This is a genomic window from Hallella absiana, assembly GCF_025457485.1.
Classification (GTDB): domain Bacteria; phylum Bacteroidota; class Bacteroidia; order Bacteroidales; family Bacteroidaceae; genus Prevotella; species Prevotella absiana.
Map to the genome: position 1 here is coordinate 1 of NZ_JAMXSP010000022.1, position 51,669 is coordinate 51,669.

40 protein-coding genes, 3 tRNA genes and 1 pseudogene are annotated in these 51,669 nt (G+C 48.7%); 27 read left to right on the forward strand and 17 right to left on the reverse strand.

Features of this window, described 5'->3' with window-relative positions:
* Positions 1–98: 98 nt before the first annotated feature.
* The gene (locus NG346_RS10655) at positions 99–1,127 is read right to left on the reverse strand and encodes a LacI family DNA-binding transcriptional regulator (protein ID WP_262288736.1); all 1,029 of its coding nucleotides are present in this window, start codon (positions 1,125–1,127) and stop codon (positions 99–101) included.
* A gap of 226 nt (positions 1,128–1,353) precedes the next feature.
* Between NG346_RS10655 and NG346_RS10660 the strand changes: the two genes are divergently transcribed.
* Entirely contained in the window at positions 1,354–4,701 is a 3,348-nt protein-coding gene (locus NG346_RS10660; RefSeq protein WP_262280587.1) for a sensor histidine kinase, read from the forward strand.
* Positions 4,698–5,420, forward strand: coding sequence for a DUF5932 domain-containing protein (locus tag NG346_RS10665; RefSeq protein ID WP_262280588.1), 723 nt, complete (start codon positions 4,698–4,700; stop codon positions 5,418–5,420). Before NG346_RS10660 ends, NG346_RS10665 begins: the two co-directional genes overlap by 4 nt.
* A gap of 60 nt (positions 5,421–5,480) precedes the next feature.
* On the opposite strand, the gene NG346_RS10670 is transcribed toward NG346_RS10665, so the two are convergent.
* Positions 5,481–5,627, reverse strand: coding sequence for a hypothetical protein (locus tag NG346_RS10670; RefSeq protein WP_262280589.1), 147 nt, complete (start codon positions 5,625–5,627; stop codon positions 5,481–5,483).
* A gap of 57 nt (positions 5,628–5,684) precedes the next feature.
* Positions 5,685–5,924, reverse strand: coding sequence for a hypothetical protein (locus NG346_RS10675; protein WP_262280590.1), 240 nt, complete (start codon positions 5,922–5,924; stop codon positions 5,685–5,687).
* Positions 5,925–6,064: 140 nt separating this feature from the next.
* On the opposite strand from NG346_RS10675, the gene NG346_RS10680 reads away from it, so the two are divergent.
* The 6 genes from NG346_RS10680 (at position 6,065) to ilvC (ending at position 14,563) form a co-directional block, all read left to right on the forward strand.
* On the forward strand, positions 6,065–8,269 hold the full coding sequence (locus tag NG346_RS10680) for a DPP IV N-terminal domain-containing protein (protein ID WP_262280591.1): 2,205 nt from the start codon (positions 6,065–6,067) through the stop codon (positions 8,267–8,269).
* Between the two features lie 207 nt (positions 8,270–8,476).
* The gene (gene ilvD / locus NG346_RS10685) at positions 8,477–10,279 is read left to right on the forward strand and encodes a dihydroxy-acid dehydratase (protein WP_262280592.1); all 1,803 of its coding nucleotides are present in this window, start codon (positions 8,477–8,479) and stop codon (positions 10,277–10,279) included.
* A 24-nt stretch (positions 10,280–10,303) separates the two neighbouring features.
* The gene (gene ilvB / locus NG346_RS10690; protein ID WP_262280593.1) at positions 10,304–12,088 is read left to right on the forward strand and encodes a biosynthetic-type acetolactate synthase large subunit; all 1,785 of its coding nucleotides are present in this window, start codon (positions 10,304–10,306) and stop codon (positions 12,086–12,088) included.
* Between the two features lie 7 nt (positions 12,089–12,095).
* A complete protein-coding gene (gene ilvN / locus NG346_RS10695; RefSeq protein WP_154534996.1) occupies positions 12,096–12,623 on the forward strand; it encodes an acetolactate synthase small subunit in 528 nt (175 codons plus the stop codon).
* Positions 12,624–12,625: 2 nt separating this feature from the next.
* Positions 12,626–13,402, forward strand: coding sequence for an acyl-[acyl-carrier-protein] thioesterase (locus NG346_RS10700; protein WP_262280594.1), 777 nt, complete (start codon positions 12,626–12,628; stop codon positions 13,400–13,402).
* Positions 13,403–13,519: 117 nt separating this feature from the next.
* Positions 13,520–14,563, forward strand: coding sequence for a ketol-acid reductoisomerase (gene ilvC / locus NG346_RS10705; RefSeq protein ID WP_154534994.1), 1,044 nt, complete (start codon positions 13,520–13,522; stop codon positions 14,561–14,563).
* 90 nt (positions 14,564–14,653) lie between these two features.
* Here ilvC and NG346_RS10710 read toward each other — a convergent pair whose 3' ends face one another.
* From NG346_RS10710 to NG346_RS10720, 3 genes are all read right to left on the reverse strand, one after another.
* Positions 14,654–16,138 carry a glycoside hydrolase family 10 protein gene (locus NG346_RS10710; protein WP_262280595.1) on the reverse strand — a complete coding sequence of 495 codons (1,485 nt, stop codon included), beginning with the start codon at positions 16,136–16,138 and terminating at the stop codon, positions 14,654–14,656.
* 136 nt (positions 16,139–16,274) lie between these two features.
* On the reverse strand, positions 16,275–17,900 hold the full coding sequence (locus NG346_RS10715) for a hemin receptor (RefSeq protein WP_262280596.1): 1,626 nt from the start codon (positions 17,898–17,900) through the stop codon (positions 16,275–16,277).
* 48 nt (positions 17,901–17,948) lie between these two features.
* Complete coding sequence (locus NG346_RS10720) at positions 17,949–18,929, reverse strand: hypothetical protein (RefSeq protein WP_262280597.1); 981 nt, start codon at positions 18,927–18,929, stop codon at positions 17,949–17,951.
* Between the two features lie 146 nt (positions 18,930–19,075).
* Between NG346_RS10720 and prmA the strand changes: the two genes are divergently transcribed.
* The 4 genes and pseudogenes from prmA (at position 19,076) to NG346_RS10740 (ending at position 21,693) form a co-directional block, all read left to right on the forward strand.
* Positions 19,076–19,939: a 50S ribosomal protein L11 methyltransferase gene (gene prmA, locus NG346_RS10725; protein WP_262280598.1), complete on the forward strand. Its 864-nt coding sequence runs from the start codon at positions 19,076–19,078 to the stop codon at positions 19,937–19,939.
* Between the two features lie 178 nt (positions 19,940–20,117).
* Entirely contained in the window at positions 20,118–20,750 is a 633-nt protein-coding gene (locus tag NG346_RS10730) for an HU family DNA-binding protein (protein ID WP_262280599.1), read from the forward strand.
* A 163-nt stretch (positions 20,751–20,913) separates the two neighbouring features.
* Positions 20,914–21,024, forward strand: a pseudogene (locus NG346_RS10735) (transcriptional regulator); the annotation flags it as partial.
* A gap of 240 nt (positions 21,025–21,264) precedes the next feature.
* Positions 21,265–21,693 carry an Hsp20/alpha crystallin family protein gene (locus tag NG346_RS10740; RefSeq protein ID WP_262280600.1) on the forward strand — a complete coding sequence of 143 codons (429 nt, stop codon included), beginning with the start codon at positions 21,265–21,267 and terminating at the stop codon, positions 21,691–21,693.
* Positions 21,694–21,965: 272 nt separating this feature from the next.
* Here NG346_RS10740 and NG346_RS10745 read toward each other — a convergent pair whose 3' ends face one another.
* A complete protein-coding gene (locus NG346_RS10745) occupies positions 21,966–22,409 on the reverse strand; it encodes a hypothetical protein (protein WP_262280601.1) in 444 nt (147 codons plus the stop codon).
* A 315-nt stretch (positions 22,410–22,724) separates the two neighbouring features.
* Between NG346_RS10745 and NG346_RS10750 the strand changes: the two genes are divergently transcribed.
* Positions 22,725–24,662 carry an IS1634 family transposase gene (locus NG346_RS10750; RefSeq protein ID WP_262288737.1) on the forward strand — a complete coding sequence of 646 codons (1,938 nt, stop codon included), beginning with the start codon at positions 22,725–22,727 and terminating at the stop codon, positions 24,660–24,662.
* Positions 24,663–25,075: 413 nt separating this feature from the next.
* Here NG346_RS10750 and NG346_RS10755 read toward each other — a convergent pair whose 3' ends face one another.
* Together NG346_RS10755 and NG346_RS10760 are read right to left on the reverse strand one after the other, a co-directional pair.
* The gene (locus NG346_RS10755; protein ID WP_262280325.1) at positions 25,076–25,546 is read right to left on the reverse strand and encodes a cytidine deaminase; all 471 of its coding nucleotides are present in this window, start codon (positions 25,544–25,546) and stop codon (positions 25,076–25,078) included.
* Between the two features lie 74 nt (positions 25,547–25,620).
* Positions 25,621–27,081 (reverse strand): choice-of-anchor Q domain-containing protein, encoded by a 1,461-nt coding sequence (locus tag NG346_RS10760; RefSeq protein WP_262280326.1) that lies wholly within the window; start codon positions 27,079–27,081, stop codon positions 25,621–25,623.
* 242 nt (positions 27,082–27,323) lie between these two features.
* On the opposite strand from NG346_RS10760, the gene gyrA reads away from it, so the two are divergent.
* Entirely contained in the window at positions 27,324–29,957 is a 2,634-nt protein-coding gene (gyrA, locus tag NG346_RS10765; RefSeq protein ID WP_262280327.1) for a DNA gyrase subunit A, read from the forward strand.
* Positions 29,958–30,001: 44 nt separating this feature from the next.
* Positions 30,002–31,237, forward strand: a complete 1,236-nt coding sequence (locus NG346_RS10770) for a tetratricopeptide repeat protein (RefSeq protein WP_262280328.1) — start codon at positions 30,002–30,004, stop codon at positions 31,235–31,237.
* 124 nt (positions 31,238–31,361) lie between these two features.
* On the opposite strand, the gene NG346_RS10775 is transcribed toward NG346_RS10770, so the two are convergent.
* The 8 genes from NG346_RS10775 to NG346_RS10810 form a co-directional block, all read right to left on the reverse strand.
* Entirely contained in the window at positions 31,362–32,984 is a 1,623-nt protein-coding gene (locus NG346_RS10775) for an NAD(P)/FAD-dependent oxidoreductase (RefSeq protein WP_262280329.1), read from the reverse strand.
* Between the two features lie 18 nt (positions 32,985–33,002).
* A complete protein-coding gene (locus tag NG346_RS10780) occupies positions 33,003–33,395 on the reverse strand; it encodes a 2-amino-4-hydroxy-6-hydroxymethyldihydropteridine diphosphokinase (RefSeq protein WP_262280330.1) in 393 nt (130 codons plus the stop codon).
* Positions 33,396–33,504: 109 nt separating this feature from the next.
* Positions 33,505–34,377: a sigma-70 family RNA polymerase sigma factor gene (locus tag NG346_RS10785; protein ID WP_262280331.1), complete on the reverse strand. Its 873-nt coding sequence runs from the start codon at positions 34,375–34,377 to the stop codon at positions 33,505–33,507.
* A gap of 264 nt (positions 34,378–34,641) precedes the next feature.
* Positions 34,642–35,658 carry a GGGtGRT protein gene (locus NG346_RS10790; RefSeq protein ID WP_154533320.1) on the reverse strand — a complete coding sequence of 339 codons (1,017 nt, stop codon included), beginning with the start codon at positions 35,656–35,658 and terminating at the stop codon, positions 34,642–34,644.
* A 14-nt stretch (positions 35,659–35,672) separates the two neighbouring features.
* Positions 35,673–36,374 carry a hypothetical protein gene (locus NG346_RS10795; RefSeq protein ID WP_262280342.1) on the reverse strand — a complete coding sequence of 234 codons (702 nt, stop codon included), beginning with the start codon at positions 36,372–36,374 and terminating at the stop codon, positions 35,673–35,675.
* 139 nt (positions 36,375–36,513) lie between these two features.
* The gene (locus NG346_RS10800) at positions 36,514–37,140 is read right to left on the reverse strand and encodes a cytidylate kinase-like family protein (protein ID WP_262280332.1); all 627 of its coding nucleotides are present in this window, start codon (positions 37,138–37,140) and stop codon (positions 36,514–36,516) included.
* Positions 37,141–37,338: 198 nt separating this feature from the next.
* Positions 37,339–37,409, reverse strand: a tRNA-Cys gene (locus NG346_RS10805).
* A 171-nt stretch (positions 37,410–37,580) separates the two neighbouring features.
* Positions 37,581–39,209 (reverse strand): glycoside hydrolase family 10 protein, encoded by a 1,629-nt coding sequence (locus NG346_RS10810; RefSeq protein ID WP_262280333.1) that lies wholly within the window; start codon positions 39,207–39,209, stop codon positions 37,581–37,583.
* A 94-nt stretch (positions 39,210–39,303) separates the two neighbouring features.
* On the opposite strand from NG346_RS10810, the gene NG346_RS10815 reads away from it, so the two are divergent.
* The 12 genes from NG346_RS10815 to NG346_RS10870 all read left to right on the forward strand — a co-directional run bounded on the left by NG346_RS10815 (position 39,304) and on the right by NG346_RS10870 (position 50,812).
* A complete protein-coding gene (locus NG346_RS10815) occupies positions 39,304–40,830 on the forward strand; it encodes a carbon starvation CstA family protein (protein WP_262280334.1) in 1,527 nt (508 codons plus the stop codon).
* A gap of 10 nt (positions 40,831–40,840) precedes the next feature.
* Positions 40,841–41,329, forward strand: coding sequence for an outer membrane beta-barrel protein (locus NG346_RS10820; RefSeq protein ID WP_262280335.1), 489 nt, complete (start codon positions 40,841–40,843; stop codon positions 41,327–41,329).
* The gene (gene recR / locus NG346_RS10825) at positions 41,329–41,940 is read left to right on the forward strand and encodes a recombination mediator RecR (protein WP_262280343.1); all 612 of its coding nucleotides are present in this window, start codon (positions 41,329–41,331) and stop codon (positions 41,938–41,940) included. The genes NG346_RS10820 and recR overlap by 1 nt, the downstream gene beginning before the upstream one ends.
* Positions 41,941–41,944: 4 nt before the next feature.
* Positions 41,945–42,361, forward strand: a complete 417-nt coding sequence (locus tag NG346_RS10830) for a hypothetical protein (RefSeq protein ID WP_262280336.1) — start codon at positions 41,945–41,947, stop codon at positions 42,359–42,361.
* Positions 42,358–43,566, forward strand: coding sequence for a glycosyltransferase family 2 protein (locus tag NG346_RS10835; RefSeq protein WP_262280337.1), 1,209 nt, complete (start codon positions 42,358–42,360; stop codon positions 43,564–43,566). The genes NG346_RS10830 and NG346_RS10835 overlap by 4 nt, the downstream gene beginning before the upstream one ends.
* A 9-nt stretch (positions 43,567–43,575) precedes the next feature.
* On the forward strand, positions 43,576–44,124 hold the full coding sequence (locus NG346_RS10840) for a GNAT family N-acetyltransferase (protein WP_262280338.1): 549 nt from the start codon (positions 43,576–43,578) through the stop codon (positions 44,122–44,124).
* An 87-nt stretch (positions 44,125–44,211) separates the two neighbouring features.
* A tRNA-Asp gene (locus NG346_RS10845) sits at positions 44,212–44,285 on the forward strand.
* 25 nt (positions 44,286–44,310) lie between these two features.
* Positions 44,311–44,384: transfer RNA gene (locus tag NG346_RS10850), tRNA-Asp, on the forward strand.
* Between the two features lie 204 nt (positions 44,385–44,588).
* Positions 44,589–45,932 (forward strand): signal recognition particle protein, encoded by a 1,344-nt coding sequence (gene ffh / locus NG346_RS10855; protein WP_262280339.1) that lies wholly within the window; start codon positions 44,589–44,591, stop codon positions 45,930–45,932.
* Positions 45,933–45,941: 9 nt separating this feature from the next.
* On the forward strand, positions 45,942–46,823 hold the full coding sequence (gene folD / locus NG346_RS10860; protein WP_262280340.1) for a bifunctional methylenetetrahydrofolate dehydrogenase/methenyltetrahydrofolate cyclohydrolase FolD: 882 nt from the start codon (positions 45,942–45,944) through the stop codon (positions 46,821–46,823).
* Between the two features lie 74 nt (positions 46,824–46,897).
* Positions 46,898–49,459 carry an alpha-L-arabinofuranosidase C-terminal domain-containing protein gene (locus NG346_RS10865; protein WP_396266815.1) on the forward strand — a complete coding sequence of 854 codons (2,562 nt, stop codon included), beginning with the start codon at positions 46,898–46,900 and terminating at the stop codon, positions 49,457–49,459.
* 264 nt (positions 49,460–49,723) lie between these two features.
* Entirely contained in the window at positions 49,724–50,812 is a 1,089-nt protein-coding gene (locus tag NG346_RS10870; RefSeq protein ID WP_262280341.1) for an OmpA family protein, read from the forward strand.
* Positions 50,813–51,669 lie beyond the last annotated feature (857 nt).

Consider the following 51,669-nt stretch of genomic DNA (forward strand, 5'->3'; position numbering starts at 1 on the left):
GCTGACGCCGAGGAGCTGCTCTCTGCCATTGTTGAGGAAAATCCGAAGTTCCATAAATTCTACGTACTATACAATATTAATGCAGCTTGAGCGTATGCTCATTCACTTGCGAAACTTGAGTAATTGATAGGATTGACCTCTTTCTTAAGAACGATAGCCTGGAAAAGCGTGTCAATGCATGAATATCCTTGGAGAAAAGCATGCTGGGCAATGAGAAAGGATACGCTGCCACGCCGGAGGCAATCGGCATTTTTGCCTACCATATCGTATCCCATAATCTGTACGTCTCGCCGATTAGTCCGCAACAGGAAGTCGCCCATAATATGGGCTTTAGATCCCAATGTGATGCAGTGGTGTATATCGGGATGGGTTTGAAACAAGGCCTCCATCTGCTTGTCATAAAGGCTCCTCGAACTATCTAAGGGAACTTCGAACTCTATGATTTTTGTGTCAGGGAAGTGGTCATGCATATAATGCCTGAACCCCACTTCACGGTTGTCTTGCTGCTTACTGGCGACGTGACCGTTCTTTGTGAACTTCATCAGTACGATTTGTTTCTCGTTAGCAGCGATGAGCATCAGCATACGAGCCGCAAAATATCCGCTGGCAAAAGAGTCCTGGCCGAAAAACGACAATGGCTTCAGGTCAGGCATATATGAGTCGAGCATGACAAACGGAATATTCTGCGCATGAAGCTGATCTGTGAAGGCACGCGTATTTTCCAAATCGGCCGGCACGATGACGACTCCGTCAGGCTTGGCTTGCAGGCAGGCTTCGGTCGTCTCCTTGAATGACTTGACATTAAAGCGCTCGTAATGGTGGATTTCGGCTGTGATATGGAAATCACGACGAGCCTCCTGAGCATTCTTCACCCCCTGTTCTATCTCCTCCCAATAAGCAATCTGCTCATGTTGTGGGATGATGACGTGAAAGGTGTAGGTCTTGTTGTATGCCAATGCAGAGGCATACATGTTAGGCTGGTAGTTCATTTCCTTCAAAGCCTTCTCAACCTTTTCCTTTGCGATGGGTGACACATTGGGCCTCTTGTGCAGAACTCTGTCCACGGTTCCCACCGACACTCCTGCGCGCTCTGCAATATCCTTTATTCTAATTTTGCTCTCGGTCATGCTCTATATTTATATGTTGTTGCAAAAATAGCAATAAAAACTTAGAAAGTAGGCTAAGAAAGCAAATAATTTATCGTGAAGATTCAATTTTCAGTATTTTCTTTTTCTTTTCAGAAAATAATTGTATTTTTGCAAAGAGAGATGCGTATACATGATTTGTCGGCAGAACACAGTAAAAAAGACATTCTCTAAACACTGCTTAGAGACATGGGCATTGCTGATTTTAATGCCCCTATTTTTTTCTTGCTCAGAGAAAGAGCAAGAACGGGTGGATCGTCTCAACGATTTGTCTTATGAGTGGCATTACCGCAATCTCGATTCTGTGAAGTCATATGCGCAACAGGCCTTGAAACTTGCTGACCATCAGGGTGACGGCGCGGCGGAAGCCTACAATCATTTGGCATTTGTCGACATCGCAAGGATGAGATATAAGGACGCATGGAAACTTCTGAAACAGGTACCTCAACTTACTGACAATCAGATAGAGATTCTTATCTCTGATGTGCAGTTGATGCGTTTGTGTCAACGTGAATCTTACAATAAAGAGTTTTATGACTATCATGAGCGTGCACTCCGGTGCATACAGCGCTTTCAGAAAGAGTCGTATCGCTTGTCTCCGCATCAGCAAAAAAGACTGCTATACGCACAAAGTGAATTTCAGATCGTTACGTCCACATACTATTATTACGTCGGGTTGAACCATCAAGCCGCGCAGGCTATTCAAGACATGAGTTCTTGGAATCAGTTGGCGCAGGATACCGCACAATACATCAATTATTGTTATAATATTGGTGCAGGAGGTATCATCTCGGGAGGAACCAAGCAGGATATTGCCCAGTCAGAGTTTGACTACCTGATTCAGGCATATGTATTGGCTCAGCGTTGCGATATGCCATTTTGGGAAGCTCAGACTTTACAATCTATCAGCGAGCATCTGCAGGATCCAAGCATACGTCGTTTGTTGATGCGCAACAATGTCCCGGCTTTTAAGTATCTCAACACAGATGACATGCCAGATTCTCTTTTGGCAGGCAACCTGGCTTTACGGGCTCTGCAAATCTTCACGGCATACGGTGATGTGTATCAAGTAGCAGGCGCCAACCGCACTTTAGCGGAATGCTATTGGTATATTCATGACTACCGTTCCGCTTTGATTTGTCTTCAGCGAGCTCTGTCTATCAAGGCTGTGCATCAGGCTCCGGACCTGGTGGCTTCCATACGTGAGCGGTTATCATTGGTCTATTCTGCTGTTGATGACAAAGCCAACAGCGACCGAAACAGGAATATCTATCTCGACATACAAGAACGAACTCGGCAGGATCGCCAACTCGAGGCACGCGCCAGCCAGCTCAATCATTCCTCCCAGCAGCTCAATGTCATGCTTATAGCAGTAGTGCTGATGATTCTCATCTTCGTTATTTTGCTCTTTGTCTTCGATGCAAAACGTCGAAGAAGTGATGAGGCTTTCTCGCTGGATACGTTGTTGGAACCTCTAAGAAATTGGCAAAAACAGAATGAGGAGCGCAATCGTCTCATGAATGAGAATATCAGTGAGATGAAAGAACAACTGGCTGTCGGCAAACTGCACTTACGACAATACAAGCGTAGAAACCTTGATGCACGTGCAAAGGTTCAACTGGTCAATAGCATCTTGCCTTTCATTGATCGAATGGTGTATGTCATTCATCAGTTGAAGCAAGAACAAGACAGTCAGCAAAAGGGTAGGGATGCTGATTGGAAGAAGCGCAACTATGACTATCTTATGGAGATCACCGACAGCATCAACGACTACAATTCAGTGCTGACGCAATGGATACAGATGCGGCAAGGCGATGTGAGTTTAAAGATCGAGGGCTTCGATTTACAGGATCTCTTTGACATGGTCGAGAGATCCCGTACATCGTTCCGTATCAAAGGTATTGATCTTCAGGTGAAACCGACAGACTTGAAGGTGAAAGCTGACAAGACGCTCACTTTGTTTATGATCAACACGATTGCAGACAACGCGCGAAAATTTTCTAAAGAGGGTGGTGTGGTGAAAGTGGAGGCCAATGGTATGCCTGACTATGTTGAGATAAGTATCCTGGATAATGGACCAGGTATGACAAAAGAGAAGCTAAGTCATATCTTTGACCGTACCTACACTGGTGGGCATGGCTTCGGATTAAAAAACTGCAATGGCATCATCGAGAAATACAAGAAGATGAGCCGCATCTTTAGTGTTGCGTCTATTGGGGCGGAAAGCGAACTTGGTAAAGGCACACGTGTATTCTTCCGTTTGCCTTATGGCTTCCGTCGTGCTCTAACCGTGCTCTTGCTGTTGTTTGCCACTATCTTGCCGGCCCTCTCTGTCCCTTCTGTTCCACGTAGAGGCTATGCCAATGAAAGTAAGGCTGCTGTTTATGCCGACAGTACTTATTACTGTAACATCCGTGGAGAGTATGGACGGGCTTTGCGCTTTGCCGACAGTTGTCGGGCTGTACTCTCGCCAAGCGATACTGCTATTTTGCTCGATGTCAGTAACGAGACTGCGGTGGCGGCATTGGCATTGCATCAATGGAAGCTCTACGAGAAAAGCAATGGCATCTATACACGTCTATTCCGTCAGGCCAGTGCAGACAGCAGTCTGCCGGATTATGTACGTACGATGCAACGGAGTGAAAACAATAAGACGGTGGCCATCATCCTACTTGTGCTGTTGCTTCTGACTATCCTTCCTGCCTATTATTTCCTCTATTACCGTCATCGACTCGACTACCAGTCATGCATTGATCGTATTAGGCGAATGAATCAGTTGCTTATGTCTGATCTTTCTGATGAGCAGAAACTCCAGGGTATAGACCATTTGGCAGACTTCGCTTCGTTTGACCTTGGTGAAGAGCAGCTCTCCACGCTGACAAACATCGTGCAGACGGTGCGTCAGGCTGAACTCGATGCCATGCAAGGGCAACTCCGGCAGGCTGACGATCTGGAATTTGCCGAAGACGATCTTAGAAGACTGAATTTGGAGACAGCTCGCTTGCATGTCTCCAATAGTGTACTTGACAATTGCCTTTCTGCGTTTAAACATGAGACGATGTACTATCCCTCACGTATCAGACAGTTGGTGCAAGAGTCACCGGACAGCATTGACGACATAGCGGAAGTTGTCGATTATTATCATGACCTCTACGTGGTACTGGCTCAGCAGGCCATGAGACAAGTTCCACCTATCCGGCTGGACGACGAGATGGTGGACTATTTCTTTGATCTGCTGACCGATGTCAATGGTAAGAAAACACCAATAGTGACAAATAAGACTCTTGACGGTGACTATCTCAAGATGCAATGCTTGTTAAGTCAGCGTCACGATGACGAGGAGGCTTGCCGTGCTCTTTTCACGCCTTATACTTCTGATGTGCGTTTCCTGCTATGTCGTCAGATCGTGCGTGAAATGGGAGAGGCAACCAATCAAAGAGCTTGTGGCTTAAGTGCTCATGTTCATAAAGACGGAACCCTGATCGAGGTTGTGATGCCAGGTCGGATGAAAAAGTGCTGTCTGTTTGCAATAAAAAATAATCATACAAGCATATGAAAGACTTTAATGTAGTGATTGTGGAAGATGTGCCTTTGGAGTTGAAAGGTACAGAAGGAATATTCAAGAACGATATTCCCGAAGCCCATATCATTGGTACGGCTCCAGACGAGGTGTCCTACCGTAAACTCATGGCTAAGCAGCTTCCGGATCTTGTCTTGCTGGATTTGGGGCTTAGCGGATCGACCACTGTGGGCGTGGAGCTTTGTCGGGAAACCAAACAGGCTCATCCTGAGGTGAAGGTGCTGATCTTTACCGGAGAGATTCTCAATGAGAAGCTATGGGTTGACGCACTGGATGCCGGCTGTGATGGTATTATCCTCAAGAGTGGCGAATTGCTTACCCGTGGTGATGTGGCGAGTGTGATGGATGGCAAACGTCTTGTCTTCAACCAACCGATCTTGGAGAAGATCGTTGATCGGTTCAAGCGTAGTGTGAACAATGATCTGATGCGTCAGGAAGCGTTGATCGATTACGATATTGATGAGTATGACGAGCGTTTCCTTCGTCACTTAGCCTTGGGATATACCAAGGAGCAGATTACAGCACTGAGGGGTATGCCGTTTGGTGTCAAGAGCCTTGAGAAACGCCAGAATGAATTGGTAGGCAGACTCTTCCCAGACAACAAGGGGACCAGTGTCAATGCGACTCGCCTGGTAGTGCGTGCCTTGCAGTTGCATATTCTCGATTTAGATAATTTGCAGCCCGATGAAGCATAGGCAGAGATCATGGCATTGGCGCAGAGTCATTTATAGATTTTCTATAGGATTGGCTCTGGCTCAGTTGTTGCTCATCTTCCTTTCATGGCTATTGTCTGCCGCCATGCCCCAGTCATCAATTATCTCATTGCTGAGTGCCCGGGGGATCAGGTGGTTCTTTGGCGATTTTGTAGAGAGTGAGGCTTCCGCCCCTTTGCTATGGCTCATCTTGTGTGCTTTTACTCTTGGGGGAATGAGAGATAGTAACCTTCTGACAACAATCATTCAAAGCGTGAAGGTAGGATTCTCTGCTCTTCCTCGTCGTGTCAAGTTAGCGTTGATTACGGCATGCTCGTTCGGTTTTTTACAAATCGGCTGTCTACTGTTGCTGACCGTTCCGCCCCAGGCAGTGCTTCTTAGTGTAACAGGAACTTTGTCAGACAGCAGTTTCTCGGCGAGCATTGTTCCAAGTATTTGCTTCATGCTGACCACCATGTCGATCGTCTTCGGCTTGGTCAGTGGCACGCTGCATGGTGTTGATGGAGTCTGTCGTGCTCTTTGCTCGCAACATGCGTTGCTGATGCCATTTCTATTGCTCTATGTGATGTCCTCTATGTTTGTAACTTCTATACATTTCGTATTCTTTAGCTATTAAATATTATAACATGAAAAAAGTCGTTTTCCTTATTTTCCTTTGTATGGCTTTTACCCTTTCCGGTGCGGCTGCAAAGCGCATCGATCTTAAAGCGTTGACGGCAGGTGAGTTTACAGCCCAGCGCATGACAGGTATTAATCCCTTAGAGGGTACTGATCAGTATGCCAGCATTTCCCAAAATGGGAAGCAGGTGATACAGTATTCTTTCAAGACTGGTAAGCAAACTGCGGTGTTGTTTGATGTAGATGACACACAGGGTGCTAAGATTGACAACTTCGACGGCTATATCATGTCGCCGGATGGCAAGCGAATGCTCATCCGTACCAAAACTCAGCCAGTCTACCGTCGTTCCTACAAAGCTGTATTTTATATCTACACCATGGCTTCCCGTAAGTTGGAGCCTTTGTCTGATGGTGGTCCTCAGCAAGCTCCGGTATGGTCGCCCGATGGTACCAAGGTGGCGTTTGTCCGTGATAACAACATCTTTTTGGTCAAGCTTCTCTACAACAACAGCGAGAGTCAGGTGACCAAGGACGGACTTTTCAATCATGTCATCAATGGTATTCCCGACTGGGTCAACGAAGAGGAGTTTGCTTTCTCACATGCTTTGACATTCAATGCCGACGGCACAATGCTCTGCTGGCTCCGCTACGACGAGAGCGCGGTGCAGCAGTATCGTCTACAGATGTTCAAGGGCTTAAATCCTGAGCATAAGGAATACGCTGTCTATCCCGGCGAGTATGCTTACAAGTATCCGAAGGCTGGTGAGCGTAATGCAACCGTCAGCGCTTGGAGTTTCGATATTCAGTCCCATCGTATTCAGCGTCTGCAAGTGCCTGTGGACAGCGATGGTTATATGCCGCGCATTCTTCCTACCTCCAATCCCAATCGGATCATTGTCTATACGATGAACCGCCATCAGGATATACTGAATCTTTATGGTGTCAATCCCCGCAGCACGGTAGCACAGTTACTGCTCTCAGATCATATCTCCCGTTATGTCAAAGAGGAGGCAATAGAAGCTGCCCGCATTGGAAATAATTATATCTTGTTGCCCTCCGACCGCGATGGCTACATGCATCTCTATCTATATAATAGCAATGGGCAGTTGATGCGTAAGATTGGAAATGGCAATTTTGATATTACAGATGTTTATGGCTATGACGATAAGACGGGTGATGTCTATTATCAGGCTGCAGCCCTTAATCCTCAGGACCGGCAGATCTATGTAGCCCATAAGGATGGAAAAACAGAACGGCTCACCAAGAATGAGGGTTGGAATTCGGCCATCTTCTCCAGTGATCTTCGTTATTTTGTTAACTGTTGGAGCGACTATGATACACCTTATATATATAGTACCTGTAGCAACAGCGGTAAGGTGATTGCTACCAACCTCGATAATCAAGTGCTGAAGCAAAAGATCCGCGACTATGGTTGGACAAAGAAGGAGACTTTCTCTTTTACCACTTCCGAGGGCATTCAACTCAATGGTTGGATGATCAAACCTGCCAACTTTGATCCAAATAAGAAATATCCCGTAATCATGTTCCAATATAGTGGACCGGGCAACCAGCAGGTGATTAATTCCTGGGATGCAGGTTCCATGAGACAGGGTGGAGCTTATGACCAGTATCTTGCTCAGCAAGGCTTCATTGTCGTCTGTGTGGACGGCCGTGGAACCGGTGGACGTGGCGCAGACTTTGAGAAGTGCACTTATCTCCATTTAGGCAATTTGGAGGCCAAGGACCAGGTTGAGACTGCACTGTGGTTAGGAAAGCAATCCTATGTCGACAAAGACAACATTGGCATTTGGGGCTGGTCTTATGGTGGCTTCTGTACGCTGATGAGTATGAGCGAGGGACGCCCTGTATTCAAGGCTGGTGTCGCAGTGGCCCCTCCGACAAGTTACCGTTATTACGATACGATCTACACCGAGCGCTATATGCGCACACCGAAAGAGAATCCCGATGGCTACAACGACAATGCTATTACACGTGCTGATAAACTACACGGAGCGTTGCTCATCTGTCATGGAACAGCCGATGATAATGTTCATCCGCAGAATACCTTTGAGTATGCTGAGGCTTTGGTACAGGCCGACAAGGATTTCAAAGAGTTGTATTATACCAACCGCAACCATGGTATCTCCGGTGGAAATACCCGCAATCACCTGTTGCGTCAAATCGCACAATGGTTTGAAGAGCATTTGAAGTAAACGTGCCTCTTTTCATCAGCGTGTATTCTTGATGTAAAAACCTTTATGGCTCCAAGGAAAAAGTAGCAGCTTTTCTCCTTGGAGCTTTTTTTATTTCTGGCTTTTACCGCTTATAATCTTACTATTCTTAAAAATATTAGACTTTTTTGTTGTAGATTGCAAGAATTGTTGTATCTTTGCATGAAAATACCAATAAGAATAAGATTTATGAAGCATCAATTGAGAAGTGCAGTCTGTACTGAAGGCAGAAGAATGGCTGGAGCCCGTGCTCTTTGGGTAGCTACAGGAATGAAGAAGGAACAGTTCGGTAAGCCTATCATTGCTGTTGTCAACTCGTTCACCCAGTTCGTACCAGGACATACTCATTTACACGATATAGGTCAGATTGTTAAGCAGGAGATTGAAAGCATGGGGTGCTATGCTGCCGAGTTCAACACCATCGCCATTGATGATGGTATTGCCATGGGGCATGACGGCATGCTCTACTCTTTGCCATCCCGCGACATCATTGCCGACTCAGTAGAGTATATGGTAAACGCTCATAAGGCGGATGCCATGATCTGCATCTCCAATTGCGACAAGGTCACACCGGGCATGCTCATGGCTGCCATGCGCCTTAATATCCCGACAGTATTCTGTTCGGGTGGTCCTATGGAGGCTGGACGTTGGAATGGTGAGAACGCTGACCTGATCACAGCAATGATTAAAGGTGCTGACACAGAGGTGAGCGACGACGAATTGCAAAAGATAGAGCAATGTGCCTGCCCTGGCTGCGGATGCTGCTCGGGAATGTTCACAGCCAACTCCATGAACTCGCTGACAGAGGCCATCGGTCTTGCCCTGCCTGGTAATGGTACGATTCTCGCCACACATGTCAATCGTATTGAGCTCTTCAAGCAAGCTGCTCGGCAGATCGTAAAGAATGCACTGGCTTATTACGAGGATGGCGATGAGAGTGTGTTGCCTCGTAACATCGCTACAAGAGATGCTTTCCTCAATGCCATGACACTCGACATTGCCATGGGCGGCAGTACCAACACGGTGCTTCACCTCTTAGCTGTTGCTCAAGAGGGCGGGGTAGACTTCAAGATGCATGATATCGATCAGTTGTCCCGTAAAGTACCTTGCATCTGCAAGCTGGCTCCTAATACTCAGAAGTATTCTGTACAGGAATGCAACCGGGCCGGTGGCATCCTTGGCATTCTCAACGAGTTGAACAAAGGTGGTTTGATCCGTCCTGACGTGAAGCGTGTGGATGGAATGACCTTGGACGAAGCCATGAAGAAATACGACATCACGGGTACTACAATTGACCCTGAGGCTGACCGCATCTATCATAGTGCCCCCGGGCGTAAGTTCTCTACCAAGATGGGTAGTCAGAATACGCAGTGGCCGTCACTCGACACTGACCGCAGCAATGGATGTATTCGCGACCTTCAACATGCCTATACCAAGGATGGCGGCTTGGCAGTGCTCTTCGGAAACATTGCTCAAGACGGTTGTGTAGTGAAGACAGCCGGCGTCGACGAGAGTCTGTGGCACTTCTCCGGCCCAGCTGTAGTCTTTGACTCCCAGGAAGATGCTTGTGAGGGTATCTTGGGCGGCAAGGTGAAGAGCGGCGACTGCGTTGTGATTACCCACGAAGGTCCTAAGGGCGGTCCGGGTATGCAGGAAATGCTCTATCCTACCTCATATATCAAGAGCCGTCACTTAGGTAAGGAATGCGCACTGATCACTGATGGCCGCTTCTCCGGCGGTACGAGTGGACTGAGCATTGGACATATCTCACCAGAGGCTGCTGCCGGTGGTAATATCGGTAAGATCAAGGATGGCGATATCATCGAGATTGACATACCCAACCGTAGCCTTAATGTGAAGTTGAGCGACGAGGAACTCAACGCTCGTCCGCAGCAGCCTTTGAAGCGTCATCGCGTTGTCAGCAAGGCACTGCGTGCGTATGCCCAGAGCGTTAGCTCTGCAGACAAGGGTGGCGTGAGAATCATTGACTAAACGAGAACAATACAAAGACAAAATATGAGCGAGAATCAAAAGCAAACAACACAGGCCGCCTGGACAGAACCGGAGGCTCCCTGGTCGGGAGTGCGTATCGGCGAAGAGTGCAGCGGCTCAGAGATATTGATGCGGGCATTGTATCAGGAGAACGTGCACACGATCTTCGGTTATCCCGGAGGTGCTATCATGCCGGTGTATGATGCCTTATATACTTACACCCACAAGAAAGATCCTTGGTTCCATCATGTCCTCGTACGACATGAGCAGGGTGCTGCTCATGCTGCCGAAGGGTATGCGCGTGTCAGTGGTGAGGTCGGCGTGACGATTGTCACTTCCGGTCCTGGTGCCACAAATACGCTTACCGGTGTAGCTGACGCGATGATGGATTCCATCCCTATCGTGGTCATCGCCGGACAGGTTGGCGTAGGCTCATTGGGCACAGATGCTTTTCAGGAAGTAGACTTGGTAGGCATGGCTCAGCCAATCACGAAATGGAGCTATCAGATCCGTCGTGCTGAAGATGTCGCGTGGGCTGTGAACCGTGCTTTCTACATCGCACGCAGCGGCCGTCCGGGTCCTGTCGTGCTTGACTTCCCACGTAATGCCCAGATACAGAAAGCCAAATGGATGCCGGGAAAGACGGATCGTGTCCGCTCTTATATCCCTTATCCTAAGATAGATGAAGAGGCTGTCAAGGCAGCTGCTGAACTTATCAACAATGCCAAGAAGCCATTGGCTCTTGTTGGACATGGTGTAGAGTTGGGCAATGCGCAGGATGAGTTGGTGGAATTCCTTGAGAAAGCAGACATCCCTGCAGGACGTACCTTGTTAGGGCTTTCCGCTCTCTCTTCCGATCACCCTCTGAATATGGGTATGCTGGGAATGCACGGCAATTATGCGCCAAACATCAAAGAGCAGGAGTGCGACGTGCTCATTGCCATCGGTATGAGATTCTCTGATCGCGTCACAGGCCGTCTCGACCGCTATGCCAAGCAGGCCAAGGTGATCCATCTGGATATTGATCCGTCAGAGATCGACAAGAATGTGAAGACCGACGTAGCTGTGGTGGGTGACTGCAAGGTAAGTCTTCCTGCCATCACGAAATACTTGAATAAGGCAGTTCACCGAGAGTGGCGTGACTCTTTTAAGCCTCTGTATGAAAAGGAAAAAGCGGAAGTTATTGAACCTTCTATTCACCCACAAGGCAAGGAACTGCTGATGGGTGAGGTGGTGAATGCCGTTGCTGAGGCTACCAAAGGCGAGGCCGTGCTGGTAAACGATGTCGGTTTGAACCAGATGTTCTCCTGTCGCTATTTCAAGTTCCATCGTCATCGCAGCGTCGTATCAAGTGGTGGCTTAGGTACGATGGGCTTTGGACTGCCAGCCGCTATTGGTGCAACTTTTGGCGCACCGGACCGTCAAGTTTGTCTGTTCACCGGTGATGGTGGCTTCCAAATGTGCATAGAGGAACTCGGAACGATCATGGAGCAGCAGGCTCCGGTGAAGATCATTCTCTTGAACAACAACTATCTTGGCAACGTGCGTCAGTGGCAGGATCTGATGTTCAACCATCGTCGCTCGTTCACACACATGCTCAATCCTCATTACGAGGAGTTGGCCAGTGCTTATCACATCCCCTATGATGTGGTGCTGACTCACGACGAACTGAAGTCAAAAGTGGAGAAGATGCTTGCCACCGACGGACCGTATATCCTTGAATGCGCTGTCAAGGAGGAAGAGAACGTCACACCGATGATCACTCCTGGAAGTGCGGTGGATGAGATGAAGTTGCATTTGGATATTTAATCGCTTTATGGAACAGAAGTTTTATACCTTATTAGTATATAGTGAAAACATTGCCGGCATCCTCAATCAGGTGACGGCAGTGTTCACACGCCGTCAAGTCAATATCGAGAGCCTGAATGTCTCGGCATCCAGCATTGACGGCATTCACAAATACACGATCACTTGCTGGTCTACAGAAGACCAGATTGTGAAGATCACCAAGCAGTTGGAAAAGAAGATCGACATCATCAAGGCCAATTTCTATACCGATGACGAGTTGTTCATCCACGAGGTTGCTCTTTTCAAGATCTCTACGCCGGTGTTGTTGGACAATCCTGAGGTGTCGCGTGCCATCCGCCGTCACGATGCCCGTATGATGGAGGTCAACCCAACCTATTCCACGGTGATGCAGACTGGATTGACCGAGGACATCGCTGATCTCTTCAAGGTGCTCAATGGTTTCAACTGCTTGCTTCAATACACACGTTCGGGCCGCATTGCCGTGACACGCAGCTTTGAGGAGCCTGTTAGTGATTTTCTAAACCGTCAGGAGTAGCTATGCAGTCAAAGGTAGGTGAATATCCCTTCACAGTGGAACCTTTCCACTGTGATTTCAGCAACCATCTCTTCTTGAGCAGTTTGAGCAATGATTTGCTCAATGCCTCAGACTATCACAGCGAAAGCCGTGGCTACGGCATCAGCTACCTCAATGCGAGACACCGCACATGGGTACTCTCCCGGTTAGCAGTGGAGATGAACGACATGCCGGTAGCTTACGACAAGATAGCCATCTCCACGTGGGTGGAGGCGGCTTTCCGTTTCTTCACGAGTCGTAACTATGCAATCACAAGTCAGGATCATCAGACGGTCTATGGCTATGGGCGAAGCATCTGGGCGATGATCGATACAGACACCCGCCAGCCGGTTGACATTCTTCAGATACAAGGTGGGCTTATCAAGGACTATATCGAAACGAATCTTGATTGTCCGATAGCCAAGCCGGGGCGAGTAGCCATCAGCAAAGATGCCATGTTGATGAAAACAGTGACGATGAACTACCATGACATCGATGTCAACGGACACGTCAATTCCATCAAATATATCGAGCATGTGCTCGATTTGTTCGATTTGGATTGGTATCGCAACCATCGGGTGAAACGTTTCGACATTGCCTATGTGGCTGAGAGCCATGCTGGTGACGAGCTTTGCTTCTATATGGAAAAGGTTGCCACAAAGGAAGAAGGCAATGAGGAAGAATACCTCGTCAGAATCGTGAAGAAAGGTGCCGAGGATAGCGAAGTAGTAAGATGTAGTATTAAATTTGTAAAAATCTGAAAGAATATTTGGTGGTTATATTTTAAATTATTACCTTTGCGCTCGAAAACAGAGGGGGAGTATAAAAGAACCAAGAAAGTCATAGATTTCTAACATTATAATTAAAACACATTAATTATGGCAGAGATGAATTTTGGCGGCGTCGTTGAGAACGTCGTGACAAGCAAAGAGTTCACATTGGATAAGGCACGTGAGGTGCTGAAGAATGAGACGATCGCCGTCATTGGTTATGGTATTCAGGGTCCTGGTCAGGCAGGTAACCTTCGCGATAATGGCTTCAATGTCATCGTTGGTCAGCGTGAGGGCCGCAGCTACGAGAAGGCTAAGGCCGACGGTTGGGTGCCTGGTAAGACACTGTTCTCTGTTGAAGAGGCCGTAGAGAAGGGTACAGTTATCTGTATGTTGCTTTCTGACGCTGGTCAGATCGCTGTTTGGCCAACAATCAAGAAACATCTTACTGCTGGTAAGACATTGTATTACTCTCATGGTTTTGCCATCAACTGGCAGGATCGTACGGGTGTTGTTCCTCCAAAGGACATCGATGTAATCATGGTTGCTCCTAAGGGTTCTGGTACATCTCTTCGTACTATGTTCCTTGAGGGTCGCGGTCTGAACTGCTCTTACGCTGTTTATCAGGATGCTTCTGGCAAGGCTAAGGAGAAGACACTGGCTATGGGTATCGGTATCGGCTCTGGCTATCTGTTCGAGACAACCTTCCAGCGTGAGGCTACTTCCGATCTGACTGGTGAGCGTGGTGCATTGATGGGTGCTATCGAGGGTCTGCTTGAGGCTCAATATAATGTTCTTCGTGAGCACGGACACACGCCTTCCGAGGCCTTCAACGAGACTGTTGAGGAGCTGACACAGAGTTTGATGCCTCTGTTCGGTGAGAAGGGTATGGACTGGATGTATGCTAACTGCTCTACTACAGCACAGCGTGGCGCACTCGACTGGGCTCCTCGCTTCCGCGAGGCTATCACTCCGGTGATGGAGTGGCTCTATCTGAGTGTGAAGACTGGCGAAGAGGCTCAGATCTCTATCGACAGCAACTCTAAGCCTGACTACCGTGAGAAGCTCAATGCAGAGCTGAAGGCTATGCATGACATGGAGATGTGGCGTGCTGGTGAGACTGTTCGCAAGCTGCGTCCTGAGAACAACTAATTTGATTTAGTGCAACTAAATATAATCCCCATCTTGATTCTGTCAAGATGGGGATTTTTATAGCTTTGTCAATCAATCTGATAGGGAAAGCTACAGTTTGATTTTAACTTTCTTTCCTTTGCTTTCGTTTCCAACTCGGTCGAGAGCCGTAACGACGTAGGTGAATTTTTCCTTTCCATGATTATATGGTAAGCGGTACATCGTGTCTCCGGTGATGGCAATGATATGTGACGCATCCTCTATGTTCACCTTCTCATCTTTTCCAAAGCGATAGACGACATATCTGCTTGTCTTGTCGCCCCATTTCTTAGCTTTGGGTGCTGACCAGAACAGAATATAACCGTCGCTTGTCCAGACTGGCTTCACCTTGCGGGGCTTCTTGGGACTCTTATCGTCTAAGAATGGCATGGATGGAGGTAAGGCAGAATTGCGCCAATAAGCATTGCGTAGTACATTGCCATAGTTGCCGTAGTTGTCAGCAACCAATTTAGCATACCACAGTACAGTGCCATCAACATGGTGCATCTGTTCATGCAGTGCGTGCTTGTCGGGCATCTGATTGCTGTTGGGATTGGTTTGAGACGGATATTTTACGGTGCGTTCTACATCCTCGCCGATGAAAAGCGGGCGGTTGGCAGCGTGCTTATCCCACCAGCGGATGAGCGTGGCATAGTCTGCTGCCGGATGGCCAATCTGCCAATAGAGTTGGGGCACGCAGTAGTCCACCCATCCATTGTTCACCCACAGCAGCACGTCAGCGTAGAGATCATCATAATTCTGTAAGCCGTTGGTTTCAGAACCATTCATTGGATCACTCTTCTTGTTGCGGTAGATGCCGAAAGGGGACACACCGAACTTCACCCATGGCTTACGCTGATGGATAGTCTCACAAAGCTGTTTGACGAAGACGTTTACTTTATCTCGTCGCCAGTCACCGATGGTTCGGAAGCCGCCGGGATTGTTGGCGTAGAGTTGTTGGTCGGGGATGATCTGACCGGGAGCGGGGTAGGGATAGAAGTAGTCGTCCATGTGAATGCCATCTACATCATAGCGACTGACGATGTCATCGACGATCTTGCAGATATAGTCCCGGTTCTCCTTCAGTGCCGGATTGAGGATATATTGTCCGTCGTAAGTAAACACACGCTCGGGATGTGTGATGGCAATATGATTCGAGGCCAGAGCTGTCGTTGTCTTTGTCTTGGCTCGATAAGGATTGATCCATGCGTGCAATTCCATGCCTCGTTTATGGCATTGCTCGATCATCCATTGCAGTGGATCCCAATAGGGATTTGGTGCTTTGCCCTGCACGCCCGTGAGGAAACGACTCCATGGTTCGTATTTGCTGGCATAGAGTGCGTCACATTCAGCACGCACCTGAAAGATGATAGCGTTCACACCGTCGGCATGGAGGACATCGAGTTGCTTGGTCAGCGTACTGCGCATCTCGTCAGGTGTGAGACCGTTGAACTGTCCGTTGACGCATTGAATCCATGCACCGCGGAACTCCCGTTTCTGTCCATAGCTGAGCATGACTTGTAGAAGAAGGAATAGTAAAAATAGCGTTTTTCTCATAAAATTGTTTAGTGTGAATGTTCTGAAGTACAAATGTACATATTTTCTTTGAAAAGATAATTCTTTTAGTACAAAATTTCAAAAGAAAGGGGGAAACCGGTAGGTTTCCCCCTATGATATATAGAGTTAATGAAGCTTAGAAGCGATAGCCAATGGTCATAAGCAGTTGCCCACGATTATTTTTGACTTTAACACCATCTGCATAATTCGTAACTTTAACACCATCTGCATAATTCGTAAGGTCTTCTGCCTCAAGGCTAGAGAATGGATAGAAGGTACCACTCTGACTGCTATACTGATAAGCCAGGTCTATGTTTACTTTGTTTACTGAATAGCCAAAGCCGCATGTGAATCGGTTGATATCATTCCAATTCACATAGTCTGTAGCAGACTGATAAGATGTTCCTAAAGAGGCAATACATGGATCTTTCTTCCCGCTCTTGTCATACATACTACTTACATAGTTGTAGCCCAAACGAAAAGCAAAGTTACTAACAGGTTTGAATTCTAAACCTAATTTCAGTGTACTGACACCTTTTAATACTTTTTCGGTGTGGTTGTTCATTGCACGGTCGTTGTGCGATGACTCATAATAACCACCATAGTAATCATAGTATCCATCATCGTCATTGATGCGGCTCTTCATGCTACCAAAGTCTTCATATTCATAGGTGGCTCCCAATGCTAAGTAATTTCCTACTGTGTGACCAAGTGAAACACCAAAGACCCAAGGCGTATATACCTTGTAGTCGTAGGAGTTATAGGTCTCACCATGATCGTAAGTTCCACCTTCTGTTGAGTTGTTCTTCAAATAGGTGTCGTTTTTGGTCGTAAGATCATACCATGTAGGAGTCTTAACATAAGCACCAAATCGGAAAGGAGAATCTTCGATAGGACGAATGATAAATCCACCGGATACATCGATTCCCGTTCCTGTTATGTCTCGCTGATCCTGGACTCTGACTTTACCTTTATTATCAGCTAAAGTCTCATCATAGACACTATATCCATGATAATGAACATCCTTCAATCCAAAAGTGAATCCCCAGTAAAAGAAGTCACTGCAATTGCCGCTGATGTTGAAATCATAGTTCCCGATATATCCTGTATGCTTCCGGTTAAAATTATATCCGGTGGCATCGTAATAGTAGAATTTTCCGTCATTCGCATCTGGGATGACTGTGTTCCAATAGAGGTAGTCAGCCTGGCTCCAAGTAAGAGCTGTATAGGTACTCTGTGGTCCCTCGTAACCGATATATGTTCCATTGCTGTTTTTATCTACATCAAAACCGCCATTGGCCTCATTACCTAAAATTCCTTTCAAATAGGATTGCTTATTTTGTGAAGCATTATTCAAGTCGCCACTAGCATTGAGAATGTAGTCGAAATTGCGACCCTTATGGTAATTAAAGCCAAAGTTTAGATAGTTTTGAGCACCTGTACGCATAGAATATACACCACCAACTTGATCAAAGCTAGCATTGGTTTTATTAGCACCATCAAAACTGTTGCCATTGTATTGGCTTACCATTCCGCCACTTGCACTTATAGTACTATGGCGAAAAAGTCCCAAACCTGCTGGGTTGGTGGCAATTGTGGAGATGTCTGCTCCAAGAGCTTCCATTGCTCCGCCCATACCAACATAGCGGGCTGTACCGTTTAACTCGCTGCTGGTGAGTTTGGCATTTTCGTAAGTCTCTTGGGCTGCAACTGGCATGGAAGCCGCAAGAGCCAAACTATATAAAAAGATTTTCTTTTTCATCGTTATGCTGAATTAAGACAATAATTATTTCTGTTGTCCCCATAGAGTTTATCTTCTTCCTCCAAAGGAACCACCGCCTCGGCTTCCGCCGAACGAGCCTCCTCCACGGCTAGCGCCACCGAAGGAACCACCACCGAAGGAGCCTGAACCTCCGCCAAAGGAACCACGTGACATACTGGAACTAGGGAAGTTATTGGTACTCTCACTACGTGTGCGTGCTCCTCCGAATCTAGAATCACTGGTATTGCTCCATGCGCGAGTACCATTTCCTCTATGTTGACCTGAGGGGGTGCTGCTACTGTTGCCTCCTCGATATCCCCAAAAATCTCCATTTGCGGACCGACCGCCATGCACTGGGACATAACCTTCTCTTGAAAATCCACGTGTACCATTCCCCCAATGGTTGCCCGTTCCTGTGTGTCCGCCATTATACACATAGCCGCCACTGGGCCAGCCCCAGTTGTACCAGCCGTAGTAGGGATACCCCCAGCCGTACCAGCCACCGTAGCCATAGTACCAAGGGTCGTACCAGCCGGCATAGCCATAATACCAAGGATCATACCAACCGGCATAGTCGTAGTACCAGGGATCGTACCAGCCATTGTAGTAGTACCAAGGCGAGTAGTAACCGGCATAGCCCCAGCGCCATGGACCGTAGTAGCCATAGAACCAAGGATCATAGAAGCCGTCCCAGCGACTCATGCGTCGCGTGTAGGTATAGTCGTTGTCGCCCAAGGCACGACCAATGTAGGCAGTGTCGACATATGTTGTGTCGGGCAGCACACCATAGCCGGGACGGAATCTCACCATGTTGTTGCCCAGAGAGTCACGTCCGATCTTTTGATACATGCTACGGATGCCATAACGGTTGTAGTCGTCCACGCTGCGTTTGCTTCCGCAGTAGTAGGCAGGTGCCTCGTTTGTGGTTGGCGCTGCCTTGCTTGGCGTGAAGTAAAGATCATCGTCTTGTGCCAACGCTGCCAGTGGCATAGCACTGGCGAGTGTCAATAGAAGAAATAACCTTTTCATATCTCAAACTCCTTTTTATATTGTTCTTTTCTATCTACGGTGCAAAATTACCGTATTTCTAATGCAAATATAGGGATTTTTCCCTATATGGTAGTAGAGTTTTCCCTAATTTTTATAATTTTGCAGTATAATTTAATCATTCATTTATGAAATACCTTACAGCAACTTTTCATATTGTTTCTGAGCCCTCTCTTTTACAGACGGCGCGTGATCTTTTGGCCGACTGCGCAGGCGATGCAGGCTTTGAGTCGTTTGAAGATACCGACGACGGCATCAAAGGTTACGTTCAGGAAGAGCTGTTCGACAAAGAGCAGCTCGATGCCCAACTTGCCGACTTCCCGCTGCCCGACATCACTGTGACTTACGACCTTTCGAAGGTGGAGGATAAGGACTGGAACGAGACTTGGGAGAACGAAGGCTTTGATCCTATCGACATCTACAACCGCATTGTCATCTATGATGCACGTCAGACGACGCCCCAGCTTCCCGAGGGAGTCATCCCCATAGCTATTCAGGCTCGTCAGGCTTTTGGCACAGGCACTCATCAGACTACACAGATGATCATCGGCTCGCTGCTGGATATGCATCTCGCTGGTAAACGGGTGCTGGACTGCGGCTGTGGTACAGGTATCCTCGGCATCGCAGCGTCCAAACTCGGAGCCAAGGAGGTGGTGGCCTACGACATCGATGAGTGGAGTGCCGACAATGCACGCCACAATGCCCAGCTCAATCATGTGAACAACATTGAAGTCTTGCAGGGCGATGCCAACGTACTGAATCATGTCTCCGGTGTCTTCGATATTGTGTTGGCAAATATCAATCGCAATATCCTGTTACAGGATATGCCGGCTTTCCGCAATGTGATGATGCAGGGCAGCGTGCTCATTCTCAGTGGCTTTTTCGAAGAGGACTGTGCTTCACTCAGTGCCAAAGCAACTACTTTGGGATTGGTGCATACCGGAAAAGTTTCCAAAGGTAATTGGTGCTGTTTAGTTTTTGTCGTGAAGTAGTGTTCATATAGATTATTGATACAAAGAAAAAACAAATTATGAAAAAGTACATATACGACTCGTTTATTGAAATCGTCAGTGGTATGAGAAACTTCAAAAGTGCCGGTGGTAAAGCCTATCGGTTTATTATGGGCGACGAGTAAGGTGGACAAGAATATTAACATAAAAATTATCAATAATGGCACGACAGAAAACAGACCCTCTGCATGTAGTGGTTTACCCGTCCAACTTTAATGACGACAAGGGACACAAGATGCTCTATGTGTCCTCCAATGCCCGTGAGAAGATAGGACTTGACAAGCTTGACGATTTCTGCCATGAGTATGAGAATCTGCCTAAAGGCTATGTCACCCGATGCTTTGAGGCACTGATGTATGCCATCCCTCATCTCATTGGTGACCACAAGCGGGTAAAGACTCCTATTGGCAGCTTCTACATCAAGCCGCAGTTCTTGCGGACCATGACAGAGAATGAGATCGTAACGGCCAATGACATCTGGCTTGGTGGCGTAGACTTTCGTCCTACCAAGGAGTTCCGTGAGGCAGTGAAAAGCCAGTTTCGCAGTATACAGATTGACCGTCGCAACCATCCCATAGACACCCATTATTACAGCCAGCGCAATCCCGAGCTGGAGAGTTGTCTGTCGTTAGATGCCAATGGCAACCGGTATGTCACTGTGCAAGAGTACTGCCGTGCTACAGGACTAAGTGCCCACTCTGCAAGAAAATGCCTTGAGAACATGACGAAGGGCGACAACCCTATTCTGCAAAAGACGAAAATAGGCACTACCAATGTCTATACCGAAGTTTAGCGAGATTTTCAACGCTTGTTTTTGCTGCCTGACAAACGATCGTTCGCTGCGTAGATTTTAATCATTCTCTGCGTAGTGAACAATCTTTTTCTATTGCATTACAACATAGGGAACATAGCTTCGACCCCATAAGAATGTAGTTGCGCCCCCCTAAGGACACTGGTACATCTCCAAAGTTCTAAAGGGAAGGGAAAATCTCTCCATTGAGACCATCTTCAAAATCGAAGATGCTCTGCAACTGCATATTCTTCCCGAGATGGTCGAAATGGCATAACCTCGAAGTGAGATGAGCGAATAAAGGCGTATGATTGCCACTGTTGTCAGCAAAGTGTAAATATTTTAAGCATTGCTGACAATGATGGCACGATTTGTCATCTTTGGTCTTTGGGCACGTATATTGCATAAATGACAGTGAAGTTCGGCAGTCGTACGAGGGCAACGAAAGGAACCTAAGGACGATGGAAGAGTTTCAAGAGATATAAAGAATTAATTGATAATTAGGAGGTTTTGACTTATGATGTATCCAGTTTTAAGAGACATGAACAATTGGCTTGACAATGATTTCGATGACATGTTGAACACAAGTTGGATGCCGCGCGTAAACGTCACAGCACCTGCTATCAATGTCAAGGAAAACGACAAGGCTTACGAAGTTGAGCTTGCAGCTCCTGGCACCACGAAGGATGACTTCAAGGTGAACGTCGACAAGGATGGCAATCTGACCATCAAGATGGAGCACAAGGACGAAAAGAAGGACGAGAACAAGAAGGAGCACTATCTGCGCCGCGAGTTCTCATACAGCAATTACGAGCAGGCTCTGACGCTGCCTGAGGATGTGGAGAAAGATAAGATTGAGGCAAAGGTTAATAACGGTGTGCTTCATATCACACTTCCTCGCACTCAGAAAGCTGAGAAGGAGACAAAACGCATTGAGGTCGCATAACCCCAGCGTTGCTGCTCAGTGGTATTACAGGGACTGTTCTCTTCATGGGGAGCAGTCCCTTTTTTGTTTTACAACATAATCTCCTATATGCCGGCATTGTTCGGCAGAGCGACTTCTTGAATAAGGGAGCCGCCTTTTTTGTGTCTGATCATCTATGGCTATAGGCTCACCAGAATACTCTTCCATTTTGTTAGAACAACAATATATTATTTGTTATTAAGATGATGTCTCAATTCTCAATTTGAATGCTACAATGTTATGTATACAAAATCTCAACTGAGTTCTTGATTCATTAATTCCTTAACCTTTTCTGCGTACATCTCGCCAGTATACGATGGGCCTAAACAATGTTCCTTTATTAGCATATCTAGTATTTTTTGATATTTTCTACAAACATCAATATTAAAATATTTTTTCCACGAGCCACTATGAGACTTCACAATTTTGAGATTGTGTTCTGTATATTCTTTTAGCTCTAAAATCTCGTCTTTGTTTATACCATCATAGTGAGAATAATAGATTGCAGACTTGTCGCTATCTTTTGCATTTATAATTTCCAAAATAGATTCAAATAATTCCACTGCCCTCTTTCCCGACTTTGGAACTATGACTCCACATAAATGATACATTGCGAGATTCCACATACAATAGATTTCTTTTTTCTGAGCACCAATATATGTGAACATGAATGCTTCTTTATGCATTCCATCTTGCATAAGTAATTCACATAATGAAGGAATACAAGCAAGATGTCCCTTTTGTATAGCTAAAGACAGATAATAATAAGTTAAGCCGAATACGTCATATTTTTCTTTGGAGATACTATTCCGAAGATTTAACCCACATTGCAGCGGATGATGGCATTGATTAGTTAAAAATGGTTATCTATCTCATTAAAAAGGGTGTTTTGATCCCCCCAATGCCCTCAAAACTATAAAAATCTCTAATATCCGGTGCTGTTTTGTTTTAACCTCTCAATGTGGTACACCCAAGGAGTTGGGATTCTCGGGATTTGGTATTATCTTTGCAACATGTTCATCACCAAGGCAAAGAAATATCGGCAGCAGGATGACGGTACCATTTTGGCGTACAGCTATTACCGTCTGACGAAGTCTTTCCGCGATTCAAGCGGTAAGATACGCAAACGCAATGTGCTTTGCCTGGGTGAGCTTGACGACTATTCTAAAGGTGAGCGCGAGGAGCTTGCCGATTTGCTTACGGAAATGATAGAGAATGGGCAGCATGTAATTACGGACAATCCCAAGCTCCGCCAGGCTGCCCTTGACTTCTACCTCAAGTACCGTGAAAGCGACTATGCCCGGGAGAACGACCCCGTGCTGCGCGAGGAGGCACTCCGTCGCGAGAGGGAACAGAGGAAGGACTTGATAACAGTCCATATAGACAGTCTGACTCAACGCGAGGCACGGACGATTGGGCCGGAGGCCTTGTGTCACTCCACGCTGAAGATGCTACAAATAAGCAAGTTCCTATACGCCAAGGGTTGGAGCCGCGATCAGGTGACACTTGCCATGATGCAGATCATCGCCCGTTCCATTTATCCATACTCGGAGCTCAAGACAGTAAGGTATCTCAAGGAGAATACTGCATTGGCGGAGCTCTTCAAGTTTAGCAAGGTGAAGATTACCAAGGACGCGCTCTATAGGAGTGCCCTCCGTCTTTGGGATGTTCACCGGGAGCTTGAGGACTGGCTCCACCAACGCGTGTGCAACATGTTCCGGCTGGAGGAGAAGATACTTCTTTTCGACATCACCAATGCCTACTTTGAGGGCAGAATGGAAAACTCTGACCTGTGCCGGTTCGGCCGCAGTAAAGAAAAACGCAACGACTGTAAGATAGTTGTTCTCGCCGCGGTGGTGAATACAGAGGGGCTGCTTGTAAGAACAGCTATCTACGAGGGTAACCGCCAGGACAGAACTACACTCGAGGAAGTCATCGGCTCCATATCCAAAGAAACTTCTCCCGATGCCAAAAAGATAGTGGTCATGGATGCCGGGTTCTACACCAAGGACAACATCAAATGGCTGACAGACCATCATTTTGACTACATCACAGTGTTGCCTTCCGGTGATGCGAAATTCTCTGCTGCCAGTAACAAGGTCGTGTACCATCAAGACTGTAAGAAGCAGGAAATACGGCTTCAAATGGGTTCGGTCACAATCGACGGCATGGATCGCAAGGCATTGCTTGTGGACAGTGATGCCAAGACCACAAAGGAGCGTTCCATGTACGACAGGGCATGCCAATGCTACGAAGAGGGACTTGAGGCTGTCAGGGCAGGTATACTCAAGAAGGGCGGAACAAAGAAAAGAGACGCCGTCAACAAGCGTATCGGCAAACTGGACGAGAAATACGGCGCCATCCGAAAAAGCTTCGCCATCGACCTCACCTACGAGGGAGAAGGCAAGGATGAGAAGGTGGTATCCATCTCGTGGAAGAAAAACGGCGAGCAGGTTGACACCGCTAAGAAGTTCCATGGAAAATATGTCCTGATCACCAGCCTTGATGAGAAAGAAGAGATTAATGTCTGGAGATTTTATAATGTGATAAGAACTGTGGAAGAGACCTTCCATACCCTCAAGAGTGACCTCGACATCAGGCCTGTCTACCACAAATCTGACGAAGGCATCAAAGCGCACCTGAATCTTGCCGTACTGGCTTACTGGCTGGTCTCCGTGACCAAGTACAGGTTAAAAGTGAAGAAGTACGACAATGTCAGATGGGAAGAAATCATACGCATAGCAAGCACGCAGGTGCTTGTCACTGCAGAACTGAAAGCAGAAAACGGTGAGACCATACGGGTGAGGCAATGCACTGAGGCGGAAGAGAAGCTATCCAACCTCTATCGCATGCTCGGAATCAATCCACATCCCCTTGGAAAAATAAAATCCGTGGTACACCCAAAGCCACCCTCAAAAAATGCCAATACTGAGAATCAATCAGTTACATGAGATATATCTGCAATGTGGGTTAACAAAAGTCTGTTCGCTGCAACTCACAAAATAGAGAGCAGCGAACAGGCTTTTTTGTTTGTGAAGCAGCAAAAAGTGGACTTATTCTTCAACTTTAGCCTGATGAAGACCTCATCTCAGTGAGTTTACTGGGTCATCTCGGTTGTTTTTAGCGATCAAATAGGTGAGATGACATGACCATCTCGCCTTTCTGACCAAAAATTCTCTAGAGAATTTTCGGTCAGAAAGGTACTTTGATAAGAGTGAAAAAGCGTATATTTTATAACGTACTGATTATCAGTGTGTTGGAAAAAGGCTCGAAATTCGCAAAATTCCGGCCAACTCTTCTTTTATTTTCAACGAACGCCTTCTCGTGGGCCGTTTTTTGTCAGTTTATCGAACAGTTATGTCATTTATAGCTGATCGAAGGACAGTGGCAGCAAATCGTGGATGCTGCTGACCCGATAATACTTTTCTTTTCCGCAAAGCAGGATTTCCACAGGCTTGTGATAGCGCTGTTCCATCTGCAGGATCACTTGCCGACACGATCCGCAAGGTGTCACGGGCTCTTCGGTCTGCTCTTCTCCGTTTCTCGCAGCAATGGCAAGGATGCGGATGGGCTGGTCGGGATATTGCGATTGGGCAGAGAAGATGCAGGCGCGCTCACCACAGAGTCCCGACGGAAAGGCTGCATTTTCCTGGTTGGCCCCGATGACGGTGATGCCATTCTCCAAGAGTACAGCTGCACCGACATGGAAATGGCTGTATGGAGCAAACGAGTGATAAGAGGCTTGCAGGGCACGGTCTACTAACTGTTGCTCTTCGGTTGTCAACTCCTGCTTGGAGCAGACGTCGATGTTGATATTGAAGTTGAGGTGTTCCATAGTTGCTGTTGTATTGAGTTTTTTGTTGTCTTTTATTGGAATAAATGATTTGTTGTCTTTAGAAAGGCAAGAACCTATTTGCCACCTTCCTTTCGGTATTCATAAGCACCGATGTCCGGCAGTTCATCTCTTTTCACTCCGTCGCGGTCGATAGGCCGGGCTGTCTTCGCGTTTGCCTTGTCCACGGCTGCGGAGATCTTGCTCAGGTGGAAATCGTAGTATTGCTTGTCAGCGTCGATCTTCACGAAATTCTTTTCCCCGTATATCGTCGTGTCTTTGACATCTTCGTAGATGATGTTCTTGAAATATACGCTGTCTGCCGTCGTGGGCTTCGGTGTGCGCAGCACGCAATCCTCAAAGTCAAAGTTGAACGGCTTGGCCTCGTCTTTTGGGCGTTCGCCACTGATCAAGTCATCTGCGTAACCTGTAATCAAAGAGTTTGTGACATTCAGCTTCGTGAGTGGGTGGTTTGCACTGAAGTGCAGGGCATATCCGCGGTTTCCGTCAAAGGGATAGAACTGCGCCAACGTGCTGTTGTTGATCTCCACAGTGCCACCATCCACTTCAACGCAGTCGCCTAATGTGTTGGTAATCTGCGCGTTGCTTAAGATGATATTACTGTTGGTAACTTTTAGCCCTGCGCCTTGGCAGTTGTGGATGGTAATCTGTGAAGCCGTCAGTTTCTGCTTGCTGACATCCGAAGAGTCGATGACCATACCGTCGAAGGTACTGTGGATGTCGGTGTAGCTAAGTTGGTTGCCATAAGAAGAAGTGTGGAAGTGTATTCCTTGCCACTGTCCAGGCACTCGGTCGTAGGGCAGGTAGTCAAACATCCTGTCGAGTCGGTCGCCCCGCAGCGTGATGGGCTGCTGGTCATTTCCCAGGGCGATGAGTGTGCCGTAGACATTCAGTCGGGCATCGCCATGGAAGTAGAGTGTCTGTCCGGCTGCTATTCTCAGGGTAGCAGCACTGTCCACTTTGATGCCTCCATAGATGACAAGCGGGCGCCCTTGAGAGTTGATGGTCGTGTCATGTCTTATTTCCATGCTGCGGGCCATGATTGCATTCCAAGTGTAGGCATTGAGATGGATCTTCTGCGCGGCACCGTCGCCTAAGGTGAAGATGAGATCGTCTTCTGTCAGAGTGGGTGTATCAGATGCGGCTCGGGGAGCAGTCAGTTCCACAAACACCCTGAGGCTGTCACCTTTTCTCAACTCTATATCGCTGCTTTGGTAGTTGTTCTCAGCTCCTAAGTAGATGCCGTCGACATTCACGCGGAAACCTGCTGTCTTGCCGGTGCTTACATTTTGAAACCGTATGTTTTCGTTGGAGTGGTTGTAGACCCAAACAGACCGTGTCGTGGAAGGCACATTGGCAAAAAGCGTGTCAAAGCGGATGGTGTCAGCGGAGAAGGCCACGCGATTGGCCGACGATGTCACAAAGTCATCGTCGTTGGTGCATGCTGCCGTCACCACGACTGTCAACATGCAAAGCAAAATGGCTATGAGTCCACTGCCTTTTTCTGTTTTCATCATATCTTCATAACGGACACCTTATTATATTATTGTAGTATCTGTTCAAAGAATCAGTATTATAGGACAAAAGAATCACTGAATCGTGGCAAAACGCATATCCTCAGAAAAACATGCTTTATTTTCGTTTTAAATGTTTTGCCGTATGGGAAAAAACTTGTAACTTTACACCTTGAAAAATCATCCAAACGGCTTAGAACGCAAATAAAGGCCGTTAAACGGAATTTAAACAACAAAAAGATAACATGGACGAGAATCGGACAATTGACCAGGACCGCATCATGAAAATCAATATAGAAGAGGAGATGAAATCCTCCTATATTGACTATTCTATGTCAGTGATCGTGGCCCGTGCCCTTCCGGATGTCAGAGACGGATTCAAGCCGGTGCACCGGCGTATCCTCTATGGTATGCTTGGACTGGGCAACACGAGTGATAAACCTTACAAGAAATGTGCGCGTGTCGTGGGTGAGGTATTGGGTAAGTACCATCCTCATGGCGACAGCTCGGTCTATGGTGCCCTCGTGCGTATGGGCCAGGACTGGAACATGCGCTATCCGCTTGTAGACGGACAGGGTAACTTCGGTAGTGTTGACGGCGACTCTCCTGCTGCCATGCGTTATACCGAGTGCCGTCTCTCCAAGATGGGTGAGCATATCATGGACGATATCGAGAAGAATACCGTCGATATGGTCAACAACTTCGATGATACGCTGCAAGAGCCCTCGGTGATGCCTACCAAGGTGCCCAACCTGCTGGTCAACGGCGGTAACGGTATTGCCGTGGGTATGGCTACCAACATTCCTACTCACAACCTGAGCGAGGTGATCAATGGCTGCTGCGCTTACATCGACAATCCAGACATCGACACCGAGGGACTGATGAAGTATATCCCTGCTCCAGACTTCCCCACGGGTGCTTATATCTATGGCCTCAAGGGTGTCAAAGAAGCATATGAGACGGGTAAGGGACGCATCATCATGCGTGCCAAGGCTGAGATCGAAAGCGATGACAGCCACGACCGCATCGTGGTCACGGAGATTCCTTATGGTGTCAACAAGCAGCAGCTCATCGAGTATATCGCTGACCTTGTGAAGGAAGGCAAGCTGGAGGGTATCTCCAATGTCAATGATGAGACCGGCCGTCAGGGCATGCGTATCGTTGTCGACGTGAAGAAAGATGCCAACGCCAAGGTCATCCTCAACAAGCTCTTCAAGATGACGGCACTGCAGAGCTCCTTCGCTGTGAACTGCATTGCACTGGTGCCGAGCAAGCACGATCATCTGCAGCTTCGCCCGAAGTTGCTCTCACTGAAGGAGTGTATCCGCTATTTTGTGGATCACCGTCATGAGGTGACGATTCGCCGTACTCAGTTCGATCTGAACAAAGCCAAGGAGCGTGCTCATATCCTCGAGGGACTGATCATTGCCTGCGACAATATCGACGAGGTGGTGCATATCATCCGGGGCAGTAAGACACCGGCTGAGGCTCAGACCAATTTGGAGAAACGGTTCAACCTCGACAATCTCCAGAGCAAGGCTATCGTGGACATGAGACTCTCTCAGCTCACCGGACTGAGAATGGATCAGTTGCACGCTGAATATGAGGAACTGGAGAAGCAGATTACTTATTTGCAGTCTATTCTCGATGATCCCGAGCTTTGCAAGAAGGTGATGAAAGACGATCTCAATGAGGTGAAGGAGAAATACGGTGATGACCGCCGTACACAGATCATCCCCGACGAGCATGAGTTCAACGCAGAGGACTTCTATCCCAATGATCCTGTGGTGATCACGGTGAGCCACCTCGGCTATATCAAGCGCACGCCGCTGAGCGACTTCCGTGAGCAGGCGCGTGGTGGCGTCGGCTCGAAGGGCGCCCATACGCGTGAGAAGGACTTCACAGAGTATATCTATCCTGCCACGATGCACCAGACGATGCTCTTCTTCACAAAGAAGGGCCGCTGCTACTGGCTCCACTGCTACGATATCCCAGAGGGTGACAAGACGTCGAAGGGACGTGCTATCCAGAATCTGCTCAACATCGATCCCGACGATGCAGTGAACGTATCTCTGCGTCTCCGTGGACGTGGCTTGGAGGATGAAGACTTCGTCAACAGTCACTATGTCGTCTTTGCCACGAAGAATGGTATCGTCAAGAAGACTTCTCTGAAGGAATACTCACGTCCGCGTGCCAATGGTGTGCAGGCCATCAACATCCTCGAAGGTGACGAGGTGGTCGACGTACGCCTGACCAATGGACATAACGAACTGATCATGGCCGACCGCAATGGTAAGGCTGTCCGCTTCGACGAGAACGACGTGCGTTGCATGGGCCGTGTGTCTACCGGTGTACGTGGTATGCGTCTCGATGAGGGCGACGATGCTGTGGTCGGTATGGTCGTTGTCAACGACGCAGAGACCGAGACTGTGATGGTCGTCAGTGAGAACGGCTATGGCAAGCGCTCGATGGTGGAAGACTACCGTAAGACCAACCGTGGCGGTAAGGGTGTCAAGACCATGGCGGTCACAGAGAAGACCGGTCGTTTGGTGGCTATCAAGAATGTTACAGATGATAACGATTTGATGATCATCAACAAGAGTGGCATCGTCATCCGACTGGCTGTGAAGGAAGTGCGTGTCATGGGTCGTGCTACCCAGGGCGTGCGTCTGATCAACCTCGCCAAGAAGAACGACATCATCGCCAGTGTCTGCAAGGTGATGAGCTCTGAGCTGGAGGCCACCGTAGAGGAAGAAAGCCATCAGAAGATGCTTGAGAAGAACGAGCAGTTCGACGAGTCGACAGTGGGAGAGCAGCCGGCGGCTGAAGCTCCGGCAGAAGATACGACGACACCTGACGATCCCGAGACCCAGGCTTAAAAAGTAATAATAGATAACAACCGTATAATTTTATCTTAACGTCTATGAAGAAAATGATGATTGCAGCCATGTTGGTGCTGGGCGCCTCGGCTGCGTTCGCCGGTGATAGCGACGTCTTGAAAGCTATCACAAAGGAGAAAGACTATGCCAAGGCTGTGGAGCTGGTGAAGTCCAGCCTCGGTCAGCTGGCTAACTCTGGCGAGAAAGCTAAAGCCTATGAGCATCTGACCCGTCTGGCTTTGCAGAAGTTCGACAAGGAGAATGCAATCCAGGCTGCCAACATGCAGGCTCAGATTACCAAGCAGAAGGTGGAGCCTTACGACACACTGGGTTTCTATCAGGCAGCTTACGATGCTACCCAGAATGCTTTGGAGTGCTTCAAGTATGACGCAGAGCCCAACGAGAAGGGCAAGGTGAAGCCACGTTTCACCGCAGCTCTGACCCCGCTGGTCGCCAATGCCCGTATGCAGCTCGTCACTGCCGGCAACTACTATGCTCAGCTCAACGATCAGGACAACGTGTTGAAGTATTGGGGCTCATTCCTCGATTCTGACAACCTGCCTTTCTTCCAGTCTACAAAGGAGCAGGAGAAGCAGTTCCTGGGACAGGTCGCTTACTATACCGCTCAGTATGCTAATCAGGCAAAGAAATATGATCTCGCTGAGAAGTATGCCGACATCGCCACTCAGGACACTTCTGTCGCAAAGCAGGCTCAGGCTTTCAAACTGGCTATGGCTCAGCGCAATCTGAAGACAAAGGCTGACTCTGTGGCTTATGTTCAGAAGCTGGCTGCTATGTATGAGAAGGAGCCTGACAATGAGATGATCTTCGGACAGCTCAGCAACTTCTACAGTCTCATGGGTATGACCAAGGAGTTTGATGCTCTTGTAGAGGGCAAGATTGCCAAGAATCCTAACGACTTCACTGCTTGGGCTCTGAAAGGCCAAGCACTGATGAACCGCAACTCCACAGCTACCAATCCTGATTGGAAGGGCTGCGTAGAGGCTTTCAAGAAGGCTGTGTCCATCGATCAGACCAACCCCGTGGTCTATACCTATTTAGGTTTCTCCATGAACGCTATGGCATCCGGCATCAATGGCGACCGCGCTCAGCAGCTGGCACTCTACAAGGAGTCTATGGGCTACCTCGACAAGGCTAAGGAGCTGGATCCGAATCGTGAGAAAGCCAACTGGGCATATCCTCTTTATCAGTGCTACTACTCTGTCTATGGTGCTAACGATCCCAAGACAAAGGAGTTGGAAGCCATGCTGAAGCAGTAAGACAGAAAGTTAAATCAATCGTTTGCCTCCTTGCTTAAGGAGGTTGCGTTAACATCCATAAAAAAGGCCGACACAATTGTGTCGGCCTTTTTTTATGGATGTTGTGAATAAAAGACTAATCTGATTATTGTTGCAGGTATTGCGCAGCCATCTCGGCGCATCGCTCACCGTCGATAGCGGCGGAGACGATGCCGCCGGCATAGCCTGCTCCCTCGCCACAGGGGAAGAGACCTTGGAGGCGGATGTGCTGCAAGGTGAGATCGTCGCGAAGAATACGTACCGGACTGGAGGTGCGGGTCTCTGTAGCTATGAGTGTGGCTTCATTGGTCAAGAAGCCATGACGCTGACGACCAAAGGCTTTGAAACCTTCTTGCAGACGATGGGCAATGAACGGCGGCATCCAGAAATGCAGCGGACTGCTGACAAGTCCCGGTGCATAGCTGCTGTCAGGGAGATCGTAGCTCAGATGACCATTGACGAAGTCTGCCATGCGCTGAGCCGGGGCTGTCTGCTTTCTGTTGCCCTGCTGCCAGCAGTTCTTTTCCAACTGCTCTTGAAAACGCATCATGCTGAGCGGATCTGTTCCTTGTGCCGCGTCAGTGTGGTCGTTGTCCGCGGCAGCGGTGCCGCCACGCTCTATCTCGGCGAGGTCTTCGGGATGAACCTCCACGACCATGCCACTGTTTGACCAGCGTGTGCCGCGGTTGCTCGGCGACATGCCGTTGACAACGATCTGCTCAGGGCCTGTTGCCGCCGGAATGATGAAGCCGCCGGGACACATGCAGAACGAATAGACACCACGGCCTTCCACTTGGGTGACAAATGAATACTCGGCAGCAGGCAAATACTTACCCCGGCCATTGCGACTGTGGTATTGTATTTGGTCGATCAGCTCGGCCGGATGCTCCAGTCTCACGCCCACGGCAATGCCTTTAGCCGCAATTTCTATATGTTGGTCATTGAGATAGCGGTAGACATCGCGCGCACTGTGACCGGTGGCCAGGATGACAGGGCCGTGGAGCTCCATCTCTTTGTTGTTGACATGGTTCACGGCACGGATGCCCACCACACGCCCGTTCTCAATGAGCAGTTCGGTCATCTTGGTATTGAAGTAAACCTGTCCGCCCGATTGCAGGACCTGTTTCCGCATGTTTTCAATGACGCGCGGCAATTTGTCCGTACCGATATGAGGATGTGCGTCACAGAGAATAGATGTGGAAGCGCCGTGTTGGCAGAATACGTTGAGGATCTTCTCTACGCTGCCACGTTTCTTGCTGCGCGTATAGAGTTTGCCGTCGGAGTAGGCACCGGCGCCACCTTCACCAAAGCAATAGTTGCTCTCGGGATCGACACACTGGTTACGTGAGATGGCCGCCATGTCCTTCTTGCGCTCTCTGACATCCTTGCCGCGCTCAACGATCACCGGGCGGTAGCCCAGCTCGATCAAGTGCAAGGCACCGAACAAACCACCGGGACCGGCTCCCACAACGATCACTTGGGGAGCGTCTGACACATCGGGATATTCCACTCGCTGGTATTCGTCGTCTTGTGGTAGTTCGTTGATATATACTCTCACTTTGAGGTTGACCATTACCTGACGTTGCCGGGCGTCGATGCTGCGTCGTAATATTCTGACACGGTTGATCGTACGGATGTCGAAGCCTTTCTCCTTTGAGAGATAAGAAGCAAGGTTTTGCTCGTTGTATGCGATTTGCGGTTGTACGCGTATTTGATATTCCTGAACCATATTGCTGGAATGTATATATTAAATAAGGTGTAGTGAAGTTGGGAGGTCTTGGATGAGTCGCTTCACATAGTCTCTGCTCCAATCGTCCTCATGGTAATGCTTGTGGTCAAAACTTAGAATGTCGATGTCTATTCTGACGATGTTATCTTTCCGCTCCTCCCTGCTGGAATGCATCAGTCGCTCGATGGCCTTGGTCTTATCGTGCAGACAGGAAAGACTATCCTTGATGCTCATCGTTGCCAGACAGTTGAGATAGGGCGGCGAGACGACGCCTACGGGCTCTGTCCAAATGGAGGGTGTGAAGTCGATTGACGCATATTCATTGCGGAGCAGCTGTTGTGCCTGTTGGATATTCGCCTCCTGGTCGGCATTGGAGCCTAAGCATAAGATGACAGAATGACTTTCTTTCATATCAAAGACAATCTACAGAATAGAGTGGGGGATAAAAACGAAAAGTGCAGTGCCGCCGTAACCGTCAACACTGCCCTCTTCATAGCCCACTTTCCCTCACGAAATGGGTTTAGCCTAAATATTTGATAAGGAGTTTTGCATAGCCGCTTTCACGCAGCTTGACAATGCTCTTCTCGCGAATCTGGCGCACACGCTCTCGGGTCAGTCCGAGCTGATCACCGATTTCCTCCAGACCTTTTTCGTGACAGCCGATGCCAAAGCATTCGCGCACAATGGTGATCTCACGGTCTTTCAGCACGTTGCGGAGCACCACGTCGAGCTCTTTTGCCATGCTCTCGTAGTCGACCTGCCTGTCAGTGCGACTGTCATCGCCGGAGGCAAGCACGTCAGCCATACTGTTGTCGTCGTCCTCCTGGAAAGGAGCGTCGATACTCATGTGGTGGTTGTCGGCCTTGATGGTCTGATCGATCTTTGCCTCCTCGATGTTTGTCAGATTGGACAGTTCCTGTACGGAGGGGCGGCGCTGATTCTTCTGCTCGAACTTGGAGATCTCAGAGTTGATCTTCGACAGCGCACCTACCTGATTGAGCGGCAGACGCACGATACGGCTCTGCTCTGCGATAGCCTGCAGGATGCTCTGGCGAATCCACCACACTGCATAGGAGATGAACTTGAAGCCACGAGTCTCGTCAAACTTTTCAGCGGCTTTCACCAGTCCGATGTTGCCCTCATCGATCAAGTCGGTGAGACCCAAACCTTGGTGCTGATATTGCTTGGCGACAGAGACGACGAAGCGCAGATTGGCTTTCACCAATTTGTCCTTAGCACGTTCTCCTTCACGTCCACCGCGACGAATGGCCTGAGCAAGCTCAATCTCTTCATCTACGGAAATCATTGGGACACGACCAATCTCTACCAAGTATTTGTCCAATGCTTCACTGGAACGGTTGGTGATGCTTTTTTGAATCTTAAGTTGACGCATGATGTTATTTTTGACCTTTGAATAAACAAACTAATACCTTGACTGATTATATACGAGAAAAGTGTCTCTTTGGGAGACCCTTGATGTATATCCAAGTAGCATACAAAGGTAAGAATATTTTTGAAAACCGACAAAAATATTAAGTGATTTTTGAATAAATAAAGCTTCATTATAGAAAAGCCCTCTTCCAGACGAGGCTGGAACAGGGCTTATATAGTTGTTTTGTCTGTCTGTTCGTTCATGAGCAACAGACAGAGAAGTGCTTTACTTCTTGTTCAGCAGCAGGTCTGTCTGTACGGCTACAGCCACGGTAGCACCCACCATTGGGTTGTTACCCATACCCAGGTAGCCCATCATCTCAACGTGAGCAGGTACAGAAGAAGAACCAGCGAACTGAGCGTCGCTGTGCATACGGCCCATGGTGTCGGTCATACCATAAGAAGCAGGACCTGCAGCCATGTTGTCCGGGTGCAGTGTACGGCCCGTACCACCACCGGAAGCAACAGAGAAATAAGGCTTGCCAGCGGCGATGCGCTCTTTCTTATAAGTACCGGCAACGGGGTGCTGGAAACGTGTCGGGTTGGTGGAGTTACCAGTGATGGAGACATCCACGTTCTCGTGCCAGAGGATAGCAACGCCCTCGCGGACATCGTCAGCACCATAGCACTTTACCTTCAGACGGGCAGGGTTGTTGCCGTAAGGAATCTCCTCGACAATGTTCAGCTTGCTTGTGTAGTAGTCGAACTTTGTCTTGACGTATGTGAAGCCATTGACGCGGCTGATGATCTGTGCGGCGTCTTTGCCCAGACCGTTCAGGATCACGCGCAGCGGTTTTTTACGTACTTTGTTTGCCATCTCTGCAATCTTGATGGCACCCTCAGCAGCAGCGAAAGACTCGTGGCCGGCCAGGAAGGCGAAGCACTCGGTCTCTTCACGGAGCAGACGTGCTGCCAGATTGCCGTGGCCCAGACCTACCTTGCGGTCGTCAGCCACACTTCCGGGGATGCAGAATGCCTGCAGACCGATACCGATAGCTTCAGCGCACTCAGCTGCACTCTTGCAGCCCTTCTTGATAGCGATAGCAGCACCGGCAACGTAAGCCCACTTTGCATTTTCAAAGCAGATGCGCTGTGTGTCCTCGCAAATCTGATAAGGATCGATGCCCAGCTTGTCGCAAATTTCGTTTGCCTCTTCGAGGTTCTTGATGCCATTGGCCTGGAGGGCAGCGTTGACCTGTGCCTCACGACGCTCCTGGCTTTCGTATTGAACTTTTCTAATCATACTGTGGTTCCTCCTTATTCTTTACGTGGGTCGATAGATTTAACAATGCCCTGGTCGGCAGTGGTGCGGCCATAGCGACCTGTGAACTTCTTCACAGCCTCGTTGGCGTCCATACCGTTCTTGATGGCTTCCATCATCTTGCCCAGGTGAACATACTCATAGCCACACACGAAGTCGTCCTTGTCGAGGAACATCTTGGTGATGTAGCCCTCGGTGAGCTCGAGGTAGCGTGTGCCCTTTGCCATAGTACCATAGAGGGTACCTGTCTGAGAGCGGAGACCCTTACCCAGATCCTCAAGGCCGGCGCCGACAGCGAGACCATTCTCAGAGAATGCGCTCTGTGAGCGGCCGTAGACGATCTGCAGGAACAGCTCGCGCATAGCGGTGTTGATAGCGTCGCATACCAAGTCGGTATTCAGAGCTTCCAGGATGGTCTTGCCCGGCAGGATCTCAGAAGCCATAGCTGCAGAGTGAGTCATACCGGTGCAACCGATTGTCTCGATGAGGCACTCTACGATGACGCCCTCTTTGATGTTCAGAGAGAGTTTGCAGGCACCCTGCTGAGGTGCACACCAACCCACACCGTGGGTATAGCCAGAAATGTCTTTGATTTCCTTGGCCTGAATCCACTTACCCTCTTCAGGGATTGGAGCTGGGCCGTGGTAGGCACCCTTTTTGACAACGCACATGTTGTCAACTTCCTTAGAATAAATAATCATATTCGCTACAAATTAAATATGTAAATGTGTATTAGCTTGTGCAATTGCTATAATGTATTGCAAAAATACAAAAAGTATGTGGAATAGCTGTAAGGCGATTTCTTTTTTTAACTTTTTTAAGTGCCTCTTCTACGCTTTAGTGGTGCCCGATGAAGCCAAGCAAGAACTCAACGGCACCGTTGACTCCATATCCGCCAACGTCGAGACAGAGATCGTAGTTGCGGGCGTCATAGCGCTCACATCCCGTGTAGGTCTTGGTATAGAGCTCGCGGGTGTAGTCGTTGTCTTCGATGAGTATCCGTGCCTTATGCTCGTCGACATGATAGAGTTTCATAATTCTTTCCACGCGTTGCGGCATTGGGGCATGAAGGAAGATACTGAGTTTGTTGGGGTGGTCTTTAAAGACATGGAAGCCACAACGTCCGACGATGACACACGACTCCTGTTCGGCTACTTCTCTCATCGCTTTGGCTTGTGCGTAGAAAAGTTGCCGCGAGGTGATGTCGTTGGTAGTTGGTGTATATTCGCTGATGCTTACGAAGTTCTGATAGAACTTGGTGAAGTCTTCCCACCAGGAAGGTCTTTTCTTTTCTAAGGTGACAGCTTCCTCTTCGGTGAGATTGAATTTCTGTGCGACGGCTTTCAGTATCTGCTTGTCGATGAGCTTAACGTCGAGACGTCGGGCCAGTTCTGCGCCAATCTCGTGTCCGCCTGTACCAAACTGGCGGTTGATGGTGATGATGTATTGATCGTTGAGGTTCATAGTGTAGGGCTTTAAAGTGAACATAAAGAGTGGGCGAGTGGTGATGTAGGCATCATCGTACGCTCATTGCAAAAATAGCCAAAAAAACGATATGTTCCAAATGTTTCCATAGAAAAAATGTGTTGGAAGCAAAAGAAGACAAAGTTGAAGACGAAAGAAAAACAAAAAAGCAGTGATAAGATTATCACTGCTCTTCTGAGGTGCCTGGCGGAGTCGAACCGCCTTGAACGGTTTTGCAGACCGTTACCTAACCGTTCGGACAAGGCACCAATGTCCTGCTTTATTTAAGCGGTTGCAAAGGTAATAACATTTTTTTGAATGACCAAACTTTTCTTCTACTTTTTTCTTCTTGAGCGCAAAATCGTCCTCTTTGTTCTTTACCTTTTTACTTCATTACCTTTTTACCTCTTTAGTTTTTACCTTTTTGCCTTATTAGCTTATTACTTTTTTACTTTGAAGTAGCCCAGTCTGTGGCTTATGCCTTTGTTGCCAAGTGACCGCAGTTGGTAATAGCTGGGTGACAGGCTACGGACATCAGCTTGTTTGTCCTTGAATGGAATTACCATCATCTGCTGTCCCATCAAGTTATCGATGACGAGCCATTCTGCATCAAGTACATTGCTCTTGGCAGGGAGGGTGAGGAAACCATCGTGGCAAGGGAGCAACTCAGAAGCATTGTGGCTTTGCTTGGTATAGCTTTGCAGGGGCTGGCTCTCGTTACCGTAGCGGTCCATGGCTGTCACGGCAAAGTAACGGCCTGCCGTAGGCACGGAAAGCATCGTGGCGTTCAGGCGTGTAGCCACCAGGTTGCGGGCATCGTGGGTATCTACGGGCCATGTCCGGCTGCTATATATATTATAATAAGGTGTAGTGCCCTGCCACGAGAGTGTGTTGTCTGTGAGCTGCAGTCGTGTGGGCGCTGCAGGAACAGTCTTGCTTTCCCATGTCATGGCAGGGATCAAAGCCGGCGTGCCGTCGAAGGCCTGTGCGAAGTGATAGATTCCTTGGATGTCGTCGGTGAAGAATTTCCCACGGAAATAGGTGTGTCCGAGATGGTATTTCCTGAGCAGATACATCTCGCGGGTGATATCCTCCAATTGCCATTTGCCCTCTTTGGGATCGAGGAAGTATATGCCCAGTCCCGGTGCCACGATCTTGCCGTGACTCTGTTCTGCCCAGTCAACGGCAAACGGGAAGAACTGTTCATTGCGGAAGTACATCATCGGGAACAACTCGTCCATCAGTCCGTCTTTAAGCCAGCCTTGCGCATCCTGGCAGACCTTGTCGTAGGCATTCCAACCGTGACTCCAGTATCTCGAGAGATCATTGAACTTGCCGATTGGCGAACAACTGATCTTTACCCAAGGCTTGAGAGCCTTGACACTGTCGTGAATGGCTTTGACGATCCGCGTGATATTATTGCGTCCTTGCTCCTTGCTGACCTTCATCTTCCAAGTCTCGGGATAGCGGATGTAGTCGAGATGGATGCCGTCGATGTCGTAGTTCTGTGTGATCTCCTTGCAGATGTCTGCTAAGTATCGTGCCGTCGTGGGGGCTTCAGGATTCATATATCCGTCGGCATCGATCTTGCGGATGAGTCCCGGAAACTTTTTGCGCAGCTGTGTACAGCCGAGTTTATACCATTTGCCTACTGGCAGGGTGACGACCCACGCCTGTAGTTCCATGCCTCTTTTATGGCACTCGTCGATGGCAAACTTCAAGGCGTCGTAGCCCGGCGACTTACCGGGGAAGCCACTCAAGCAGCCGTCGTATGGCTCGTATTTCGAAGGATAGATAACCGTGCCGCGAACACGTGTCTGAATGAGTACGGTGTTGATACCTGCTTTTTGGTACTGGTCCAGGAGCGAGCATAGTTCCTGTTGCTGAATCTGAGCGCTGTGCGCGCTTTGTGCATAGTGGTGAGGCCAGTCGAGTCCTCCGATGGTTGTCAACCACACCGCTCTCACTTCGTGCTTGGGAGATTGGAATAGGGTAGAGGAAGACTGAGCTTTTATCTTTGCACAAAAGAGGAAAGAAATCAGCAAACAGAATAAAGTACTTTTCTGCATCGTTACAATTATTTTCCACAAAGGTACAGATATTTTTTTGTTTTTCAAAAATAAGCATTACTTTTGCAATATAATTCGTCAGTTTTCATCGATTATGATATCATTTACGATTGCGTTGCTGGCATTGCTTGCCGGCTATTTACTTTACAGTAAGTTCATCGAACGCATCTTTGGTCCCGACGACCGTCCTACTCCGGCGGTAGCCCATTCCGATGGTGTGGACTTCGTGACGTTGCCGAGTTGGAAGGTGTTTATGATTCAGTTTCTGAACATCGCGGGCACCGGTCCTATCTTCGGAGCTATCATGGGAGCGTGGTATGGTCCTGTGGCCTATCTGTGGATCATCTTCGGTTGCATCTTTGCGGGTGCTGTCCACGACTATCTCAGTGGTATGCTCAGCGTGCGCCATAATGGTGCCAACCTGCCTTTCTTGGTTGGCCGCTACTTGGGTGGCAAGGCACGCGTCGTGATGTTGGTCTTCTCCGTGTTCCTGCTGATGATGGTCGGTGTGGTTTTTGTCTACAGTCCGGCTCTGTTGCTGAAGGACTTTGGCGGCACAACGACGCTTTGGGTGATCGTGATCTTTGCCTACTATATATTGGCCACCATGTTGCCTATCGACAAGATCATCGGCAAGTTCTATCCGATCTTTGCCTTTGCTTTGCTGTTTATGGCTGTGGCTTTGATGGTCTGTCTCTTTGTGAAGATGCCGGAGCTGCCCGAATTGTGGAGTAATCTCGATGACTGCAACCGCAATACCAATACGGCTTGGTTGGGCACGACGGGCTACATGGCGAAGAATCCATTGTTCCCCTGCCTGTTCCTGACGATAGCCTGTGGAGCCATCAGTGGCTTCCATGCTACTCAGAGCCCGTTGATGGCACGCTGCATCAAGTCTGAGAAGATGGGACGCCCGATTTTCTATGGTGCAATGATCACCGAGGGTGTCGTCGCTCTGATCTGGGCCACCGTCTCGATGTATTTCTTCTATTATGGTGGTTGGCGTGAGTGTGTCGACGCTCAGACAGCCAATGAGTTTATTGCCCAGTTCCAGGGAGGCAGCGGCAAGACGCTTATCCAGTTCTTCGCTGCACCGAGCGTCGTGGAAAAGGTGTGCACCGGCTGGTTGGGACTCTTTGGCGGCATCCTTGCCATCTTTGGTGTTGTGGCAGCTCCCATCACCAGTGGCGATACAGCATTCCGCAGTGCCCGCCTGATCATTGCTGAGGCATTGCATCTCGATCAGCGGAGTATTGCAAAGCGCTTCTATATTGCCATCCCGATGTTTATCGCAGCCGTGGCTCTGCTACTGTGGCAGATGGAGAATCCCGATGGCTTCAATACAGTGTGGCAGTGGTTTGGCTGGTCCAACCAAACGCTTGCTGTCTTCACTCTTTGGACGATCACCGTCTACCTCGTGCAGAAACGCAAGCTGTTTGTTGTGACACTCGTTCCGGCATTGTTCATGACCGTGGTGTGTGCAACTTTCCTGTTGGTATCGCCTATGGCAGCCGGTATTGACACGTCCATCGGATACTGGGGCTCGCTCGTTGTGCTTCTCATTGCCATCGTTTGGTTCTCGGTATGGTATAAGAATCAATCAAGACATAATAACCAATAAATAAGCGAATATGAAAAAGATTTTATTGCTTCTTTTTGTTTTCTCTTTGAGCGTGGTCAGCGCCAGTGCCCAGTTTGAGGAAGGAAAGAAATACGTGGGAGCCTCTTTGTCTGGCCTCGACATGAACTATAGTGGCAACGGCAAGTTCTCTTTAGGCGTAGAGGGTAAGGCTGGTTACTTCTTCAGCGACAACTTGATGTTGTTGGGTGAGGCCGGTTATGACCATCAAGGAAATCGTGACAATGGTGACGCTATCCATGTTGGAGTGGGGGGACGCTACTATATCACGCAAAACGGTATCTTCTTAGGTGCCAACTGCAAGCTGATGCATTTCGACCACAACTACAATGATTTCATGCCTGGTGTGGAGGTGGGCTATGCCTTCTTTATTAACCATAGTGTCACCATCGAGCCGTCGCTCTATTATCAGCAGAGTTTTAAGAACCATTCTGATTTCTCCACGATTGGCTTTAAGGTGGGATTTGGCATATACCTTTGATGCAGCAATATCCTTCAGCGTTATTACAGCGGGCGGTTGACGAGTTCAGCCGCCTGCCGGGTATTGGCAGTAAGACAGCATTGAGGTTGGTTTTGAATTTGCTCAAGCAGCCAGAAGAGTCTGTGGAGCATTTCACGTCAGCGATCTCGCATCTCCGTAAGGATATCAAGTACTGTTCAGTCTGTCATAACATCAGCGACACCGATGTCTGTTCCATTTGTTCTGACAGTCATCGCGATCATGGACTGGTGTGTGTCGTGGAGAATGTACAGGATGTCATGGCCATCGAGAACACCCAGCAATACGATGGGCTTTATCATGTCTTGGGTGGCATCATCTCTCCGATGGAAGGTGTCGGCCCCGGTGACTTGCAGATAGCATCGCTGGTAGAGCGTGTGGCAAAGGGTGGCATTCGTGAAGTCATTCTGGCTCTCAGTTCTACGATGGAAGGCGATACGACGAGTTTCTATATCTCCCGTCAGTTGAAACCTTATCCCGTGAAGCTGTCGGTCATCTCCCGTGGCATTTCTGTCGGCAACGAACTGGAATATACCGACGAGGTGACGTTAGGCCGCTCGATCCTTAGCCGCACGCCACTGGACAAATCATAGTATCATGAAAAGCGTATTGAATATCCTTCGACTTGAAGCAGGCTTGTCAGTGCTGATTAGCCTGTGCTTTGTCGTGCTATATGAGAATGACGTCCTGTTCGTTGGACAGTGGGGCGCGGACCGCATTGCCGATTATTATTGGGCCATCTTCATGGAGGTGGCTACGATCTGCCTGATCCCTCTGAGTCTGCGACTGTTCAAGTGGAAACATGTAGAGGCTGCTATTCATAGTGATGGCGACCAAGCCATGCTTCGATGGGGCACTTTGCGCTTGGCGATGCTCTGCGTGCCGATGGTGCTCAACACTTGGCTCTATTATCAGTTTATGAATGTTGCCTTCGGCTATATGGCCATTATTGGACTGTTGAGTCTGGCCTTTGTCTATCCCACCCGTACAAGATATATCCAAGAGAAGAAATGAAACTATCGGTAGTGATTGTCAATTACAATGTCAAGTACTATGTAGAACAGTGCTTGAAGTCGCTTCAGCGCTCATTGGCTACAGTGGACGCCGAGGTGTTTGTGATGGACAATCATTCCCGTGACGGTTCTGTTGACTATCTTTCTTCCCGCTTTCCTTGGGTGAAGGTTGTTCGGCTGAATCATAATCTCGGCTTTGCCAAGGCCAACAACAAAGCCATCATGATGAGCCATGGCGAGTATGTCTTGTTGCTCAATCCTGACACCGTGGTGAGCGAGACGCTCATCCCCAGTGTTCTGTCGTTTATGGATGCTCATCCCCGTGTGGGCGCGTCCGGCGTATGGATGATGGATGCCTCTGGTGAAAGCGCCAAAGAGAGCCGCCGTGGAGTGCCGACACCGATGACCTCTTTCTACAAGCTTTCTGGCCTTTGCTCCTGTTTCCCTCACCATTCCCGTATCGGTAAATATTATATGTGTGCCCATCCTTGGGACCAAGCCGAGCAGATTGAGATCGTCAGTGGTGCCTTCTGTCTGCTTCGCCGCAAGGCGTTGGAGGACGTGGGGCTTTTGGATGAGGACTTCTTCATGTATGGCGAGGACATCGATCTCAGCTACCGTATCCTCAAGGCAGGGTGGGAGAACTGGTATCTGCCCTGTAAGATGCTACATTATAAAGGAGAGAGCACCGAGAAGTCAAGCTTCCGTTATGTCCATGTCTTCTATGAAGCCATGCTCATCTTCTATCGCAAGCATTATCGCCACTTCAATATCCTTGTCAACGTCCCGGTGCAGACAGCCATCTATGTAAAGGCTTTCCATGCGTTGGTCAGTATGCAGTTGCATAAGATGCGCAAGAGTCTGGGCTTTGTCTCCAAGCCTGTCCGGCGCGATCCACTTTATGTGGTCTTCACTTCTGCGTCGTCGCAAGCCATTTGTGAGGACATCACCGCTTTCAATGGTCTAAACGCTGAGCTACATGTGGTCTCGCAGTGGGATGAGGCCTTGAAGATTGCGTCAGAGGTGCTCAAGCGTCAACTACCTCAACCAATCATGGTCTTCGACACCTCCTTATTTCCTTATCAGAAGATCTTTGATCTGCTCAATAGCCACCCAAGACAATGCCTCGTGGGCTGGTTCGATCCTGAGGCTCAGCTTATCATCACGTCGAAAGACGTGTTTACCTCAGAGTCTACTCATATATAATATGTAGTCATGGAAAAGAATTCTTCACTTTCCTCATCTTGTTCCCATCGTCGTCCCTTTGTATTGCTGCGTGCGATGGAGCCCGAAGACCTGGATCTGCTCTATCGTATCGAGAATGATTACGATTTGTGGCGGGTAGGCAGTACCAATGTCCCTTATTCCCGTTATGTCCTTCACGACTATATTGCCAATACCACTGGCGATATCTTCACCGACAAGCAACTCCGTCTGATCATCACCGACGGCAGTGGAGCAAATGTCGTAGGCATCGCCGACCTTGTAAATTTCAATCCTCAGCACCTGCGGGCAGAGGTGGGCTTGGTCATTGAGAAAGCCTATCGTGGACAAGGGTATGGCAAGGCGGCCATGGAAGAACTGATCACTTATGCCCGTGAGGTGCTGCACCTGCATCAGCTCTACGCTTTAGTGGCTCAGGACAACACAGCTTGCTTGAGAGTCTTTAAAGCTGTTGGCTTTCAACAAAATGCACAGCTCAAGGACTGGCTCTACGATGGAAAAGAGTATCATGACGTGGAGTTCCTGCAATTTTTATTGTAAAAAAGTTGCCCGATTATTTGGTGGTATCAGAAAAAACGAGTACCTTTGCACTCGCAATTCAGAAATGAGGCGCAAAGACAGCAAAATGGTGCGTTAGTTCAGTTGGTTAGAATGCCTGCCTGTCACGCAGGAGGTCACGAGTTCGAATCTCGTACGCACCGCTTAGGCGGTCAACAAATTTATTAAGGTGCGTTAGTTCAGTTGGTTAGAATGCCTGCCTGTCACGCAGGAGGTCACGAGTTCGAATCTCGTACGCACCGCTGAAGAGAGTTCCTCATTAAGGAACTCTTTTTTTTGCCCTTTTGTTTTACGCATGCTCAGTTGAGGCAAGATACGATAATGCCTACTTTTCCTATGATTACGCTTTTCGTCTTTTTTCTATGATTAGGCTGATAAAAAGATGCTGTTTCGTTTTTTTTCTGTATCTTTGCAAGTATAATTAATTATAGAATAAGACTAACATTATGTTTGAGAATTTAAGTGACCGTCTTGAGCGGTCGTTCAAGATATTGAAAGGTGAGGGTAAAATCACTGAGATCAATGTCGCAGAGACGCTCAAGGACGTACGTCGCGCATTGCTGGACGCCGATGTCAACTATAAGGTAGCCAAGACATTTACCGACACAGTAAAGAAGAAAGCTCTTGGTCAGAACGTACTCACGGCCGTGAAACCGGGACAGATGATGGTCAAGATCGTGCACGACGAACTGGCCAGCCTTATGGGTGGCGAGGCTGCCGAGTTGCATTTGGAACAGAAGCCGGCCATTATTTTGATGTCAGGTCTGCAGGGTTCCGGTAAGACCACGTTCAGTGGCAAGCTGGCCAATATGCTGAAGACCAAGCAACACCGCAATCCGCTGTTGGTGGCTTGTGACGTTTATCGTCCGGCTGCTATCGATCAGTTGAAAGTCGTAGGCGGTCAGATCGACGTGCCGGTCTATACTGAGCCGGAAAACAAAAACGTCAACGAAATCGCCCTCCACGCCATCCAGGAAGCCAAGGCCAAAGGCTATGACACCGTCATCATCGATACTGCCGGTCGTCTGGCAGTCGATGAGCAGATGATGGACGAGATTGCATCACTCAAGGAGACCGTCAAGCCTGACGAAACACTGTTCGTTGTCGACTCTATGACGGGTCAGGACGCCGTCAACACCGCTAAGGAGTTCAACGAACGTCTGGACTTTGATGGTGTCGTCCTCACCAAGCTCGATGGCGATACCCGTGGTGGTGCGGCACTCTCCATCCGCACGGTTGTCACTAAACCCATCAAGTTCATCGGTACCGGTGAGAAGATGGAAGCCATCGACGTGTTCCATCCCGACCGTATGGCCGACCGTATCCTCGGTATGGGTGACGTGGTCTCTCTCGTGGAGCGTGCTCAGGAGCAGTTCGACGAGGAGGAGGCACGCAAACTGCAAAAGAAGATTCAGAAAAACAAGTTCGACTTCAACGACTTCCTCAATCAGATCGAGCAGATCAAGAAGATGGGTAATCTGAAGGAGCTGGCCTCGATGATTCCTGGAGTAGGTAAGGCTATCAAGGACATCGACATCGACGACAATGCTTTCAACGGCATTGAGGCGATCATCCGCAGTATGACGCCGCAGGAGCGTACTCATCCCGAGGTGCTCAACGTGAGCCGTCGCCAGCGCATTGCCAAAGGTTCCGGCACATCTATTCAGGAGGTCAACCGACTCATCAAGCAGTTTGATCAGACCCGCAAGATGATGAAGATGGTCACCGGCAGCCAGATGAAGTCCATGATGGCAAATATGGCGCGCATGAAAGGCGCAATGAACCAATAAATATAAGCTATGTACACGTTGATAGATGGAAAGGCCACTGCTACTGCCATCAAGCAGCAGATTGCCGACGAAGTAAAGGAAATGGTGGCCAAGGGAGCCAAGCGCCCTTGTCTGGCTGCCGTGTTGGTGGGACATGATGGTGGTTCCGAGACGTATGTCAAAAACAAGGTCATCGCCTGCGAGCAGTGCGGCTTTGAGTCCCGTCTGATCCGCTATGAGGATGATGTCACCGAGGAGGAGCTTCTCGCCTGTGTGGCCAAGCTCAACGACGATCCCCAGGTCGATGGCTTCATCGTACAGCTGCCTCTGCCGAAACATATCGATGAGCAGAAGATCATCATGGCCATCGACTACCGCAAGGATGTCGACGGTTTCCATCCGATCAACGTGGGTCGCATGGCCATTGGCCTGCCGTGTTTTGTGTCTGCAACACCGTTGGGCATCATGACACTCTTGCAGCACTACCACATCGAGACATCCGGAAAGAAGTGTGTGGTGCTGGGACGCAGCAACATCGTCGGCAAGCCGATGGCACAGCTGATGATGCAGAAGCAATACGGCGACGCCACGGTGACGGTCTGCCACTCCCATACTAAGGACATCAAGGCTGAGTGCCGTGAGGCCGACATCATCATTGCAGCGATCGGCCGTCCCGACTTTGTGACTGCCGACATGGTGAAGGAAGGCGCAGTCATCATCGATGTCGGGACTACGCGTGTGCCTGATGACACGAAGAAGAAAGGCTTCCGCCTCAATGGCGACGTGAAGTTCGACGAGGTGGCACCGAAGTGCTCGTTCATCACGCCGGTTCCCGGTGGTGTAGGTCCTATGACGATTTGCTCATTGATGAAGAACACACTGGCTGCGGCCAAGAAGGAATACTACAAATAAGGTAGTGGGCCCCTTCGGGGGCTCTCTGCTTTTACTCTTTAAAGAACCTACTTCTCATTTCAAAATTTCTACCGATGAACACCAAACTATTACTATTCTCTACATCGCTTTTCATTACAGCCTCAATGCCATCGACGGTGTGGGGCCAGCGTCAGCGGGCTTCCTACGAGATTGCCGGACGCGACACCACGTGTCAGCTTTTTCTCTATTCTCCCGGACCAACCAAAGGATTGCATGTTGCCTACTTCACCGGTCGCAACCGGTGGCAGGACTTGGGACAGCTCTGTGGCTCGGACTATGGTGCATGGGGCAGTGAGAAGAAGATGTATTCACCCTATGTCATCCAGGCTCAGGACGGGACGTGGCGACTGCTCTTCTCCGTCAACAACTATGCGCCCTGCTTTGCGGCTGCCTACAGCGAGGACTTGGTAACATGGCGCCCGCAGGACTATCCGCGTGTCAAAGAGAATGGTGTGTTGGAGCCGATCATGTTCCAGATGGATCCCGACAATATCGACATCTATTTCAAGGCTAAGGATGGTACTCGCCATTATGTGCAGGCATCCAATGACTTCCGCCATTTCACGGAATCTGCCGATGCGAGCACGATAGAGGATGCTGCCTGGATGCGTGACACAGCGACCATTGCCGGCACCACTTTTCAGGGTAATGCCTTCGACGTGCCTAAGCTGCAGTTGGATTATCTCTTCCAGTATTTCGACGCCATGGCCAATGATGCCCGCATGAGTGCTGAGACAATGAAGGACGACGCGAAGCGTTTCGCTTCTCTCGCTTCACCGCTGACGACAACACTGACCATTGATCCGTCAAAGCAAAAGACGATCAGCGACCGACTGATGGGCGTTTTCTTCGAGGACATTAGCTATGCTGCCGATGGTGGCCTTTATGCGGAACTTGTTCAGAACCGTGATTTCGAGTACACCTCCGACGACCATCGTGGGTGGGACGCAACGACCGCATGGAAGAGCAATCATCCGATCCGCGTCAGCGCGGCAGAGCCGCTGAGCAAAAACAATCCCCACTATGTGCTCCTGACCAAGCAAGACACACTCTATAACACAGGGTGGGGCAGTGTGATGGCTGAACCACTCCAGCAGTTCGACTTCTCTGTTTTTGTCCGTTGCAACAATGGACGCAAGAACCAGTTGCTGGTGAGCCTTGTCGACGACAAGGGCGAGATGCTCGCAAAAGAGAAGATAAAGGTCGATGGAGAGGGCTGGCAACGCTATGCTTTGCCTCTGATCATTGACAAGAAAGCAGTGAAGAGTCAGGTCAGACTGATGCTGACACCTTTGAAAGAGGACAGCATTGCCGTAGACATGGTAAGCCTCTTTCCTCACGATACCTTCAAGGGACATGGGCTTCGCAAAGACTTGGCCGAGGCTATCGCGGCCCTCCGTCCTCGGTTCGTACGTTTTCCCGGTGGTTGCATGAGCCATGGTCAGGGACTTGACAACATCTATCACTGGAACGAGAGCGTAGGTCCCTGGCAGGACCGTAAGCCCGCGAAGAACATTTGGAACTATCATCAGACACGTGGCTTGGGCTTTTATGAGTATTTCCAGTTCTGTGAGGACATCGGTGCGGAGCCGCTTCCCGTGCTGGCCGCGGGCGTACCTTGTCAGAACTCCGCTGCCGACAAGGATGGCTACGGCGGTCAGCAAGGTGGTATCCCGATGGCCGACATGCCGGCTTATTGCCAGGAGATTCTCAATATGATCGAGTGGGCCAATGGCGATCCGGCCACTTCCAAGTGGGCCAAGATGCGTGCCGACGCAGGTCATCCGGCACCGTTCCACCTTAAATATATAGGTATAGGCAACGAAGATCTTGTCTCCACAACCTTTGAGGAGCGCTATGAGATGATCTGCAAAGCCATTAAGCAGAAGTATCCCGACATCACCGTCTGTGGTACTGTGGGACCTTTCCATAATCCTTCGGCCGACTATATTGAGGGCTGGCGCTTTGCCAAAGCCCATCACGATCTGATAGACATGGTCGACGAGCATTACTACGAGTCACCGGGATGGTTCCTGCATCATCAGGACTACTATGACGACTACGACCGCAAGGGCCCGAAAGTCTATCTTGGCGAGTGGGCTTCCCGCGACCGCAGGGTGGAGAATGCGCTGGTCGAGGCCATCCACCTGTGCAATGTCGAGCGCAATGCCGACATTGTCAGTATGGCCAGCTATGCGCCGCTGCTCTGCAATGAGGCTCATCAGAATTGGAATCCCGACATGATCTATTTCAACTCTGACAGTATCACCGCGCTTACTCCCAGCTACTACACTCAGAAGTTGTGGGGCAACAGTGCCGGTGACCGCTATGTCGCATCCCAGTTCTCTTTGCCTGAGAACATCCGCTATCGTGTGGCATCGAGCGTTGTCCGGGACCAGAAGACGGGAATCACGTGGGTGAAACTCGTCAATGCCTTGCCACAGTCCTTGACAGTTGATGTGAAAGGACTGGCGATTCCCTCAGGTGCAGAGGCCGTAGGCTTCAGCGGACAGCCCAACGATATGAATGTGAAGGTAGAGACGACTCGTGTCAGCGGCCCCACGATCACGCTCAAACCCTATTCCGTGACCGTGATCACCATTCCCCGGCAATAGCAGGCGAGAAACGAGAAACCTGCTAAGCTTTTGACATATAGGCAGGTGACAGTGACTTTCTGTCATCTGCCTTTTTCTTGGTTGCTAATTGTCCTTTTCTTCTTGCTTTGTAGTCTCCAATCCATACTTTCTTGTTAATTTATGTTTTATTGCCTTCAAAGCGTTAAAATAATTTGGAAGTTTAAGAAAAATCCCTTTACTTTGCACACAGTTTGTATGCAGCATAACAGAAATATATATTAATTACACAAAGACAAATAAGTTATGAAAAAGTTATTTACCTTGATGGCAGCAGCCCTGATCGCTGCTGGCGCATCTGCACAGACAGTGCAAGAGAGTAAGACATTCGACAACATCTACGTTGGCGTTAATGGCGGTGTGGCAACAAAGACCACAGGCAACGCCTGGCTGAAGGGTCTCAATCCTAACTTCGGTGTTCGCGTTGGCCGTTGGTTCACTCCTGTCTTCGGTCTCGCTGTTGAGAGCAACGCCTATTTCTCCAATAAGCCTTTCGCTTCTACCGGTACGGCTGTCCGCTTCCTCAACACCAGCCTGCTGGGTACTGTAAACCTGAGCAACTGGTTCGGTGGCTACAAGGGTGAGCCTCGCTGCTTCGAGGTGATTCCTGTTGCCGGTCTGGGCTGGGGTCATATCTTCGGTCACAACAACGAGCGCGTAGGCAGCAAGGATTTCGACTACCGCAACAATCTGACTTCTAAGTTGGGCATCGACTTTGCCTTTAACTTCGGTAGCCAGAAGCAGTGGCAGGCTTATGTTGAGCCTTCTATCAACTATGGCTTGAACGACAATACAGACCGTGTCAACTACAATCTGTCCAACGGTGGTATGAAGTACAACATCAACCATAGCTACGTTCAGCTCAACGCTGGTGTCGTCTACAAGTTCAAGAACAGCAATGGCACACACAACTTCAATATCGTGAAGCCTTACGACCAGGCTGAGATCGATCAGCTCAACAGCACGATCAACGATCTGCGCGACGAGCTGGCTAAGAAGCCTAAGGAGATCGTCAAGGAAGTCGTCAAAGAGGCTCCGGCTCCTCAGGAGGTGAAGGTAGAGAACCTCGTCTTCGTGACATTCGCTCAGGGCAAGAGCTTCCTGACTAAGGAGGCTAAGAAGGCTCTCAACGCTGTGAAGAGCGGCAAGCACGTTCAGATCGTTGGTACTGCTTCTCCAGAGGGCAGCAAAGAGGTCAACGACAGACTGTCTCAGGCTCGTGCTGACGAGGTTGCCAAGTATCTCAAGAAGAACGGTGTCGTAGTCGATGAGGCTACTGGTAAGGGTGTCCAGGGTACTACATCCAACCGTATCGCTGTTGTTTACGTGAAGTAATCGTTTCACAAACATATCCATTTGCTCCCTGCTCGTAGTTACTATGGGCAGGGAGTTTTTTTGTTTCAAGACTCCGAAAGTTGAAATATGCCACAACCCTTTTCCATATTTTGTTCGATTGTTGAATAAACTGACAAAAAAGTGGCTCTGAGAATGCGATTCTCAGAATCAAACTGTCCTTTGCTTCAATTTTCGCAATTTTGAGGCGTTTTTGTTAACTTGTTGGTTAACAGCGATATACGTTACGTTATGCTTTCTTGGTTCTATCAAAACAGTGGAATGAGACAAAATTTTCTAGAGAATTTTGTCTCATTCCACTGTTTTGATGTCGTCATCTCAGTTGTTTTACTCGGTCATTTCAGTTATCTGACTTGGTCAACTCAGTTGTTTTCTCCTAAAAACCTTCTCTTTTCCCCCTCAGGTCTTTCTTTTTTCGAGTTTTCAGTCCGGTGGTCTCTCTAGAATGTGTTAAAAGGTTGACAGACTTTTGTCAATAAGTTTGTTTTTCGAAGGTCATGCCGAAAGGGGTATGCCACAATAGTTGTTAGGTACTTTTAAGCAGACAATCTGCAATAACCAATATTGTCAAGGTACTGTATTACCTCAATGGAGGTAATGACTTAGCAACGGTTCTAATTTCTACAATTTGCATACGTTTGCTTGTCAAACAACTCTTTTCATCTTGGGGCATAGATACAATTTTAAATTTAGAATACTGCATTGTTGCATGTTTTTTAGACCTTAATTCCGCAACACTATAATTTAACTTTATTTATAAGTTCCTGAGCAACAAAAAGTTGCCCAGGATTTTGCCATGTCAGAATTTTCACTTATCTTAGTGTTGCAAAAAGAAAACA

Bases quoted from the DNA above. Each gene is read 5' to 3' on its own strand.
- NG346_RS10655 (WP_262288736.1), bottom strand. From the start codon at position 1,127: ATGACCGAGAGCAAAATTAGAATAAAGGATATTGCAGAGCGCGCAGGA.
- NG346_RS10660 (WP_262280587.1), top strand. From the start codon at position 1,354: ATGCCCCTATTTTTTTCTTGCTCAGAGAAAGAGCAAGAACGGGTGGAT.
- NG346_RS10665 (WP_262280588.1), top strand. From the start codon at position 4,698: ATGAAAGACTTTAATGTAGTGATTGTGGAAGATGTGCCTTTGGAGTTG.
- NG346_RS10670 (WP_262280589.1), bottom strand. From the start codon at position 5,627: ATGAGCCATAGCAAAGGGGCGGAAGCCTCACTCTCTACAAAATCGCCA.
- NG346_RS10680 (WP_262280591.1), top strand. From the start codon at position 6,065: ATGAAAAAAGTCGTTTTCCTTATTTTCCTTTGTATGGCTTTTACCCTT.
- ilvD (WP_262280592.1), top strand. From the start codon at position 8,477: ATGAAGCATCAATTGAGAAGTGCAGTCTGTACTGAAGGCAGAAGAATG.
- ilvB (WP_262280593.1), top strand. From the start codon at position 10,304: ATGAGCGAGAATCAAAAGCAAACAACACAGGCCGCCTGGACAGAACCG.
- ilvN (WP_154534996.1), top strand. From the start codon at position 12,096: ATGGAACAGAAGTTTTATACCTTATTAGTATATAGTGAAAACATTGCC.
- NG346_RS10700 (WP_262280594.1), top strand. From the start codon at position 12,626: ATGCAGTCAAAGGTAGGTGAATATCCCTTCACAGTGGAACCTTTCCAC.
- ilvC (WP_154534994.1), top strand. From the start codon at position 13,520: ATGGCAGAGATGAATTTTGGCGGCGTCGTTGAGAACGTCGTGACAAGC.
- NG346_RS10710 (WP_262280595.1), bottom strand. From the start codon at position 16,138: ATGAGAAAAACGCTATTTTTACTATTCCTTCTTCTACAAGTCATGCTC.
- NG346_RS10715 (WP_262280596.1), bottom strand. From the start codon at position 17,900: ATGAAAAAGAAAATCTTTTTATATAGTTTGGCTCTTGCGGCTTCCATG.
- NG346_RS10720 (WP_262280597.1), bottom strand. From the start codon at position 18,929: ATGAAAAGGTTATTTCTTCTATTGACACTCGCCAGTGCTATGCCACTG.
- prmA (WP_262280598.1), top strand. From the start codon at position 19,076: ATGAAATACCTTACAGCAACTTTTCATATTGTTTCTGAGCCCTCTCTT.
- NG346_RS10730 (WP_262280599.1), top strand. From the start codon at position 20,118: ATGGCACGACAGAAAACAGACCCTCTGCATGTAGTGGTTTACCCGTCC.
- NG346_RS10740 (WP_262280600.1), top strand. From the start codon at position 21,265: ATGATGTATCCAGTTTTAAGAGACATGAACAATTGGCTTGACAATGAT.
- NG346_RS10745 (WP_262280601.1), bottom strand. From the start codon at position 22,409: ATGCAAGATGGAATGCATAAAGAAGCATTCATGTTCACATATATTGGT.
- NG346_RS10750 (WP_262288737.1), top strand. From the start codon at position 22,725: ATGTTCATCACCAAGGCAAAGAAATATCGGCAGCAGGATGACGGTACC.
- NG346_RS10755 (WP_262280325.1), bottom strand. From the start codon at position 25,546: ATGGAACACCTCAACTTCAATATCAACATCGACGTCTGCTCCAAGCAG.
- NG346_RS10760 (WP_262280326.1), bottom strand. From the start codon at position 27,081: ATGATGAAAACAGAAAAAGGCAGTGGACTCATAGCCATTTTGCTTTGC.
- gyrA (WP_262280327.1), top strand. From the start codon at position 27,324: ATGGACGAGAATCGGACAATTGACCAGGACCGCATCATGAAAATCAAT.
- NG346_RS10770 (WP_262280328.1), top strand. From the start codon at position 30,002: ATGAAGAAAATGATGATTGCAGCCATGTTGGTGCTGGGCGCCTCGGCT.
- NG346_RS10775 (WP_262280329.1), bottom strand. From the start codon at position 32,984: ATGGTTCAGGAATATCAAATACGCGTACAACCGCAAATCGCATACAAC.
- NG346_RS10780 (WP_262280330.1), bottom strand. From the start codon at position 33,395: ATGAAAGAAAGTCATTCTGTCATCTTATGCTTAGGCTCCAATGCCGAC.
- NG346_RS10785 (WP_262280331.1), bottom strand. From the start codon at position 34,377: ATGCGTCAACTTAAGATTCAAAAAAGCATCACCAACCGTTCCAGTGAA.
- NG346_RS10790 (WP_154533320.1), bottom strand. From the start codon at position 35,658: ATGATTAGAAAAGTTCAATACGAAAGCCAGGAGCGTCGTGAGGCACAG.
- NG346_RS10800 (WP_262280332.1), bottom strand. From the start codon at position 37,140: ATGAACCTCAACGATCAATACATCATCACCATCAACCGCCAGTTTGGT.
- NG346_RS10810 (WP_262280333.1), bottom strand. From the start codon at position 39,209: ATGCAGAAAAGTACTTTATTCTGTTTGCTGATTTCTTTCCTCTTTTGT.
- NG346_RS10815 (WP_262280334.1), top strand. From the start codon at position 39,304: ATGATATCATTTACGATTGCGTTGCTGGCATTGCTTGCCGGCTATTTA.
- NG346_RS10820 (WP_262280335.1), top strand. From the start codon at position 40,841: ATGAAAAAGATTTTATTGCTTCTTTTTGTTTTCTCTTTGAGCGTGGTC.
- recR (WP_262280343.1), top strand. From the start codon at position 41,329: ATGCAGCAATATCCTTCAGCGTTATTACAGCGGGCGGTTGACGAGTTC.
- NG346_RS10830 (WP_262280336.1), top strand. From the start codon at position 41,945: ATGAAAAGCGTATTGAATATCCTTCGACTTGAAGCAGGCTTGTCAGTG.
- NG346_RS10835 (WP_262280337.1), top strand. From the start codon at position 42,358: ATGAAACTATCGGTAGTGATTGTCAATTACAATGTCAAGTACTATGTA.
- NG346_RS10840 (WP_262280338.1), top strand. From the start codon at position 43,576: ATGGAAAAGAATTCTTCACTTTCCTCATCTTGTTCCCATCGTCGTCCC.
- ffh (WP_262280339.1), top strand. From the start codon at position 44,589: ATGTTTGAGAATTTAAGTGACCGTCTTGAGCGGTCGTTCAAGATATTG.
- folD (WP_262280340.1), top strand. From the start codon at position 45,942: ATGTACACGTTGATAGATGGAAAGGCCACTGCTACTGCCATCAAGCAG.
- NG346_RS10865 (WP_396266815.1), top strand. From the start codon at position 46,898: ATGAACACCAAACTATTACTATTCTCTACATCGCTTTTCATTACAGCC.
- NG346_RS10870 (WP_262280341.1), top strand. From the start codon at position 49,724: ATGAAAAAGTTATTTACCTTGATGGCAGCAGCCCTGATCGCTGCTGGC.